A 55,054-nucleotide genomic window follows, 5' to 3' on the forward strand; every position below is an offset into this window, starting at 1 on the left:
AGATCAGATGCACAGCGTGATGGCAATTCGCGAGCACGGTACATCGGAGGACGTCGCCAGCCTGACGCTTTACCTCTCTGGCCCTGCCGCGCGGGGCATCACCGGAGCGATGCACACCATCGATGGAGGGTTCGGCGCATGACGGAGCCCAGCGCTCGCAAAAGAAATGCTGCGGCGACTGTTTACGTAACGTACGCGGGCACGCCCGACAGCCGCTTCGATAGGCGCTACTACGTCGAGCAGCATTTGCCGCTCGTGCTGAAGGCTTGGCAGCGCTACGGTTTGCAGAGCGTTGCCGCCTTTTTTCCTGCCCTACCGCAGGCAGGAACAATCGCGATCTGCGAATGCGAGTTTCGCGACGAGGCGGCCGTAGAGGCCGCCTTTAACTCCCCGGAGACGCCCGAGGTGATGGCCGACGTCGCGAACTTCACGGATATCGCTCCGACGCGCCTGCGCGCCATGGCGCTCTGAGTTCAAGGATGGGGTGAGGCCGGCGGCTTACTCGGCGGCCGGCTTCTTCAAGGTCGCGCAATCGTTTTGCGCGGGCTTTCCTGCGAAGCGCGCCTTGATCCAGTCGTGGGCAGTTGCGCCACCGGCGACCATCGAGCCGTTGTGATCGGCTCCGTCGAAGGTTTTGTATTCGACGACATTGCCGCCAGAGCACATCTGACGGACCAGAGCGTTCGTCGTTGCCGGAAATACCGTCACGTCCCCAGTCCCCTGGATGACGAGAGTGGGCGCGGAAATTTGCAAGGCCCCAGCTTCGTTCTCGGCCGCAAATTTCAAGAACGGTTCGATGTCGGCGTTCGCGACGAACTGGTCCTTAGCGATTGCCGTGGACCAATAGCCGGTCATCAGAGCATGGCTCATGCATTGCTCTTGCAGGTCCGGCAGATGCGCGATCGCTTCGGGAGTGAGGATGCGTTTGAGATCAATCGCCGGATCTGTCTTCGCGTAGGATTGAAGCGTGTAGAGCACGTAAGGCAGCGACAGCTCGGTCTTTGCCGATGTCATGACGGCGGCGAGGCGTGACGCGATCTGCGATCCGGGCGCGAAGGCGACATCGCCCAGAAGCTTGAGCTCGGGAACATAGGAGGGTCCTTGCGAGGCCGCGAAGAGATCGACTTGTCCGCCCTGCGAATGTCCCATCACGGCGTAGCGCTTGCCGATCTCCGGCTCCAGAATGCGTCCGGCGCGCAGCATATCGAGTGCGTTGCGTCCCGTGGGGATGCCTTGCAAGAACGGATGGAAGCCCGCGACACCCAAGCCTTGATAGTCCGTCGCGACAACCGCAAACCCGTCCTTCACGAAGCCGTCGAGCAGGTGCGATATCGTCTCGATGTAGGCATGTTCGGGACCTTCAGCGGTATCGCGAGAGGGTGCGCATATGGCGTTGAGGCCCGTCGTGCCTTGGGTCCACGTGATCACTGGCCAACCGCCCTCGGGTGGCTTGCCTTGCGGAACCGAGACCGATCCAGAAACGACCGTGCTCTTTCCATTCGGATCGAGCGAACGATAGAGCACCAAGCTGTTCCGCGCCGCACTTGGAAGTGCCATCGTGCCATCGAGCGCACGCGAATAGATCAACGAGCCGCGCTCGCCATCCGGCAAGTTTGCAGGCGGGGTATAGAAGGCTTCGCCTGCAGGACCTTGAACCGTTTCACCTGCAGTGAGGCTGAGAGCTACGCTCACACAGACGAGCGCGGACGCGCTCGCGATGGCAAGGTTCCGCACGGTGATCATGATGAAAGCCGCCCTTCATTCCCGAAAAGCGGCTTTTATCGGATGCGGCTTAAGGGCGGGTAAAGCGGTTGTTTTAAGCGATCTGCACGCTGAAGCCGCCGTCGACCATGAAGACCGAGCCGACGACGAAGCTCGCGCGGTCGGACGCGAGGAATGCGACGACTTCGGCGATTTCGCGCGGCTCGGCAGAGCGGCCGATCGGTGCCGCCTTGCCGTGCTCGACGAGAAATTCGCGGCCGTCGTCGCGAAAGCTATCGAGGATGTTCGTCACGACGTCGCCGGAGCCGATTGCGTTCACGCGGATACCATGAGGTGCTGCTTCCAGCGCCAGCGCGCGGGTCAACTGCGCAACCGCCCCCTTGGACGCAGCATATGGCGCGATGCCCTTGAAGGCGAAGTATGACGCATAAGATGCGATGTTGACGATGGCGCCGCTCTTTTGGGGCAGCATTACCTTCATGGCTTCGCGCGAGAAGAGGAAGTAGCCGGTCGAGTTTATCGCCATCACTTTCTCCCATTCTTCGCGGCTGGTCTCGACCACCTCTTTGTAATTGATGTAACCGGCGTTGTTGACGAGCGTGTCGAGACGGCCAAACCGCTCCACGGCTGCCGTGACCGCCATCTCGGCGCTGCCGTCGGTCGTGACGTCCGCGACGACCGGAAACAGATCTGCGGACGCAAGCTTTTTCACATCCGGATTTAGATCCACTGCGACGACCTTCGCGCCACGCTCGGTGAACAGTTCGGCGGTTGCAAGGCCTATGCCGCTCGCCGCGCCTGTGATGATGGCGACTTTGCCGCCGATTTCATCGACCATATTTTTATCGGCCATGGGTGTCCTTAGCTTTTGATGAGTTTGATTTGAACGCTTACGGCTGAGTTCGGTTGCGATGCCGCCAGGCAGGCTGCTTCGCGATCGCGAATAACCGTCGGATCAATCAGTTGCTGGCTGTCGGCCGCACGACGATGTCGCTCACATCGACATCGTCCGGCTGAGCGATGGCGTAGCGGACAGCACGCGCGATGGCGTCGGGTTTCAGGGCGATGGCACGGTAAGCGCGCATCGCTTCCGCCGCCACAGGATCGGTGATCGTGCCTGCGAGTTCGCTTTCGACGACGCCTGGATAGACGCAGGTGACGCGGATCTTATTGTTCTCCTGGCGGAGTCCTTCTGAGATCGCGCGCACCGCATGCTTCGTCGCGCAGTAGACCGCCGCTGTCGGAACGACGGACAACGCGCCAATCGAGGCGATGTTGATGATGTGCCCGGACCCGCGTTCGGTCATTTCGGGCAGGACGGCAGCGACGCCGTAGAGCACGCCTTTGATGTTCACGTCGACCATGCGGTCCCACTCATCGACCTTCAACGAGGCCATGGGCGAAAGCGGCATGACGCCAGCATTGTTGACGATGACATCGACGCGGCCAAACGTTTCGCGCGCAGCCTTCGCAAAGGCGGCGACCTCGGCGCGGTCGGTCACGTCTAGACGGCGGGTGAGCACCTCGCCTCCGCTCCTGCGGATTTCATCTGCGAGCGCATCCAGACGATCGGTGCGGCGTGCACCGAGTACGACCTTGGCTCCAGCGGCGCCCAACTCCAGGGCTATCGCCGCGCCGATACCGCTCGAAGCGCCGGTAATGAGAACGACCTTGTCTTGGGGCATGGAAATCTCCTCGCTCGATTGACTGTCAGCCGCGTGCGGCTGTTGCGTTGGAGATAGGCGTGCCGCATTGTTGCGATAACCCGATCATTCCTTCCCAGCTTGGAAAGTGCTGCTAACCAATGGAGCCGGATCTCAATGCCCTGGCCGTGTTCAACCTCGTGGCGGAGGAGCGGAGCTTTCGGGCGGCCGCAGATCGCTTAGGGATCACGCGCTCAGCGGTCAGTCAGACGATCCGGCGACTGGAAGAGACGCTCGGCATCGCGCTCGTTCAGCGGACGACGCGGAGCGTCAGCCTGACCGAGGCCGGCGAGCGGCTCTATTCGGACGTTGCCCCTGCTCTTGCCGATATGCGGGTTGCGATTGAAGCGACGGGGGGATTGCGTGGCGAGCCGCGCGGGCAGTTACGTCTTGCCGTCTCGTCGATCGCCGAGCGGTTTCTCTCGGGGCCGTTCCTCGCGAGCTTTGCGACCGCGCATCCCGAAATTCAGATCGACATCACAGTGACGGACGAGGAGTTCGACATTGTCGCCGAGGGATATGATGCCGGCGTCCGCCTCGGCGAAGTCATCGCACAGGACATGATTGCAGTGTCCGTTGCTGGCGACGAGCGGCAGCTTGCCGTTTGCGCGCCGGAATACGGCAAGCGGTTCGGAATACCTTCGCATCCAAGCGAACTTTCCGCGCATCGCTGCATTGGCTGGCGGCCAAGCCCCAAGGCTGCACCCTATCGATGGGAGTTCGCGGAGAACGGAAAAGAGTTCGCCGTGGCGGTCGCGCCTGAGATCACCACCAACGACATGGCGCTGATGATCAAACTCGCGATTGCCGGAGCCGGCATCACGTTCGGGATGGAGGAGAGTTTTCGTCCTGCAATAGAGCGCGGCGAACTTGTGCCGCTTCTTGAAGAGTATTGCCCGTATTTCGCGGGCTTTTATCTCTACTACCCGAACCGGCGCAATCTGGCGCCGAAGCTGCGGGCTCTGATCGATCATGTGCAGCGCTGCAAGTGAACAGGACCGAGCCTGTAAGGCAGGCTCGGTCCTTTTGCTATTAGCTCTTGATGAAGGCGAGGATGTCGGGGTTGATCACGTCGGCATGCGTCGTCAGCATCCCGTGCGGATAGCCTTCATAGATCTTCAGCGTCGCGTTCTTCAGGAGCTTGGCCTGCAGCAACGCAGCGGCCTTGTAGGGAACGATCTGATCGTCATCGCCTTGCAGCACCAGCGTCGGAACGGTGATCGCCTTCAGATCGCCGGTCTGGTCCGTTTCGGAGAAAGCCTTGATGCCTTCATAGTGCGCCTTGGCGCTGCCCATCATGCCCTGCCGCCACCAATTGCGGATCACGCCCTCGGAAATTTTCGCGCCCGGCCGGTTGAAGCCATAGAAGGGGCCCGAAGCGAGATCCAGAAAGAACTGGGCGCGGTTGGCTGCCAGTGCCGAACGTAAGCCGTCGAACACCTCGATCGGCGTGCCTTCAGGGTTCGCATCGGTCTTCAGCATGAGCGGCGGCACCGCTGAGACGAGCACTGCTTTCGCCACCCGGCCTTGCGGCTCGCCGTATTTCGCAACGTAGCGCGCCACCTGGCCACCGCCCGTCGAGTGGCCGATATGGACGGCGTTGCGCAAATCCAAATGCTCGACAACGGCGTTTGCATCTGCTGCATAATGGTCCATGTCGTGGCCTTCAGAGACCTGCGCCGAGCGGCCGTGGCCGCGACGGTCGTGAGCAATGACGCGATAGCCCTTCTCCAAGAAGAACAGCATCTGGGTGTCCCAATCATCCGATGAGAGCGGCCAGCCGTGATGGAAATGGATGGGCTGCGCGTCCTTCGGACCCCAGTCCTTGTAGAAGATCTCGACGCCGTCTTTTGTTGTCACGTAGCCCATAGTTCGTACTCCTTTTTCTTGCATGGTCACTGGGAAGAGTTCTCGCAGCCGATCGGCTTCGAGATGGTGCTTGGGAAAGCATCGGTTTCCGGGCGCGCAGGTAGAGGTTCAATCACCGGAAAAGGGAAGAGCACAGATCGGATTGGTGTTCACCACTGCTAGTCGATTGATCTTTGTTAGTAGGTCAATGATCGCGGAGACGCTTGGTAAATGTTCTGTGCCATTGCCATTTCCGGTCTGCTCTTCTGGTGATCTCAATTCACGTAATTGGCGGGTCCAAACGAGCAGGCAAAGCGGATAGTCTGCCTGCTCGTCTGCTATCTGCGACTTTCAACATCAGCGGACTGCTGCCTCGGCGCCCTGCGCGGCACGGTCGATCACATCGGCAACCACGTCGGGCCTCGTGAAGCAGAGCGCGTGGCTCGCCTTCACTTCCGTGATCCTCGCGCCAATGCGCTGCGCCATCTTCTGCAACATCCGGCCGTCGAAGGCCTTATCCTCGGTTGCGATGACCGCCCAACTCGGCTTCGTCCGCCAGGCCGCGCGCTGCAGCTTGGTCGCAAACACCGACATGTTGATCGGCACTTGCGAGTCCCGCAGGAACGCAGCGTCCTCATCTGTGGCGTCGGCCGCAAACCCAGCCTTGAATTTCTCCAGGTTCACGAAGCCGTAGCCGTCAGCTTGCTTATCGATGACGAACTCCGGCGGCGTTGTGAAACCCTCGTACTGCTGGGCGGTGGTTTCTCCCGCGTCGGGCGACAGTGCCGAGACGTAGACGAGGCCCACAACATTCGGATGGACGCCGGCTTCGGTGATGACCGTTCCGCCCCAGGAATGGCCGACGAGAATGGTCGGACCGTCCTGGCGGTCGAGCGCACGCCGGGTTGCAGCAACATCATCCGCCAGCGACGTCAGCGGGTTCTGCACGATCGTGACGCGATAGCCCTGCTTGGTCAGCCGGTCGTACACGCCCCGCCAGCCGGAGCCGTCGGCAAAGGCTCCGTGCACCAGCACGACGTTCTTGGCCGGCGCGCGAGCTGCCGGTTCGGCAGTCTGCGCATGCGTCGGGGATACGATGCTTGCAGCGGCAGCCGCAGCGACGAGGAGATTTCTCACATTTACGCTCATGGCACCTGCTCCTTCACTTTATTGCGATAACTGTTATCGCGATAAACGTCGATATAGGGCAGCGCGCGCATGCCGTCAAGAATAATATTTATCGCGATATGTATTTTCGAACGACCAGCGCTTATATGGAGGTCGAAGGAGGATCCGATGACACGCAAAAAGTCGAACCCGCCCGTCCCGCTGGATGATCAGATCTGCTTTGCCATCTACTCGGCCGGAATGGCCATTCAACGCGTCTACAAGCCCCTGCTCGATCAGTTGGGCCTCACCTATCCGCAGTATCTCGTGCTCAACGTCCTGTGGCGCGAAGACGAGCAGACCGTCGGCGGCATCGCTGAGAAACTGGCTCTGGAGTCGAGCACGCTGACGCCGCTGCTCAAGCGTCTTGAAACCGGCGGGTTGGTGCGCCGGACGAGAAATCCCGACAACGAACGGCAGGTGGTCGTCGCGTTGACCGATCGCGGCCGCGAGATCAGATCCTCCGCGGGCTGCCTGGGCGACGCGTTGGTCGCCTCATCGGGCGAAAGCCCCAGGAGGCTTGGCGAACTCAACCGGGACATCAAGAAGCTGCGCGACGCGATCTATGCACATGCGGGCCAGCCGGAGCGCGACGGGCCGAACGAGTAGTTGATTATCAGTACGCTTGCTGATCAGGCAATCCGTCGACGATTGCTGCAGTTTGCAGCAGTTCACGGCGCAGGATCGGCACAGCATGGTCCACGAATGCGCGCACCGGCGAGCCCGGCCGCGGAGTGGGACGGAAGATCATATTCACCGGGATCCTTTCCGGTTCAAAGGAAGGGAGTACGCACCGCAATTTCCCCGCGGCCAGATACTCAGCCACCTGATAGGAAAGGACGCGTACTAAGCCCTTTCCCCGGAGTGCAGCGTCCAGGCCTGCCGCTGCACTCGTAATCGACAGCTGCGTTTGAACCTGGACAGACCGCGTCTTTGCGCTTCCCGCCTTTTGCCGAAACATCCAGAGTTCGCGGTTGCCCTCTGCGTTCACACCAATGCAGCTATGGGCTGCGAGATCCGCCGGTTCCAGCGGCTCGCCGCGATGGGCGATGTAGCCGGGCGAAGCGCAAAGGACCTGCCGTACTTCTCCGAGCTTCAGCGCCATCAGGCTGCTATCCTGCAGATGCGCAAGCCGGATCGCGACGTCTACACCTTCGCCCGTCATATCGACCATCCGGTTGAGCAGCAGGGCGCGCGCCTGCACTTTTGGATGTAGTCCGAGAAAGGATTCCAGGACGGGCGCAACCTTCAGGCGGCCGAACAACTCCGGTGCGGTGAGCACCAGCGTGCCACTGATTTCGTTCGACGTGTGCTCGGGCCGAAGCTCGGCCAGCCGGCCCAAGATCTCGCGCCAGACTGCCGCGTGACGCGCGCCTGTTTCGGTCAAGCGCAGGCCGCGCGTGGAGCGCAGAAGCAGTGTTTCTCCCGCCTCCGCCTCCAAAATGGCTATGGCGCGGGTGGCTGCTGCCGCCGAGCGGCCGAGGCGTCTGGCGCCTCCCGCAAGCGAGCCTGCTTCGATGGCCGCTACAGCAAGCTCCATCGCGTCCAGCCGGTCCATGCTTTCAAATCCTGAAATCGAGCGTGCCAGCTAGTGCGCATTCAACCGGTTTCTGCAAGTCAATATCTTAGCTCCACCACAACGAGGTGAAGCCATGAACCAGACGATCTCAGAACTTCAGCGGCGCTCCCTTCTCCTCTCCATGGCCGCGGCTCCCGTCGCGGCGCTTGTCGCGCCGGCCGTCGCGCGGTCGGCGAGTTCGAAGGAGACAGCAATGCTCGACATCCAGTACCGCACCCAACAGGTGGGCCCCGTAGAGGTCTTCTACCGCGAGGCAGGACCGGCCGATGCGCCCGTGATCCTGCTGCTGCACGGCTTTCCGACGAGTAGCCACATGTTCCGCGATCTGATCCCGCTGCTTGCCGATCGCTACCGCGTGATCGCACCGGACCTGCCCGGGTTCGGTTTGACCAAGGCGCCGGCACGCGGAACCTTCGACTACACCTTCGACAATCTCGCGAACGTCATTGGTCAATTCGTCGAGGCCATCGGCCTGACGCGCTATGCGCTCTACGTTTTCGATTACGGGGCGCCGACTGGACTGCGGCTCGCGATGGCGCACCCTGAGCGCGTGACCGCAATCATTACGCAGAACGGCAACGCCTATGATGAAGGGCTGAGCAAGGAGTGGGAGTCCTGGCAGGCTTACTGGCGCGAGCCCACGGAGGCCAATCGCGAACGCTGCCGTGCGGCTCTGGGCGATGACTTCATACGCGCCCAGTATGAGCACGGAGCACCGGCAGGGCGCGTCGGCCCGGACGGCTATAGCCTGGACCAGTTCTTCATGCATCGGCCGGACGCGGCGGACATTCAGCTCGATCTCATTTTGAGCTACCGGACGAACGTTGCGCTTTATCCCGCATTCCAGAGCTATTTCCGGCAGCATCAGCCGCCTCTTCTGGCGGTGTGGGGTAAGAACGATGCGTTTTTCCTCCCCGCAGGAGCGGAGGCCTACAGGCGCGACTTGCCGAAAGCGGAAGTGCCTTCGACGGCTTCAACCCAGAAAAGTCGAACGAAGCGGCGCGCGGGCTTTGATCCTCTGACGACCAATACTGCGGCGGCCGGCGTTCGGCCGCCGCAGTAGGTGCGCACCCATGGCTTCCTCATCGTCGCGCTGATTTTATGGGGCTTTTTCCGAGTCTCGTTCGTCTGTCGACCCGCCGGGAGATTGCCATTGCATTACGATCATAATCTTATATTATGACCGTAATGCAATTGAGCATTTCACCCCCGGAGGACTGAGCAGATGAGCGCCGACCACGTAAACCGACGAGAGGTCTTTGCCGTTGCCGCCAGCGCTGCAGCTGCCGGCGCGACGATGGGCTCGACGAGCACGAAAGCCAATCAGAGCAACACCGCGGACCTCGCTTCCCTTGGGCTCGCTGCCGCCGCAGCCGCCGTTCGAAACGGCGACATCACGTCGGAGGCCTACACCGCGGCGCTTCTGCAGCGCGCCCGATCGCTTGCTGACCTCAATACATTCATCACCATCGATGAGACTGCCGTGCTCGCAGCCGCGCGGGACGCGGACAAAGCGCGTGCGGCCGGATCGGCGACTCCGCTGCTTGGCGTGCCGATCGGTGTGAAGGACAGCTATCTGACGAAAGCGCTGCGCACGAGCTTGGGCCTCGACAGTCTCTCCCATTTCGTACCGCGGGAAGACGCGGACGCTGTTCGCGCTATCAAGAACGCGGGCGCTCTGGTGTTCGGCAAGAACAACCTTGTGGAGATGTCCTACGGCTTGACCGGTCACAACGCGCGCTTTGGTCAGGTGAAGAACCCGCATCCGCGCGATCGCGTGTCGGGTGGTTCCTCAAGCGGCTCCGCCGCATCTGTCGCCTCCGGCATCGTACCCGCGTCGCTCGGCGGCGATACCGTTGGATCGATCCGCGTGCCCGCATCGCTCTGTGGCGTAGTGGGGTTCAAGCCGACGACGGGACGATGGCCGCGCAACGGCGTCGCGCCGATCTCGCATACGCTCGACACGACGGGCGTGTTTGCCCGCAGCGTTGAAGATTGCGCTCTGATGGATCAGGTGGTGACAGGGCAGGCTGTGGGGTCCGAGGCCGCAGACGGCGTGAAGGGCATTCGGCTCGCCTTCGCGCCACGGCAGTTTCTTGATCTGGTCGATCCGGAGGTTGAGGCGCGGTTCCGCGATGTGGTGCGGCAGTTGCGGGATGCCGGCGCCGAGGTGGTGGAGGTGGACCTGGGCGACGACTTCGATACGCTCATCCAAACCGCGACGTGGGACATCTTCTTCCACGAGACGATGGGTGCGATCTCGGAGTTCCTTCGCGATCACAATATCCCAACCACATTCCAGGCGATCTACGATGGCCTCAAGCCAGAACTTCGGGATGCGTGGGGATATAAGGCCCTACCGGAAGGTGGAGGCGCGATCTCTGCGGAAGCCTATGAAATCGCGCTGAACGTGAGCCGCCCGGAGATTCAGCGCAGACTCAACGAGGCGTTCGTTGCTCAGGGCGCGCAGGCCATTCTGCAGCCGACGACGCCCTGCACGGCGCCTCTGATCGAACAGCAGGCGAACTTCTCTATCGCGGGACGGGAGGTCACTTCTCTCGCCTTGGCGAACAATACCGTGTCAGCAAGCAGCGTGGGTCTGCCAGGCATAAGCCTTCCGGTAGGCTTGTCGCGCGATGGTCTTCCGATAGGGCTGGAGCTCGACGCACCTCTCGGCAGCGACCGGGAGCTTCTGGACCTTGCACGCCGCGTCCAACGCGTCTTGGGCACGCAACCGGCGCCGATCTGATCTGACGCGATGACAACATGCCAGGAGGATCACCAGAATGACCGACAAATCAGCTTCCACGCGGATCATCTCTGTCGACCACGTCACGATCGGCTCCAGCAAGTCTTTCGAGGACGTCCAAGCCAAGCTCGAAACGCTGTTGCCTCGCATGGACGATAGGATCTTCATCCTACTCCAGTACGGCGAAAGCGAGCGCGCACGGCGAGAGCTGGAAGCTGGTCCGCCGCTCTCCATCTTTCTACAGCGTGATCATGGGGGCCTGCTGTCGATTGCAGGGCTCAAGCGCCGAGCCTTGCAGTACGACATCGGCAATCCGCTGACTGCATCGAAGATGACGCGTCACCAGTTGTCGGCAGGGCTTTATGCACCTATCCGCGTGCTGCTGCGCGAGGATGGCGATGGCGTGGTCGCGTTCGAATATGATCGACCCGCATCCGTGTTTGGCCAGTTCCGTGACGAAAAGGTCGATGCCGTTGCACAGCAGCTTGATCGCGACCTACAAGCGGTGCTCGAGGCAGCTGCGAACTGAAGGCGACCTTATGCCGGTGGAGTGGATAGACGATGCGTTTCGAGAAGGGTCATAAGGCGGCGACACGGCGGCACATCGTCGATGTGGCGTCAAAGTGTTTCCGCCGGGATGGAGTCTCAGCCGCGGGGATCGCCGGGATCATGGGCGAGGCCGGCCTGACCAATGGGGCATTCTATGCCCATTTCGAGTCGAAGGAGGCGCTCGTTCGCGAGACGCTGGCAAGCGCGCTCGCCGATCAGCAACATCGCCTCGATGAAGAACAGCGAACGGGCATCGACATCGAGGGCGCGATCCGCAGGTACCTGAACCGCGCCCACCTCGAAGACCCGGCAGGCGGATGTCCATCGGCGGCTTTGCTTCCGGAAATCGCCCGCCAGCCCGTGTCCACGCGGCAGACCTACGAAGAGGGGCTGCGCGGCTACGTTTCGGCACTGGCCGCACTGCTTCCCGACGCCGGCTCCGCAGCAAGCGTTCGACGCGCGACGGCCATTTTCGGCCTGATGGTCGGAACGCTCCAGTTCGCGCGCGCCGTGCCTGACACCGCGGAAGCAGAGCAGATCCTAGAAGGCGGCGTCGAGGCTGCGCTGCAGCTGGCGCGAACGCCATCTGGCTCGCGGTCCCCATTCAAATGAACCCGCCGCCATTCGACGACTCTTCGGGGCGGGAGGCTCGGTAGCGCTCGACCAAATAGTCAACGAAGCAGCGAACGCGAGCGGGCGTGTGCGTGCCTCCGACGAATACGGCGTGAACCTCTTCGCCATCGCCGGGATTGAACTCCTCCAATAACGGCACGAGTTCACCGGACTTAATCTCACCGCTCACCGTCTCGGCGCAAACGCGGGCTATGCCAATGCCCTCAGCTGCGAGTTGCCCCTGTGTGTCGCCATTGTTCGTTTCCACGGCACCCTTGATGAGCAGCGAATACTCGCGCCCATCCTTGCGGAACGGCCAAGTCGGCGCGGCGCGCTTGAAGTTGAAGCCGATGCATGCGTGGTTGAGCAGGTCCTCCGGCACCTTCGGCGTGCCGCGGCGCGCGAGGTAACTGGGCGATGCCACGATCACCTTGCGCGTCTCGGTAAGCTTTCGCGCCGTGAGCGGACCATCGGGAAGCGGTCCCAATCGCACCGCCACGTCGGCTTGGCCTGCAGCGATGTCCACGACTGTGTCGGATGAAATGACCTCGACCAGAATGCCGGGGTATCTCTCGATGAAGTCGCGAAGCAGGGGCACGATGAACATCCGCCCGTAGACGAGTGAAACGCTCACGCGCAGGCGGCCTTTGGGCGAACTCCGGTCCGCGATCGCCTGCTCGGTCTCCCTAAGGTCTGCAAGAATGCGCCGCGCCGACGATAGATAAGCCACGCCTTCGGCTGTGAGCGTCAACGATCGGGTCGTTCGCAGCAGCAGGCGAACACCGAGCCGCGCTTCAATCCGGTCAACGACGCGCGCGACGGAGGACGGCGCCAACTTGAGCCTGCGTCCGGCCGCTGAGAAGTTGCCCTCCTCCGCGACAAGCGTGAAGACTTCGAGATCACCGGCCAAATCCATGAGATCACCTGCCTGTGCGCTGGCCGCAAAGGTATTCCGCAATTTTTCGAGAAACGCCTGCATCGGCGAGAGCGTTTCCTTTGCGAAAAGAGACATAATAGCAGCCGCCCCCAATGCCGCCACGATTGGTTTCGGGAGACGGCGCCGCCTGGAGACGACATGATCCAACCCTTCACGATCGACATTCCGGATAAGCGCCTTGCCGCCATCATGGCGAAGGTCAAAGCTTACGACTGGAGCCAACTTCCCGACGCGGGCGGTTGGACGTCCGGCGTTGGGATCGAGGATTTGAAGCGGTTGGTGCGCTATTGGGGGAGCGACTACGACTGGCGTAAGGCCGAGCGGCGTCTCAACGCGCTCCCACAGTTCAAAGCGGACATTGAAGGCGAGCGCATTCACTTCGTGCACGTGAAGGGTGATGGGTCGAAGCCTCCGCTTCTGCTTCTCCACGGCTGGCCCGGATCGTTCCTGGAATTCGAGCGGCTGCTCGAACCGTTGGCGGCGGATGGACATGACGTCGTCGTGCCTTCGCTTCCGGGCTTCGCTTTTTCCAATCCGATCACGGGCATCATCGGTCCGCGCCGCGCGGGCGAACTGATGCACGGGTTGATGACGAAGCTGTTTGATGATCAGCGCTACATCGTCCAAGGCGGCGACTGGGGCGCGCACATCGCGAGCTGGATGGCCTACACACGGCCCGAAGCCTTGCTCGGCTTTCACATCAACATGGTCAGCATTTACGCCGAGGATGCAACACCCGCGACTGCTGCGGATAAGGGCCTGCTTGCGCGGCGTGCCGAGATCCTCGACTTGGAAACGGGTTACAATCATGAGCAGGAGACGCGCCCGCAAACGCTCGGCGTTGCACTTGCCGACAGTCCGGTTGGAACCGCAGGCTGGATTCTCGAGAAGTTTGGAGCGTGGGCGGATCTACCCAAACGAGCGGATGGCAGCCCGGACCTCTGGAGCCGCTTCTCGGAAGCAGAACTGCTCACAAACATCATGCTCTATATCGCACCATCGGCGACCGTTACCGCGACGTGGATCTATCGCGGCAAGCGCCTGGAGGGCTCGAGCACATTTCCCGCCGGAGCTCAGGTCAAAGCGCCCATGGGAGTAGCCGCATTTCCCGATCCGGTCTTCATTCCGACGCCGCGCTCGTTTGCCGAGAAGACCTACAGCAACATCGTCCATTGGAGCGACATGCCGAGGGGCGGCCACTTCGCTGCACTTGAAGAGCCGCAGCTGATGCTGGAAGATCTGCGGGCCTTCGTGGCCAAGGTCGAGGAACGCGCTCCTGAAATCTGAACTCTCCGCATCTGACGCGCGCCGCATTGCTCTCAATGCTCATGGCTTTAATGCACTGAACCGTTCCGGTGACATCCGCGCGGCTCACCTGCGGAAATCCATCGACCGGCTGGGCGTCCTGCAGATCGACAGCGTGAACGTGCTCGTGCGCGCACACTATCTGCCGCTCTTCTCGCGGCTGGGATCCTATGACCGCAACCTTCTCGACGCCATGACCGCTGCCAAGTCGAAGCGGTATTTCGAATATTGGGGGCACGAAGCGTCTGTCCTGCCGATCAATTGCCAGCCGCTGTTGCGGTGGCGCATGGCGCGCGCCCGGCGAGGCATCGGCGTATGGAAGCAGCTTCAGCCCTTCGCCCATGAGAAGCGCGCGGAGGCGAATGCCCTTTTGAAGCGCATCAAGGCCGAAGGGCCGCTCGCCGCGTCCGACATCGCGGGCAGCAGGGCAGCAAAGGGCATGTGGGTGTGGAGCGAAGCGAAGCACGCGCTGGAATGGTTGTTCTGGGCGGGTCTCGTCGCCGCGACGCACCGGCGGGGAAATTTCGAGCGCGTGTATGATCTGCCTGAGCGTGTGCTGCCGAGCGCCATTCTCGAGCTTCCAACGCCAAATGAGCGCGATGCCCAGCGTTCGCTGCTGGCGCGATCGGCTGCGGCGCTCGGGATTGCGACCGCCGACGACCTCCGCGATTACTACCGCATCCCCGCCCCTGACGCGCCTTTGCCCATCGCGCAACTGGTCGAGGAAGGGACGATCATTCCGGTACGCGTCGAGGGCTGGCGGCAGCAAGCCTATCTGCACAGGCATGCGCGCGCGGGCCGGAGGCTCGAAGGCGTCGCGCTGATCTCGCCCTTCGATCCTCTCGTTTGGCATCGGCCGCGAACCGAGAGGCTATTCGGCTTCCGCTACCGGCTCGAAATCTACACGCCCGCTCACAAGCGCGAGCACGGCTATTACGTGCTGCCGTTTCTGTTGGATGGGGCCATTGTTGCGCGCGTCGACCTGAAGGCCGATCGCAAGGCGGGCACGTTGATCGTTCAGCGCGCGCACTTCGAACCCGGTGCGCCGAGTTACACCATTGAGCGGCTCCTTGGCGAATTGCAGCTGATGGCGTCGTGGTTAGGATTGCCGGTCGTCACAATCGCACCGGCGGCTGCGATTCATCCGGTTCTCGGTGCTAAATCTGCGAGATTGCATGCGCGCGCCCAAACGATTGCTTTTGCCGATCCCAAATGAGCAGATAACACTTCCGGCTGCTGATGCTTGCCGTGGCGTTCTTGTGCGTACGAACAATCGCGCCGCTCGACCGGCGACATCCCGGCTATTTCGCTCACGAGGACACGCATGACGAAGCATCGGATCTTCTCGGCCAGCTTTGCGAGCGTCTACCCGTACTTGGTCGCGAAGGCGGAGAAGAAGGGACGCACGAAAGCGGAGGTCGATGAGATTATTTGTTGGCTAACCGGCCACAGCCAAAAGACGCTCGACGCCGAACTGGCGAAGAAGACGACCTATGAAAATTTCTTCGCGCATGCGCCGCGGATGAACCCGGCGCGGTCGTCGATTACCGGCGTGATCTGCGGCGTCCGCATCGAGGACATCGAAGAGCCCACGATGCGCGAAATTCGCTATCTGGACAAACTGGTCGACGAACTTGCCAAGGGGAAAGCGATGGCGAAGATTTTGCGCACATGACCCGCCCCGTCATCGACATGCTCAAGAGGAGCTAAGCGGCAGCGTTCGCCGCCGCTCCGAGATAAAGCGCGACCATCGCCTTCGCCTCGGAGGTGAGAGCGCGGCGGATAGCCGGCTTTTCATCAGGTATTGCGGACAAGCCCTTAAACACTGTCATCAGGGTCCCCGCCATCAACCGCGCCTTCGCCAGCGGGATCGAAGGAATCGTTGCAACAAGAATACCCGCAATGCTCTTGAGCATGGCCTTGCGGAATTGCTGACGTCGCTCGCCGCTGGCGCTGCCAACGTCGGCGAGATCGATCGCGAAGCTGCGCTCGGACTGCAAGGCCAGACTATATTCGATAAAGGCATCGGCGAGAGATTCCGGGGTCATAGCGTTCGCCCGCGCCGCAATTTCCGCCAGCCCGTCGAGGGCGTGCTTCGCATATTGCCTCAAGAGCGCTTCGGCCAATGACTCCTTCGTCGGGAAGAACCGATAGAGCGAAGCGATCGCTGTGCCTGAGCGAGAGGCGATCTCCGTCATTGTCGTCCCGTCGTAGCCCTTCTCTGCGAAGAGCTCGGCGCCAGCCTTCATGATCGCGGCCACCCGAAGGTGACCCCGCTGACGCTTCGGCTCCTGTCCTACCGGGGGCGCGCTCATTGACATTTGAGAGGATATCCTCTAATTACGTTTTGAGAGGGTTTCCTCTCATATTGTCCTGAAGCCGGTCCGAAGCAAGCCATGCGATGCCGGCGTTACCCGTTGTGAGGTCTCTCATGACAAGCGATCGGGAGGCGGCCCGAGTCCGGCGCGCCGATGCTTACGTGCGCGCATCGAGTGTTCGGCCATGACCCGCGCGCCGAGCGTCGCTGCGAGCCCTTCGCTCCGCTGGGGCGTATTGATCGTTCTGTCGGCGATCTTCGCATATGTGCTGAACGCGATCGGTATTCCTGCGGCGCTCCTGCTCGGCCCGTTGATCGCTGGGATCATCGTCGCCTTTGAAGGGGCGACGCCCGAAGTCCCGCGGCTCGGCTTCGGCATCGCTCAGGGCGTTGTTGGGTGCATGATCGCCAAGACAATCCCCGACGCGATCTCCGGCGATATCGTCGGCAACTGGCCCCTGTTCACGACGGGCGTCCTTGCCGTCGTTGCCGCGAGCGCGGGCCTCGGCTGGCTGCTTGCTCGCCTGCGCGTGCTTCCCGGCACAACCATCGTCTGGGGCCGAAGCCCCGGCGCGGCGACGGCGATGACGCTGATGGCCGAGGCTTTCGGTGCGGACGCGCAGCTCGTTGCGATCATGCAATACACGCGCGTCATCATCGTGGCGGCCACCGCCTCCGTCATCACGAAGTTCGCCGGAAGCTCTGCCACGCATGCAGTGAGCCCACTGCTCCCCAACGACTGGCTGTCCTTCGGTGAAACGCTCTTGCTTGCCTTTGCTGCGCCGCTGGTCGCCCGCCGGCTTCGCTTTCGCGCCGGCGCGCTTCTGATCCCGCTTGTCGCCGGCATTCTCCTTCAGCACCGGGGCCTGCTGACGATCGACCTGCCACGCTGGGTTCTGGCTATCGCCTACGCCTTTATCGGATGGCACATTGGCCTCCGTTTCAACCGTCCGTTGCTCGTTCACGCAGCGCGAAAAATGCCGATCATCATCGGCAGTACGCTGGCCCTGGTTGCCGTTTGCGGCGCCCTCGCGGCAGGGCTCGTGCTGCTCGCAGGGATCGATCCCCTCACGGCCTATCTCGCCACAAGTCCTGGCGGAGCCGATTCCGTCGCAATCATCGCCGCCTCAACTCACGTCGACACGCCGTTCGTCATGACCATGCAGATGGCGCGCTTCGTCGTGGTCCTCATAGTGGGACCGGCAATAGCTCGTTTCACCGCAAGCCGAGTTCCCGCAGACATTGAAATCACTCATACGTAACCCCAGTCCCGAGAGGTTTTTTTTATGCACATCACTCTGTTCCTTTCCGGCGCTCTCCTTTGCAATTCGATACCCCATCTGGCGGCCGGGCTGCGCGGCGAAACATTTCCGACTCCTTTTGCCAAGCCGCGCGGAAAAGGCCCATCCTCGCCGCTGGTGAACTTTCTCTGGGGCGCATTCAATCTGGCCGCGGGTCTGTTTCTGCTTTCAAGACACCCGGTTCAGGCCGGTCCCAACGCTGATTTCGCCACTCTCGCCGTCGGAGCCCTTTTGATCGGGGTCTATCTTGCCATCCACTTTGGCAAAGCTCGCGCTGCGCAGTCGTGGAATGCCGCGCCAAGCAAGTCCGCGACCTCGGAAGCGAGCGTCTAGTCAGCAGGATTGCGAGCGTTTTTCCTACCTGGTCATTTCGGCGAACCGGTGGATGTGCCCGGCTGCGCGTTCGGCAATCGCCTGCAATTGCGATCCGGGGAGTTCGTGTCCGACTCCCGACATGACAAACAATTCCGCACCTTTGATCCCCACGGCGATGGCTCTTCCGTTTTCAATCGGCAGCACGGGATCCTCTTCGCCGTGCACGACGAGAACGGGACAGGCGATGTCGCGGAAGCGGCCGGTCCAATCCTTGCGCACGGACAGCGTCGCGTGATTGAACATGCTCGCTGGGCTATCGGTACGGTCGAGCATCTCTTCGATACGTGCCCTCGCACCTGCCTCGTCGAACGGTTGAGCGGAGCCCGAGCTTAGCTTGTCGATGCCGAGGAGAAAGGCGATCACCGCATCCCTGTCACCCCAATCGAGCGTAGACAGATTGCCGAAATGGTCGAGGAAGGTCTGCGAGATGTGCGGCAGCGCAGGACCGTCCCAGCCCAGCGGCTCCGAGCTGACCAAGATCAGCGAACGGACGCGTGCTGGATGCTCCAGCGCCAGCATTTGAGCGATGTAGCCGCCCAAGGACATACCCATCAGCGTCGCCTGTCCGATGCCGTAGCTGTCCATAATGGCGAGAACATCGTCCGCCATGTCTTCGACCGCATAATCAGCCTCGCCCGGAGGCAGAGACGTAGAGCGTCCCGTGTCACGGTGATCAAAGCGGATGACGAACAGCCCTCGGCTCGCCAGGGCCGCGCAAAGCGCGTCGGGCCATCCCAGCATTGATGCGGTGGCTCCCATGATCAGAACGACGGCAGGGTTCTCCGTAGAACCAAAGCTTTGGGTGGCGATCTTACCGCCGGTTGTATCAACGAATTTCAGGAGTTGCGCTCCGCATATGGCATCTGATCGGCGGTCTTGATGAAATCCAGAAAGGCACGAAGCGGCGGAGGAACAAGGCGGCGGCCAGAGTAATACAGGAAGGGCCCGGAAAAGGGTTGCCACCAGTCTTGCAGCACGGGCTTGAGAGCGCCGCTGTCGATGTGCGGGCGGAGCCAGTCCTCAAACAGCTGAATCACCCCGAGGCCCGCAACCGCCATGTCTACCATAAGATCGACGCCGGCACCGATGGTCACCACCAGCGGGCCCTGCGTTTCGACGAGCACCACCTCGCCGTCGCGCTCGAACTCCCACGGGGACGTTGTCCCGCTGGCGAAGCGGCCGAGCAGGCACGCATGGCCGAGCAGATCGCGTGGATGTTCCGGGCGGCCGTGCCGGTCGAGATAGGCCGGTGCCGCGGCAGTGGCGTAACGCTGAACGCGCGGCCCGATCGGCACCGCGATCATATCCTGCTCCAGCTTCTCCTCGAATCGGACGCCGGCATCACAGCCGGAAGCGAGCACGTCCACGAGGCTCTCTTCAGCGACGACGTCCACCTTGATTTCCGGATAGGCGGCCATGAACCCGGGCAGGATCGCCGGCAGCACGAGCCGGGCGGCGACGACCGGCACGTTGAGGCGCAGCGTGCCCGCTGGACGGTCACGAAAACCTCTCACCACATCGAGCGCCGCTTCGACATCGCCCAGGGCGGGGCCTAAGCGCTCGATCAGCCGGGCACCGGCTTCGGTCGGGGCGACGCTGCGGGTGGTGCGATGGAGCAGGCGGACACGCAATTGCGTCTCAAGGCGGCGCACCGCTTCGCTCAGGCTGGAGGCGCTCATGCCGCTCGTGCGCGCGGCGACACGAAAGCCGCCGCCGCGTGCCACGGCCAAAAAGGCATTCAGGTCGCCCAAGTTCGCCCGCATTGTTCGCATTCCCGCACAGCCCGTGCGGATAATCATGGATTATAGGTGCAATAGGCAACTGCTAAATGAGCGTCCAGCAAATGGAGGCTCACATGCAGACGATCGACCAAGCTGGAACTTTCAAGCTGGGAAGCCGCGTCGTGAAGCGGCTCGGTTATGGCGCAATGCAGCTCGCCGGACCGGGCGTGTTCGGACCGCCGAAGGACCGCGACGCAGCCGTCGCCGTATTGCGCGAGGCGGTGGCGCTCGGCGTCAACCACATCGACACGAGCGACTTCTACGGGCCGCACGTCACCAATCAGCTGATCCGCGCGGCGCTGTCGCCTTACCCCGCCGATCTGACGATCGTGACCAAGATCGGCGCGCGCCGGGGTGACGACGCTTCATGGATTCCTGCCTTCGGCGCGGACGAACTCGCGGGGGCCGTCGAGGACAACTTGCGTAATCTCGGCCTCGAGGCCCTCGACGTCGTCAATTTCAGGGCGATGCTCGATGTCCACGGCACAGCGGAAGGATCCATCGCTGCGGAGATGAAAGTTCTCGCCGGCCTTCAGCGGCAGGGGCTGGTCCGCCACATCGGCGTCAGCAACGTCACCAAAACCCAAGTCGAGGAGGCGCGGAGCATCGCCGACATCGTCTGCGTGCAGAACCATTATAATCTTGCGCACCGGGGCGACGACGCGCTGGTCGATGCCCTGGCGGCGGCCGGAATTGCCTATGTGCCGTTCTTCCCGCTTGGCGGATTCAGTCCTCTGCAGTCGTCAACCTTGTCGAACGTGGCGGCTCGGCTAGGAGCCACTCCGATGCAGGTTGCGCTTGCTTGGCTGCTAAAGCGATCGCCGAACATCCTGCTGATCCCAGGCACCTCCTCGGTCGCTCATCTGCATGAGAACATCGCCGCCGCGTCACTGGTCCTGCCGGAGGATGCGATTTCGGAATTGAACGGGATTGCGGAAGCCCAGCGCTAAGGACACGGCCACACGCCGTCTTCCCGGCCTACCCTTAAATCAACACACCACTGCACTTGCCAAGCGTGGCGGAGACCTCTACTTACATACTTAGGAGATTCCCTAAGTATGTAAGTAAGGGCATTTGTGTTGCCAGCGCTCGGACCAGAGACGTGATGCATTCCACATCAAGCGCCCAACCGCAGATCGACCAAATCTTCCGCGCGCTGTCCGATCCCACACGCCGTGACGTCGTCGAGCGGCTGAGCGCCGGGCAGGCCTCGGTCAGCGAACTGGCCGCGCCCTATGCGATGGCACTTCCCTCATTCGTCGAACACCTGCGCGTGCTGGAGGGCTGCGGGCTGGTCACGTCACAGAAGCAGGGGCGAGTGCGCACCTACAGCCTGGCTCCGCAGCAACTGAAACTCGCCGAAGACTGGCTCGGCCGGCAGCGCAAGCTCTGGGAAGGCCGCCTCGATCGACTCGACGCCTATCTGCTGAAACTGAAAAAGGAGAAGCGACAGTGAGCGTGATCAAGATCGACCCCAAGCTCGACCTCGTGCTCGAGCGCGAGATCGACGTTCCGGTTGAGCTGGTGTGGACCGCCTGGACGACACCTCGCCACATCAAAGAATGGTTCGTACCGAAGCCCTGGACGATCACCCACTGCGAGATCGATCTACGCCCCGGTGGCGCCTTCAATACGACGATGCGCTCTCCCGAGGGCCAGGAGTTTCCGAACGCCGGCTGCTTCCTGGAAATCGTCGAGCACCAGCGCCTCGTCTTCACCGATACGCTGTTGCCGGGATTCCGTCCGGCCGAGAAGCCGTTCTTTACTGGTGCGCTGCTGCTCGAGCCAAATGGCCAGGGCACGAGATATACAGCCATCGCCATCCACGGCAGCGAGGAAAGCCGCAAAAGCCACGAGGAGATGGGCTTCCACGATGGCTGGGGAACCGTCGCCAGCCAGATGGTCGACTATATCAAGGCAGGGAAGGTCTCGAACTGATCGGACCTGCGGACGTCTGCTGCGGAAGCTTGCGGCAATCGCGAGCTTCTCGCGCTGGCGACCAACCGTCTTCATCAACGACACTTGCGCTTCACCGCCGGGGCTCCCACGGCGAATCCACCTGCACCCAGGCGCAAATCTGCGCCGGCCCGGCGACTTGGCCGAGCGACGCCGTCACTTCGTCGCGAATGACATCCGCCAGCCCTACATGGAGATTGGCGGGAATTTGCGATCGTTCGCCTGACCCTCTCGATTTGAGGGTCAACGCCGTATCCACCATCCAGCGATAGATGGGACTGCGGTTTCCATTCCCGAGCGGGATTTCGCAGAACAGTTCCGGCACCGGCAGCCCAGCCCTCACGAAGTGCTCCGTCAATCGAAGGGGGGCATCCGCATTAGGAAGTGCCTTGCAGAACGCCCCAATGATCCAGCCGGCGAGTTCGTCCCAGGCGGGAACCGGCGGACGGGAGTACATGTCGCCGACCAGGTCGATTTCATGAAACGCCAGCCTGCCGCCGGGCTTCAGCCATGAGGAGGCCGCGCGCAGAAGTGCGCCGGGGTCGGGCATATGAACGAGGATATATCGACCAATCACGACATCGACGGCTTGCGGATGGACCAAAGACGCAACGTCGCCCTGTTCGAACCGCACATTCAGCAAACCTCTCTCGCTGGCGCGCTTGCGTGCAATCTCCAACGCGTCAGCGCTCCGGTCCACCCCAATGACGGAACCGGATGGGCCGACCATCCAGGCTGCAAGCATCGAGACGTCCCCGGGGCCGCAGCCGATATCTAGGACCGTCATGCCTTCTCGAACGCCGGCGCGATCGAGCAACCCTTTCGTGATTGGTTCAATAATCTCGCTCTGAAATGCGAGGCGTTCCAGCTCATGATCTGAATGGCCAAGAATGTATTGATGTTGTTTCGCTGCGGTCATTGAGGGCTCTTCCTGCGTAGCTCTGGGGTTGACAGAGATTCTAGCGACCACTGGAAGATGGCCTGTGTCTCCCCGTCGCGTACATTCGGACGGACGGCACGGTTGACACCGGGGATTTCGTTGGCGCGTTGCGACCTGGCCGGAGCCGGTTCAAAGTTCGCCCGGCATGCGAGCGAACGCTGCATGACTTCTCAAGAAACGCTAGCGCGCCCGGGCTCTCACAAGATCGATAGGACCGCGCTGGCCGTCCCGAAGCGACCGGGACTGAGCTAGGGTTTCAATCTCGCCTGAATTGACGGCCACGCGATCGCGGCCGTTCCGCTTGGCAGCGTAGAGCGCATTATCAGCGTCACGTATCAATGTTTCAAAGTTCGTTGCGGCATCCTCGGAGCAGGCAACGCCAGCGCTGACGGTACTTGTGAATGAGCGGCCGCTTCCGCTGAACCGACGTTCGCCAATGCGAATGCGCACGCCATCTGCGAGTTGCGCCGCAGCGGCGCTTGAGGCGCCAGGCAGCAAGAGCGCGAACTCCTCGCCACCGAGCCGCGCTGCGAGACCTTGCGGCGGAGCGGATGACATGAGGATTTTCCCGAAAGTTCGCAGCACCTCGTCACCGGCCAGATGCCCATGGACATCGTTGATCATCTTGAAATGATCGAGGTCGAAAATCACGAACGCGGCCGGGCCTTCGATATCGTTTGCGATATGGTTGAACAGCGCGCGCCTATTGAGCAGGCCAGTCAGAAGATCGGTTTCGGCGTCGCGCTTGTGACCGCGCGCCACCCGCGCCTGGTTGAGCGCCACGGAAAGTGCGCCGATGCCGGCAAGAGTGATCAGGCATATGCCAATGTTGAGGGTCTCTGTCCAATTCGATGGGATCGCGTCCAGACGCCATTCGCCAGCGTTGAGCAGCAGGATCGCACACGGAACGAAAGAGAGCCCAGACAGGACATAGAGGGCTGTCAACAGCGTAATGGCGAGCCGGGCTTCAGCGCGCCCGCGCCAGTAGTCCAAAGCTGTGACCAGCAGGATCAGCGCCGCCGCAATATTGAACACGACTATTCCGGCACCGTTGTAGCCGGCCAAAATCGGAATTGCCGTGGCGGCGGACGAGACGACTGAAATGACGCCAACGCCGCGCCAGGGGAGAACGCCCGTGAGAAAAGCCCGGCCGGCACCGAAAACCAGGGCGAGGCCAGTCAGCACGATCGAGAAACCAGCCGCTCCGAGGACCGGAGACATGGTGTTTCCGTACCAGCCATAGACGAGCGCGCCGAGCGCCATGCCCAAAACGCCAAGCTCCCAGGCAATGAGGAAGCGTTCCGTCCTGGAGACAAGCCAGCTGACGAAAAAAGTGATTGCCAGGCCGCAGCCGGAAAGGACAAAGGCCGTCAGGAGCGAATGATAATCCAACGGCACGGCGGACTCTGGGACTGTTGGCGAACGCGCGCGGATTATCGGCTGGCTGTCATTGCGAAAAGCTTAAGCTGAGCATCAGCCTGCGGATGCAGCGGACCAGTTCGATGCGATTGGCAGAATCCAGCTCTGCAAGCAGCGTCCGTGCACCAGCATCAGTTGCAGGCGCACTTCAGTTGAGCATCTCAGGCGCTCTCAGCTGCTCCAGCGCAATCGCGAGCGATTTGTTCGCGCTCTCGAACCAATGTTACGCATGCGAAGCGGTGTATGACTTCAGCAGGGATGAAAGGACTGTCATGACTACGGACCTGACCATCGATCGCCTTCTTCTCGCCGGCGTAGTTGCCGCGCTCCTGTTCTTCGTCATTCCGACGATTGCGATTTTCCTGCGTCCGGGATTCGACATCGAGCGCCATGCCATAAGCATGCTGAGTCTGGGCGAAGGCGGTTGGGTGATGAAGGCTGTTTTCATGGTGTCGGGCCTCCTCACCTTCCTCTGCGCGCTTGGCCTCTACCGCGTGCTGGCCCACACATGGCCCGGCTTCACGGCTGCAATTCTGGTTGGTCTGTTCGCCGCGGGGCTCGTTCTGGCGGGGCTGTTCGATGCACCGGCCGGATTGGGCTTTCCTCCGGGCACGCCGCAGGATCAGGAGCCGGTGATGACGCCGGGCGCTGTCGTTCACAGCATAGCTTTCATGATCGCGTTCGGCGGGCTCATCGCGGCGTGCTTCGCTTTCGCGATGCACTTCTTCCTCGCGCAGCAGTGGCTTCTAGGCTCGATCAGCGCCGCCGCCGGCATCGCGCTGCCCGCGCTGATCGCGCTCGGTGTCTCGCTTACCGTCGCGCCGGGGATCGCTTTTTACTGGGCTTCCATGCTGGGCTGGGCGTGGCTCGCCGCGGTCGTCCTCACACTGCCTCCAGCCGCCTGAGCCGCGGCTTTCCCGCTGGCCCGGATGCAGGATCTCACTACTCCGCGCGACGCGACTTGACGTCGTCTCGCACCTTTTGCAGCCAGCTGCCCAACGCGCCCAGAGCCTCTCCACCCTTTCCAATCAGATGCGAGAGCTCTGCTTCTGCCGCTTCCCGGTGGGATTTTTCCCGATCAGGCAGTGGTGGGAGGATATGGTTGTAATAGGACTTGCCGAGAAGACGATGAAGCAACCGTTCGCCCGGGAACGGCTCGTCATTGTTGAGCGTCCGGGCCGCCCGGAGAAGATTGCGGATGTCGTATTGCACCGGACTGATATCGGGCACCTGCTTGCGCAATCCGAGCAGCGTGTAGACCCCGACGCGCGCGGTGCGAATCGAAGAGTCCATCGTGAAGATGATGTCGTTCGAGGTCTCGACGAACTGTCCCATCAGACCGAGATTGGTGCAGCCTTGCGGCACCACGTGCGGCCGGTCGCCGGCGGCGCGCGGCATGAACATCGCGGTGATGTAGGGCATCAGCGCCAGACGCACCTTGGTGTTCGCCGTAACCTCGTCGATCTTGTCGACGATGCCGAGATGGTAGCAAAGCTCCTCGAGCACCTCGCGCCCGGTGCAGGCCGGCATCGGCTTTTTGACCCGGTCGCCGTTCTTGTCCATGAGCAGCGCGTAGGCCCACAGCACCAGCACGTCCTTCGGCTGGCCCGGAAAGTGGGGCTGGCGGTTGCAGGTTACGCTCAGCACCCAGCTCGAATCGGTGAAGGTGATGATGCCGCCCGTCACCGTTTTGCCGGAATAGGGATCGTTGACCGACAGCTCCTTCAGCCGTTCGACCAGCGGCGACGGCTTGCACGTGATCGTCACCGATTCCCATATCGATTTGTCGATATCGCCGTAGAATTTCTCCGGCTTACCGAACACCGGCGACTTCTTCGCCAGGTTCTTCCACAGCGCCCAGTCGCTCTCGTCGCCCGGGTCGTGGCGGCCGCGCTCCAGCACGGGCGCGTGATCCATGTGGCCGTAGGCAGTGCCTTCGGTCATGGAGCCAGTCAGAGCGAATGCGACGTCCTTGTCCGCGACCGGGATGACCTCATCCTTGCCCTTCACCTTTGCGCGGATTCCGGTGACGGTGCGGTTGCGGCCGTCCTCCCGCATGTCGAGATCGTAGGCGCGGGTGGCGAAGCGAACCTTCACCCCGTGCTTCTTGAGGTGATTGACCAGAGGGCGGACGAAGCTGTCGTACTGATTGTACTTCGGGAAGACGAGCGCAGACATGTCGGTCAGTCCGTCGATCGAATCGACGAAGCGATGCATGTAGAGCTTCATTTCCAGGAGGCTCTGCCAGTTCTCGAAGGCGAACATCGATCGCCACAAGAACCAGAAATTGGTGTTGAGGAAGCTCGGACTGAAATATTGCTCGATGGTGACGTCGTCGAGATCCTCCTTGCGCTTCAGCATCAGGCGGATCAGCTCCCATTGGTGGGACTTCGACAGACCGAACGTCGAGAAGTCGCGGATCTCCCCCTGCTTGTGCATGAGCCGCGCCTTCGACCAGTTGGAGTCGTTGTCGTTGACCAAGCGGTACTCGTCGAGAACGCTGAAGCCTTCAGGCAGCTCGAGCGCCTGGACATCCTGAAACATGTCCCAGAGGTTATCATAGTTGAAGTTCATCTCGCGGCCGCCGCGGATGATGTAACCGTCCTCGGGATTGCCCGCGCCGTCGAGTGAACCGCCCGCGATGTCGAGCGCGTCGAGGATGGTGATGTCCTCGCCCTTCATGCCGCCGTCGCGGATCATGTAAAAGGCGGCCGCCAAGCCGGCGATACCGCTGCCGATGATCCACGCCTTCCGTCCCTCGACCTGATTGCCTGGCACCGGCCGGTTGCGCATATAGGCGCCCATCATGTCGGGCGGGGGCATCGTATTTTCAGGACTGTTGTGCCAATAGCCGGCGGTGGCGTCGTTCTCGACAGTGAAATGCGGAGTTTGCCGGTCAGCCATCTTGCTTCTCCACGAAAGCAATGGGGCTCAAGTATTTGGCACGCGCGCTGCGGCCATTTCGGCGTAACAGCGAAGCGGCTGGATGGTTCCCTCTACAGAGCGAGAGCACGGCTGGGGATGGCTCACCGCGATCGTGCTCACGCCGCCTCAAGCCGCCTGAGCAGCTGAGGCCCCGCGCGGACTATCTGCGTTAGCCGATCACTCCCACTCGATGGTGCCGGGGTGGTTTGGAGATCACGTCGTAGACGACGCTGTTGACGTGGCTCATCCAGACCCAATCGCGCTTGCCGGGTGCCCGGTCGCGCGCGCCATAGCGCGGTTTACGGGGTATTGCCTGCATCACAGCGGCTTTGCGCGGCCACTCTACGCTCAACCTCTGTGGCGGGTTTCCCAATGGCAATCCGCGATCGCTTGCAAAGCGCTTCGACGATAGGGCCGGCAGTCAGGACAAGGCTTCAACGGCCTTGTAGGTCGCGACGGTCAATTGCTTTGGTAGATCGTGTAAGGCGAACCAGCCGAATGCAGCGTGCTTGTCGGGTTCGATCAGTTCCGGCGCACCATCGAAGTGCGATGTGACATAAACCGGCGCTACCCAATGTTCGCCTTTGAATTGGTCGATCTGATCGACAACACACAACAGCTTGAGGTGTGAAAGCGTGATACCGAGTTCCTCTTGTACCTCACGCACCACGGCATTTTCCACCGGCTCCAGCCAGTCGATCTTACCGCCTGGCAAGCCCCAGCAACCGCTCTCCGGTTCGCGCAGACGTTGAACGAGCAGAATCGCGTCATCTTTCAAGATTGCTGCGCCACAGCCTAATCGAGGCGCGTTCACTGTCATGCCGTTCTCGCCGAAATCCATTTCGTTGCTTCGGGTGCATTATAGTCTTGCAGGGCGGTCAATAAGGGGCGCACCTCCTGTTCAACGATCAGCATGCTCCGATGAACCGGCTTTACGAACGCCTCCGTAACGATATGGTCGAGAAAAGACGATAGACCTGTATAAAAGCCATTGGTGTTGAGGAGCGCGCAAGGCTTGTGGTGGTGGCCGAGTTGCGCCCAAGTCCAGACCTCAAACAGTTCCTCCAATGTGCCGAGGCCTCCGGGCAGGGCAATGAAAGCGTCAGACAGTTCGGCCATTAAGGCTTTGCGCTGATGCATCGTGTCGACGATGCGGAGGTCGGAAAGGCCGGTATGGGCAACCTCCTTTTCGACAAGCGAGCGCGGAATGACGCCGATCACTTCGCCACCACGGGATTGGACGGCATTCGCGATTTCTCCCATCAAACCGACTGAAGCGCCGCCGTAAACAAGGCCAATGCCGGAATCGGCGAGAGCATGACCAAGTTGCTCTGCTGCCTCAGCACAAATGGGTAGCCGGCCGAAGCTGGAACCAGAAAATACGCAATATCTCAAAGTTTTATCCCATCGTCTGCGCATGGAAATGCGGTGCGGTGGGTCGCAAATTCGCAAACCACTCGATTGTTAATCGATAGATATTTTCCTTTGATGGGCATAGTGAGCCCGCCGAGGAACTACGACCAGTCCCGAAGATGGTCGTTCTTTGGAATCCGGTTCAGGATTTGGTCTGCTGATTTCTGCGGGCCGTACCGGACGCCAGATCACTCCCACTCAATCGTGCCGGGGGGCTTGGAGGTCACGTCGTAGACGACGCGGTTGACGCCGCGGACTTCGTTGATGATCCGGGTCGCGACGCGGCCGAGGAAGGCCATGTCGAAGTGGTAGAAGTCCGCCGTCATGCCGTCGACGGAGGTGACGGCACGAAGTCCGAGCACGTGATCGTAGGTTCTGCCGTCGCCCATGACGCCCACGGTGCGCACGGGCAGAAGCACGGCGAAGGCCTGCCAAATCGCGTCGTAGAGACCGGCGCGGCGGATCTCGTCGAGATAGACGGCATCGGCTTTGCGCAGGATCTCGAGCTTCTCGCGCGTGATCTCGCCGGGGATGCGGATCGCGAGGCCGGGTCCTGGGAACGGGTGGCGACCGACGAAGGCGTCGGGCAGTCCGAGCTCGCGGCCCAGCGCGCGGACTTCGTCCTTGAAGAGCTCGCGCAGCGGCTCAACAAGCTTCATGTTCATGCGCTCGGGCAAGCCGCCGACGTTGTGGTGCGACTTGATCGTGACGGACGGGCCGCCCGTGAACGAGACGCTTTCGATGACGTCGGGATAGAGCGTGCCCTGCGCCAGGAACTCGGCGCCGCCGATCTTCTTGGCTTCCGCCTCGAAGACTTCGATGAAGTGCTTGCCGATCGTCTTGCGCTTGGTCTCGGGATCGGAGACGCCTTCGAGAGCACCCAGGAACTGCTCGGACGCGTCCACGTGGACGAGCGGAATGTTGTAGTGATCGCGGAAAAGGCCCACGACCTCTTCGGCCTCGCCCTGGCGCATCAGGCCGTGATCGACGAAGACGCAGGTCAGCTGATCGCCGATCGCCTCGTGGATGAGGACGGCGGCGACGGCGCTATCGACGCCGCCCGACAGACCACAGATGACGCGACCCTTGCCGACCTGACGCTGGATCTTGGCGATCATCTCGCGGCGGTAGGCGGCCATCGTCCAGTCGGACTTCAGGCCCGCAATCTTGTGCACGAAATTCGAGATGAGCTTGGCGCCGTCCGGCGTGTGGACCACCTCGGGGTGGAACTGCACGGCGTAGAAGTGGCGGTTCTCATCGGCGACGGCGGCGAAGGGCGCGTTCTCGCTCGTCGCGATGACCTTGAAGCCCTCGGGCAGGCGCGTGACGCGATCGCCGTGGCTCATCCAGACTTGGTGACGTTCGCCCGGCGCCCACACGCCTTCGAAGAGCGGGCTCTCGGTTCCGATTGAAAGGAAGGCGCGGCCGAATTCGCGGTCGTGGCCGCTTTCGACGTTGCCGCCGAGTTGTGCAGCCATCGTCTGCTGGCCGTAGCAGATGCCGAAGACCGGAACGCCGGATGAGAAGACGGCCTCTGGCGCGCGCGGGGAATTTTCCTCAGTGACGGACGCGGGTCCGCCCGACAGGATCACAGCCTTGGGCTTCAGCTTGGCGAACGCTTCAGCGGCGTTCTGGAACGGGTGGATTTCCGAATAGACGCCCGCTTCGCGCACGCGTCGCGCGATGAGCTGCGTCACCTGGCTTCCAAAATCGATGATGAGAACGGCGTCGGTCAAAGTCGGGTCGAGCCTCTGTTCAAAGGCCTCCCCTACGCGAAGACGGCGGCTGCCGCAACGCCTGCCGGGGGCCTTGGCCGTGCGACAGTGCACCCCGGGCGGCGGAATGGCCGGCTCGGAGCCCAAACAGACGTCAATTCAGCTGCCAGAGCACGAAATTCAGCTCTCCGGCGAAACTGACCCAGGCAAGGTAGGGCAGGAAAAGGTAGCTCGCACGCCTATCGATCCGCCAAGCCATGATGATGAACAGAAGGATGGCGATCCAGAGCGCGATGAGTTCGACAAGGGCCAGCCCGATCTCGTGGCGTCCAAACATGACATAGGACCATAGCGCGTTGAGGATCAGCGCTATGCCCCAGACGACGATCGCGTGCGTGAAGCCGGCGGCTTTCCACACCAGCCAGCCGGCAATGGCTATCATGATGTAAAGGATGGTCCAGACGACCGGGAAGACCCAATCGGGCGGCGTCCAAGACGGCTTTTGCAGCGAGGCATACCATTCACCCGGCATGAAGGTTGCGCCTGAGGATGCCGCGATGAAGACCAGGACGGCGAAAACGGCAAGTGATCCGATGTTGCGCAAGGCTCCGCTCCCATTTCTTCCGGCCTTCAACCGGGCCGGTTGGAATCATCAGGCACTAAAACGCGAATAATCGCAATTCCGATGCGCCAACTGGTTTCCAAATCACGACGGGGGCAGCGAAGGCTCTTCGCCGATTGAGGGGAATTTTACGAACCGCCCCAGAAGCTGAGAGCCATATTGGTTGACGTGTCCGCCGTTTTTGTAGAGCAGGACGCCATCCATGATTGGCGAGCAGCGCTCTTCTCCGCACATGAACTCGACGGGCAAGGATAGGCTGACCCTAGGATTGCGCGCTGCGACACGTGTCAGGGCGTCGTTCGAGCGTTTCAGACTGTCCACAGCCTCCATCTTCGACATGCCGCAGTTCGAGACGTCGCGATGGCTTTCGACGGCCGAGATTATGCAGCGCACTGGCAAGCCCCCATAAGACGGGATTTGCCCGATCATTACGACTTTGATGCCATGGCCGGTGAACGTTCGCACCGTCTCCTTGAGCGCCTGCTCGAAGTCGAGCGCGGCGGGGCGGCTGGATTGATCTGCGCCCTTGCCTTTTGCTGCAGCGGCTGCGTTCACGCGGAAAAGCCACTTTTCCCAGTAGTTGGAGATGACCGCGATTTTCAGGCCGGGATTGCGTTCAATGAACTTCATCGCTTCACGCTGATAGGCGGCGCACTCTTGCGTCTTGTCTTCATCTTCGGCTGGCAGAGCCACGCCAAACAGCAGCGCACAACCGCCGTTCGTCACCTGCCTGCCGGAGAGATGATGGTCCTCGGCGTATTTGGCGACGAGTGGCGCCCAGTGATCGCCCATGGAGTCACCGAAAAGCGCGATCTCGTATGAGGCTCCGGCTGGCCGGCGCTTGCCGAAATTGCAGATGCCGTCGTTGGCGAACACGTTCTCGAGCATATCGCAGGCCTTCCGGTGCGGGTTGCCTGCAACGAGTTGGTTTAGGACGCGGCGGGCCTCGGGTCCGAACCGCTCGGGCCAGCCCCTCATGGCTTTGATGGCGCCTCCCGCCACCGCCATGATCAAAAGACACGATAACGCCGTCGCAACAAACTTCAGGTCGAACGGGTCTCTCGCGCCGTCGGCTGGGCGCGACGTGCGGAAAGGCCGTTCGATCCATCGCCACGAAATCACCGCGGCAATCACGCTGACCACAACGATATGAGCGGCCTCCGATGCGTGCAGCGGCCGTTCGAGGCGGTAGCTGGCGAGAGCGAGAAGCGGCCAGTGCCAGAGATAGAGGGAATAAGACACGAGCCCCGCGAAGACCAAGGGCCGGCAACTCAGCAGCTGCCGCAGGAGGACATTGTGGGACAGGCACGCGGCGATAATGGCAGCTATGCCGAGGCAGGCGGGCACCGCAGAGAGGCCCGGAAAACGCGACACCGGGCTCAGCAAAAAGAAACTTCCGATGACGGCAATCACGCCGGCGATGCTCAGGGCTTCGCTCCCTGCCCTGCTAAATTTCAGTTGCGTACTGATAAGCGCGAGCGCCGCGCCGCCGAGCAGTTCCCAGGCACGCGTCGACAACATGAAAAAGGCGAACGCCCGATCGACAGCGACTTCGGCTTCCGCAAACCAGAGCGAAGTGGCGACGCCCGAGAGCACCACTCCGACAAGCGCGCGCTTGGAAAGGAGCGGTGCCGCCAGCATCAGGAAGAGCGGCCACGTCAGATAGAACTGGTCTTCCGCCGCGAGCGACCACGTATGCAGAAGCGGCTTCTCTAGATCAGGCGCGGAGAAATAGCCGCCTGAGTAGTAGAAGAAGAAATTTGCGTAGAGACCCGCAAAGGACAGAAGGCTGCGGCCGTAATACCAGAGGGCATCGGGCAGAAGGATGATGGTTGCGAGCACCGTCACGACGGCAACGCAGACGAATGCGGCGGGCAGCAGCCGCCGGGTGCGGCGAACCAGAAAGCGATAGAGCGAAAAGCGCCCGTCCGAAATCTCGCTCGTCACGAGCGATGTGATGAGAAATCCCGAGATGACAAAGAAAACATCGACGCCAGCAAAGCCCCCGGACATCACGCCTGGGAAAGCGTGATAGCCCACGACGGCAATGATCGCGAGGCCTCGCAACCCGTCGATAAACGGCAGATAGACCATTCCCCCGGCCCCTCCGATCCGATGGAAGCCTCCGCAGCTTCTCGCGGGATAAGAGCGAGCGGGCGTTAGGCAGTCAACTGATGGCCGCGAACAAGATGGGGAGACGGCGCGTGATCTATCTCCTATCTAACGACGGGTATGCGCATAAGAGGGTCGCCGATGTTGATGGTCAAAACGCGGGTTGGTCTCAGCGCGATCGCAGGGATCGGCCTTTTTGCGGACGAAGACATTCCGATGGGCACGGAGACGTGGCGCTTCATGCCCGAGTTCGACCGGCTGCTGACGCAGGCCGACATCGACAGCCTGCCAGAGCCTGCGCGCTCTAATATTCTCGACCACGCCTATCTCGATGCAGCGAGCGGGCTTTTCGTGCTTTGCGCGGATAACGCCCGCTTCATGAACCACGCGGATGAACCGAACACGGCGGGCATCCACGAGCCGGGCGCCATCGAAGGCTATGACATCGCCATTCGTGACATTCGGGCCGGCGAGGAAATGACCTGCGATTACCGCACATTCGATGCGCACGTGGGGCGCAAACTCGGCATCGGATAGCCGGGCCGCGTCGCCTTACTCGCCCGGGATCACAACCGGGTGCGCCGCCTTTCTGGCCGAGCGCCGGCGCTTGACGGCGAGCGTGCGCAGCGCTTCGGCGGCCATGATGCGGCGTTGCAGGTAGGGCGAGAAGTAGCCGGCGTAGCGGCGCCAAAGATCGGACCGCCGCCAGTCTTCTCCCGAAACGTGCCCGCGGCAGAGAGATGAGCCGCAAGAGCAGACGAATTCGTCGTAAGGCGAGCCGTCGCTCATCGCGTAGTCGTATGTGATTTCCTCGCCCGGCTGGATATCGCGCATGGCGACGAGCGTGATCTGGCCGGAAAGGCCGGAATTCGGATCGCAGCTATGGTTCACGTAGTCCGGCGGCTCGCAGTCGGATAGCGAGACGAGATACTGATTTTCCTCGACCTGCAGGGAGTATCTGCGCACGGTCTGAGGCATCTCGTTCAGCTCTTCGCCGGAGATCAGCGTTCCGCTCCAGACGACGATCAGCTCACCTTTGGCGATGGCTTCGCGCGCGACGACGGTGTGGCCGCCGCGATCTGGAGTTAAATGGACTTCGCATTTGGGAGTGAGGAAAGAGTGGGGCCTGCCGCTCATTCATTGACCTCAATTGGCCTCACGAGCGTGGGCACGGCGTGACCGCAGAAAGCGACCCATGACACCTGTCCCTCGGCTTGCTGCTAGCCGTCAGCAAACGTCGCATCAGATAGTTTCGTCGCGCGCGATGTCAACGGCGAAAAGTAGGCATTTCAGTGATGATCGTGCGCTCACCTCTGGCACTACAGTGCGCGAGCAAGAGGAATTGTTCCGGGAAGAGTACGGATACGGACGATTTTGCCGCCGGCGGACGCAGAGGGACGCAGAAGCGTCCTCTACTGATCAATCCACAGAAATCTGGCAGCAGCGCTCCTGCCAGAGAGACCCAGCTTAGGCCTTACGGGCTAGAACGGCGATGAAAAAGCCGTCGGTGCCATGGCGGCCCGGTGTCAGCAAAAGCGAATCGGCGCGCCCATCCGCCGACGCGGGAACATCGCCCCAGCTTGCGTCCCACACTTCAGCCGTGGGAACCGCAGCGAAGCCCTCGTTGTCTGCCAGGAAGCGTGCGATCTGTCCGGTGTTCTCTTCCGGCAGCAGCGAGCAGGTGGCGTAGACGAGCCGGCCGCCGGGCTTCACCAGCGCCGCGGCGCGTTTCAGAACCGATTGCTGCTCGGCCATGCGGGCTGTCAGCGCTTCGGGCTTCACTTTCCACTTGGCGTCGGGGCGGCGGCGCCAGGTTCCCGTTCCCGTGCAGGGGGCATCGGCCAGGACGATGTCGAAGCGGGGTCCAAGGGCGTCGACGGAGGCTTCGTCTCCGGCGCGCAGCACCTGGAGGTTCCGCACGCCTGCGCGCTTCACGCGTTCGAAGATGGGCTTCAGCTGGTTGCGGTCGGCGTCGTAGGCGTAGAGCTGGCCGGTATTCTGCATCAGGGCGGCGAGCGCCATGGTCTTGCCGCCGGCGCCGGCGCAGAGATCGAGCACCTGCTTGCGCGGTCCTGCACCCGACAGCAGCGCTGCGATCTGCGAGCCCTCGTCCTGAATTTCGAACCAGCCTGCCTGGAAGGCCGCCTCGGCTTGAAGGTTCGGCGTGCGCTGCGCGCCAACGGGCGGCGGGACGCGCACACCGACCGGGGAAATGGGGCACGGCTCGGCGCCGAAACTTACGAGCGCTTTCAGGACTTTCTCGCGCGTGGACTTCAGCGTGTTGACCCGGAGGTCGGCCGGCGCGCGGCGTGCCATCGCCTGGCCTTCGGCGATAGCGCGGTCACCGAACTGGGCGGAGAAGGATGGCCAGAGCCATTCGGGAATGTCGGCCTGGACGTAATCCGGCGCGCCGTCCAGAGGACGTGTGAGGCCCTGCTGTTCCGCCTCCGTCAAAGGCTCGGGCGAATGATCGGCGCCATCGCAGGCGGCGATGACGGCTTCCGGCGTCATGCCTAGCGCGGAGGGTGCGGCACCGATGGCCAACGCAGGCGGCGTGTCCGCGCCCAGCGCCCAAGCAATGGACGCCCGGCGGCGAAGCGCGTCGTAGACCAGGCCGCCGATGGCGTTCCGGTCTCCGGATCCTGCGAAACGGTGCGCCTTACCCCAGTCGGTCAAAGCGATAGAAACGGGCTGATAACGATTGAGGATGGATTCCAATACCTCGATCGCCGCAGCGATGCGGGCTCCGGCTTTCATTTGTCGTGCAATCTCAAACGCCTGTTAAGACCTTGATGGCGAAGAGCACCCACATCGCGGCGAGGACAACGACCCCGACGGCATAGGCTCTGAAGCGCCAGTTGAGGTCGTTGCTGGTGGTGTGGATGTAGGCGTGCGCGTATCGCGTGAGCACGAACGCCCAGGCCAGCGCCAACATCAAAATATCACCCAACCGGGTGATGAGAAGAAATGCTATCAGCACGAAGAAGAGCATCGGCAGTTCGAACTGATTGCGGAAGCAATTGCCGAACTGGCGGGCGCGGGTCGTGTAACTCGCGTCGGAGAGCAGGACGTCATCGGCTTTGACTTCGCCGCTCGACAAACTGCCGAGGCGCTCGCGGCCCATGAAGCCTAAGAGCAGGAAGATGAGCAGGACCTGGACGAAAACCGGTAACAGGAAATCCGTGAACGTCATTGGTGTCCCCTCTGGCCGGTTTCTTTCACTCCATGACTCATCTTCATTAGCTCAACCGCCAACGCCCGGATAGTTCGGACTTTCGCGCGTGATCATGACACCGTGGGCATGGCTTTCTCGAATGCCTGCGGGCGAGATGCGGACGAACTTGGCGCGCTTTTGCATTTCGGGAATGGTTTTCGCTCCCAGATACCCCATGCCGGCGCGCAAGCCGCCGACGAGCTGGTGGACGACGGCTTCCATCGGCCCCTTGTAGGGTACCTGGCCCTCGATGCCTTCCGGCACGAGCTTCAGCGTGTCGCGAACTTCGGCCTGGAAGTAGCGGTCTGCCGAGCCGCGTGCCATGGCCCCGACGGAGCCCATGCCGCGGTAGGACTTATACGTGCGGCCCTGATAGAGATAGGTCTCGCCGGGCGCCTCGTCGGTGCCAGCCAGAAGCGATCCGATCATCACACAGGATGCGCCGGCTGCGACGGCCTTGGCGATGTCGCCGGAGAAGCGAATGCCGCCGTCGGCGATGATCGGCACGCCAGCGCGCGCAGCTTCCTTCGCGCATTCCATCACAGCCGTCAGCTGGGGAACGCCAACGCCGGCGACGATGCGCGTGGTGCAGATCGAGCCCGGCCCGATGCCGACCTTGACTGCATCGGCGCCCGCTTCGATCAAGGCTTTGGTTGCATCAGCCGTTGCAACGTTTCCGGCAATCACCTGGACACTGTTCGACTGGCGCTTAATGCGAGCGACCGCGTCGATGACCTTGGCGGAGTGGCCGTGCGCGGTGTCGACGACGATCACGTCGCAACCGGCGGCGATCAGGCGTTCGGTCCGCTCATAGCCATCTTCGCCGACCGTCGTCGCGGCGGCGACGCGGAGGCGCCCCTGGGCATCCTTCGAGGCGTTCGGGTGCTTCGCTGCCTTCTCAATATCCTTGACCGTGATGAGGCCGATGCAGTTGCCGGCATCATCGATGACGATCAGCTTTTCGATACGGTTCTGATGAAGAAGGCGCTTGGCTTCTTCCTGCGAGACGTTGCGCTTGACCGTCACTAGGTTCTGCTGGGTCATCAACTCGGAGACGGGCTGGTCCAGCCTTGTCGCGAAGCGCACGTCGCGGTTCGTCAGAATGCCGACGAGCTTGCCCTTGCCTGCGCTGCCATCCGGCGCGTCGGCGGCGCTTTCGACGACGGGAACACCCGTCACGCCTTTGTCGGCCATCAGCTTCAGGGCCTGGCGGAGCGTCTTCTGCGGGGCGATCGTTACCGGATCAAGAACGATGCCGCTCTCGTAGCGCTTGACCAATCCGACCTGCCGCGCCTGCTCGTCGATCGTGAGGTTGCGGTGGATGACGCCGATGCCGCCCTCCTGGGCCATGGCGATCGCGAGCCGCGCCTCGGTGACGGTATCCATCGCGGATGATAATAGAGGAATGCTGAGGCGAACGGCCTTCGTCAGCTGGGTCGAGACGTCCGCCTGTCCGGGCATCACGTCGGACGGACCCGGAACGAGTAGAACGTCGTCGAAGGTAAGCGCGACCCCCGAATCGAGCGCGGATAGGCTCGAAGTCATGCGGACTTCTCCAATATATTGTGGGGGGCGACACGTTCTTGCCCCCTGGGGCGGAACATTGTCGCGCGGTCTATATCACCAAGGTACCGCGCTTGGAAGCGCTTCAGCCGCGTCAAATGGGGATCGCGGTAACCATTCGCGCGGGTCCGGAAAGTCGGGCCGACGTCATGAGCGTGTCGCAGATAGCTGGCAAACCGGCGTCAGGGGGCACAAGCCTCCATGAGATTTGGCTTTCGGATCCGGCCGCTGACGGCGGCGCCGAAGCTCGGCCCGGATCGAGGCGAACAGGACGCGGTGCCCCCCGCCTCAGTCCTCGTCCTCTCCGGTTGCCTCTGCTTCCTTCTTTCCGCGAAAGCCCGTTGCCAGCACGTAGAGTTCGGAGCTGTCCGAGCGGCTGGCTGGCGGCTTCACGTGGCGCACGACCTTGAAATCGCGTTTCAAGGCATCGAGCAGATCGCGTTCCGTGCCGCCCTGGAAGACCTTGCACAGGAAGACGCCGCCCGGCTCCAGCACATCCGCCGCGAAGGCTGCTGCGGCCTCTGCTAGCCCCATGATCCGAATATGATCGGTTTTGGCGTGTCCAACCGTCGGCGCGGCCATATCGGAGAGGACAATATCAGCCTTGCCGCCCCGCAGCCTCGACTTCAGCAGGTCTTCGGCGTCAGGATCGGTGAAATCCATCTGGATGATTTCGACACCCTTGATCGGCTCAAAATTCAGATAGTCGATGGCGACGACCTGCCCCTTGCCCTCGGCTGCCTTGACGCGCTCGGCGGCTTCCTGCGACCAGCCGCCCGGCGCCGCACCGAGATCAATGATGCGCTGACCGGGCTTCAAAAAATGATAGCGCGCATCGATCTCGCGCAGTTTGAATGCCGCGCGCGAGCGCAGTCCCTGCTGCTTCGATGCCGCCACATAGGGGTCGTTCAATTGGCGATCGAGCCAGCGTGCTGAAGACGCAGACCGCTTGCGCGCCGTCTTCACGTTCGTGCGCAGCTGGCGTTGTCCGCCGCTCAAGCTGCTGCGAATGCCGCCGCTTCCGCCCTTATTGCTGCCTTTGCTTGTCACGATTGCCCAGCGCCATTTGAACGCTTCGACCGTCCACGCCGGCGGCGACCAGCACGCCAGACGCCGTCTTCCATCATCAGTCGCATCAATATGCCTTCTCTTAGTCCTCGGTCGGCCACGCGAAGCCGGTCCGCGGGCCACATTTTCAGGATTGCATCAAGAATCGCGCAGCCGGCGAGCACGAGATCGGCTCGCTCCCGGCCAATGCAGGGCTCCAGGATGCGCTCCTCATAGCTCTGTCCCAGGAGCCTGGAGGTTACATCGTCTATATCGCAAACGTTCAACCAAATTCCATCAACGCGCTTGCGATCATAGCGTTCGAGATCGAGCATCACTCCGGCGATCGTGGTAACCGTGCCCGAGGTTCCCAAGAAGTGTACAGGCTTCCCGGCCGTCCGCTCGCGAAAGCGGTGCTTGGCTTCAAAGGGCAAAAGCAGCTGCGTGACCGCTTTCGACATGGCAGCGAACGCTGCCGGCGTGACGTCACGGCCGCCGTATTGCTCGGCGAGCGTCACCACACCGACGGGGAGCGACTCCCAGGCGACGATAGCCTCATTGACGTCGGCGCGGCCGGTCAACACGTCCCGCCTCGAGCCGAGCCGGGTCATATCAAGCCAGACGATCTCGGAAGATCCACCGCCGATGTCGAACACCAGAACGTAATCGGCGGCGGCATCGATGAGCGTCGCGCAGCCAGCAACGGCCAGATGCGCCTCGATTTCGGGCGTCAGGATCTCGATATCGAGATCGAAGATGTTTTTCACCTTGTCGACGAAGTTGGATCCGTTCGCGGCGACGCGGCAGGCCTGCGTTGCGACGAGCCTCGTTCGCGAGACCTGATGACGTTGCAATTTGCCGGCGCAGACCCGCAGCGCATCGAGCGTGCGGTTCATTGCAAGGTCAGAGAGGCGGCCCGTCTGGCTGACGCCTTCTCCGAGGCGGATGATCCGAGAGAACGCGTCGACGACGCGAAAGCCACGGCGTGATGGGCGCGCAAGAAGCAGCCGGCAGTTATTGGTTCCGAGGTCGAGAGCGCCATAAATCTGTTCGCCCGGCCGGTCGGAAAAATCGCGGTCGTCAAAACTCTGCCGCTGCCAGTCAGCAGGGCTTTCGAGTTTCGAAGACGGCGAGGCGAACCGGTTTGCCAGAATGCCGGGATTGGAGAGGCTCCTTTGGCGAAAACGGCGTTCGCTCCCATTCCCAGAGCGGTTTACAGGCAGCGGCAGTTCCTGCTGCCTCGAGACAACACCGAAGCTACCTTCAGAGTTGTCTGAGGAACCTGAGCCGTCGGACCGGTCAGGATCTGCTTGTTCAGGGTTCAACGCCGTTCTCCAGGACCTGGTATAGCGCCAACTTGCCGCAAAGCAGTCGCGCCCCTCAGGCCGTTTGATCTGGACCTCTCTTGCTTTGAGTGTAGCAGGTCACACTCTGCCGTAAAGCTCCGGCGGGCCCTTGCTTAACGACGCGCTAGCAAGGCGCGTTTTGGTTGGAGTTGCCGGAATTTAGCGCTGCGGAGGAAGTAAGGGCGATAAGTGAGCCGCTGTCTTTGCGGCGATCTGCGCGACCAATCGAGATGTTTTGCGCCCGACTTTGCTGCGAGGCGATTCGCGCGCCTCCGTTCGCCATTCGATTGCGCGGCGGGGCGGACGCAGGCTCCTTCAGGTCGCCTCGGGATGGTGATGCGCCGGTGATCGCGCGTGAGTTTCCAAGCAGACCAAAATGCCCTTGTCGCCACGTCTCATAGCTCGCGGGTACCCCTCGCTCGAAAAAAGTGTGATCCGCGTCAGGAAGACCGCGTTCGCCATGCTTGCAGACCTCGAACGCTGCTGCTATGACCCGCGCTCCGGCGGCCAACGTGCCGCTCGATCCCGGCTTTGGGGGATCGTCTAATGGTAGGACTGCAGACTCTGACTCTGCCTGTCTAGGTTCGAATCCTAGTCCCCCAGCCACAGCTCGCCCTTCTCGAAGTTCTTGAGACTTCGGCCCGTCCGACTAATCGACGCGCGCGGCTAGCCTCTTGCTCCCACATCACGCGTAAAATCGGCGTAGCTGCGTGAGCATCGCAGCTCGCCTTGAACTATCGCATCAGCGGATTCACGCGGCCTTCGTCAGGTTTTTATAGGTCTGGCGGAGGATCGAAGCTGAGAGCTCCGGGTCGTTGACGACGCGCGCGACGGTCATGGCCCCGATCATAGCGCAGACCATGAACATGGCCTTTTTCTTTGCCGCTGCCGGGGACAGGCCCTCCATACGCGCCGCAAGGGCGTCGACCATATCCAAAAATCCCGCGGTGGCTCTTTCGCGAACCTCGTTGCTGCTGCGCGCCAACTCACTTGCCATCGCAGCGAGGGGGCAACCGTCGGCAGGAGCGTCGCGATGCTCAGGCGAGAGATACTCGGCTAACGCTGCATTAAGGCCGCGAGATCCGGGCGCACGCGAAAGCGCTGCCTTCAGCTCTTCGGCCATGGATTCTGATGCTGCAGCGAGCGCTTCTTCGACGACCTGATCCTTGGATTCAAAGTGCTTGTAAAAGCCGCCGTGGGTCAATCCAGCGGCGCTCATCAGGTCTGCCAAGCCAGTTCCATCCACACCGTTGCGCCGAAACTCCGCGGAGGCCGCGGATACGATGCGTTTGCGGGTCTCGGCAGACTCCGATTTAGATTTGCGCATTCCTAACCTCCCTTGTTTGCAGCAGCGGGAGCGCGCATCACCCCAAATGTTACGCGATAGATCCGCTGAAGAGCTACTCCTGCGGCGCTCTCCGTGTGGGCTCGCAGTGAGAACCGGAGCAAATTTAGCTTATATCAGACATCTAAATGGGATGCCAATCAAACGGCTAAAAGATCCGCGCTTGGAAAAAGCAAGTCGCGCGCTCTCAGTCGCGAGCGCTGCCCCGGGGCACTCGACCAATCCACCTAGGCCGGCTCGGGCGATCGTACATTCCGCGACAAAAACGCATCAGCTCAGCACAGCTCTTGATATTTAGATGTCGCTCATAATCTAAATAGCGGATGATCACCATCATCTAACCTCATCGGCTCCGCCGCTAGGGTCGTCAACAGCACTCCCCCATGGAGAATTCTCATGAAGACACTTGCATTTGCCGCAATCACGGCAGCCGCTCTTTCGCTCGGCACTCTGGATGCCAACGCTCAGACCGAAACGGATAAAGCCCTAGGGGCGGGTGCTTTCCTGCAGCCGAATGGACCGGCGCAGACGGTTGCAAGCACGTCATCGGCATCGGCATCGCACGTTGGCGCGCAAAAGCATCTCAAGAAGGCTCGATAGCTGAGGTTTGCGACAGAGTTCTCTCAGGGATCTTCAAGAACTCTGCGAGAACTCTTCGCTTTCCACGGATGGCCGTCAGCCAACGTCGTTTCCGCAGTCAGACGCCAAACAATGGAGTGAGATAGATGAAAATTCGCGGCGCAACTGTTTTCGTGACCGGAGCCAATCGAGGTATCGGGCTCGCGTTCGCAAAAGAAGCAGTGTCGATGGGAGCGGCGAAGGTCTATGCAGGGATGCGCAAGACACAGGGCTTTTCCGTCCCAGGCATCGTTCCGGTTCCCATCGACGTAACCAATGCCGAGAGCGTCCGCCGTGCGGCCGCCCAGTGCGGAGACGTGTCAATTGTCGTCAACAACGCCGGCATCGGGGCCCTGGTATCTGATGCACTCGATGAGCGTGTCGAGGCGGTGGCCAGGGACATGATGGAGGTCAACCTTTATGGAATCATCCGCGTCACGCAGGCATTCGCGCCTATTTTGGCAGGTAAACCGGAATCAGCGATCATAAATGTGCTGTCGGACGTATCTTGGAGAGCGGCGCCTGTACTGACCTCTTATGCAGCTTCGAAGGCTGCAGCTTGGAGCTTCACGAACAATGCGCGTATCGCTCTCAAGGCGCAGAACACCGCCGTGGTCGGTGTGCATGTTGGCTTTGTCGATACGGACCTGACAGCAGGCTTTGACGTTCCGAAGATGGATCCGAGCGACGTTGCCCGGAAGGCCTATCGCGTACTGGAGGCCGGCGGTTCCGAGGTGCTGGCAGATGAAGGAAGCGTCAAGCTCAAGGCATCGCTCTCAGCCGCCCGGCCTGAATACATTTATCCGGAAGGGTGATCGCTGCGGCCCCTCGGCTCAGCGCGACTGAAGTACGATTGAGAATGGTGGCGGCGCCGATCGGCTCCGCCCCCTTGATTATCTCCGCGCGTCCGGAAGCAAAGCGGCGCTAGCCGGCTCGCAGCAAAGCTCACGAAACGAGGTTTGCGGCCTTGGCCTCGGCCAAGATCTCGGCAAGCACTCCCGCCGCCAGTGTCGCTTTGCTTTTCGCACCAGGGATCGATCCGACAGGAGCGCGCAACCGTGCACGGACGTTGGCCGTTAGCCCTCTGTGCTGCAGAGTTTCGAGACGCTGTCTGTGCACAGCATGATTTCCGAGAACCCCGAGATAGAAGCACTCGGTCTCGAGGGCCCGCGCCAGGATCTCGGGTTCAGCCTCGTGATCATGAAAGACGAGCACCGCCGCCGATGCAAAATCGAGCGCCTTGATGGAGGATTGCAGTGCCGCGGCGCCGTCGAAAGCCGATATTCCGCGCCCCCCCGACTCATTCCGCGTCTCCTCGTCGGGCGACCAGACGGCGGTCTCAAGCCCGCTCACCTGCGCTAGCACGGCGATCGCATTGAGTAGCGGGCCGCTGCCGAGCAGCAGGAGGCGGAGCGGTGGCGAATAGTGCCGATCGAAGTGCTCATTCTCGCGCCTGCTTCTCGGCAACGGCCCCTGCGAAGCCGCGGGAATGACGATGCTTGTGCCGTCGACAAGGGAAGTTCGCAACGTGCACATCCGGCGCGCTGCGCGGTGACGCAGAAGTTCTTGCACCTGTGCCGCGCCAACGCGCTGATCAAAGTAAAGATCGAGACCGCTGCCGCAAGGAAGTTTTATGTCGAAGTAAGGCGAGCCCTTGCCGTAGCGAACGTTCCGGTTCACGCCAGCGCGGATCGCCGCTTGCGCTTCATGCGCAACCGCAGCCTCGAGGCAACCGCCGGAAAGATAGCCGACGAAGCTACCATCCTCGGCGACTGCCATCTGTGCGCCTGGCTGGCGTGGTGCACCTCCGTCCACGCCGACCAAAGTTACGAGTGCGGTGCGTTGTCCCTCGCGCTGCCATCGCGCGAGTTGAGGCAGCACATCGTCTTCGCCGAGCAGGCCCGTATCCGCGTCGAAGTGCTTGAAGACTATGGTCATAGGAATCTCCGCAGCAGGCGTTCTCGCCGTTTCGAGAGCCGACTATCCAAGCCGCCGGAACACGACGATATGCCCGGCCGCCGCGATTACCTGTCGGGCCTTCACACGGCCTTTAACCGTTTGCTGTCGATTGGGGTCTTGCGCAGACGGACGCCCGTTGCTGCATGGATAGCGTTGAGGACGGCTGGTGCAAGACCAGACGTGCCGGGCTCCCCGAGCCCACCGGGATCGGCGCTGCTCTTTACAATTTCGACCTCGATCTTGGGCGCTTCATCAATGCGCAGCATCCGATAATCATCGAAATTGGTTTGCTGCACGCGGCCTTTGTCGACCGTGATTTCGCCCCACAGCACCGCCGTGATGCCGAATATCACGCCGCTCTGCACTTGCGCGACGACAGTATCCGGATTTACGACCACGCCCGGATCGACGACGACAAAAACGCGGTCGACTTTCACCTCGCCGTCCTCGCCGACGGTCACCTCGGCGACTTGGCACATATAGGTGCCGAAGGCTTGCTGCACCGATACGCCGCGGCCTTGCCGGGGCCCGAGAGGTTTGCCCCAGTTTGAGAGTTCGGCTGCGCGGTCAAGAACGTGCAGGGCGCGCGGGTTCTTCTGAAGAAGCGCTCGCCGGTACTCGACCGGATCCTTCTTGGCGGCTCCGGCAAGCTCGTCGATGAAGCTCTCGATCACGTATACGTTGTGTGTCGGACCAACACCCCGCCAGAAGGCGGTTGGGATTCCCGGAGGCTCCTCGCGGACGTATTCGACACGGAAATTCTCGATCGCGTAGGGCATGTCAGCCGCGCCGTCGACGGCGTCCGGATCGATTCCGTTTTTGAACAGTGGCGGCGCCCACCGCGCCATGATGGACGATCCCACAATGCGATGCGACCAAGCGATGGGCATGCCCTGCGCATCGAGCCCAACCGAGAAACGGTCATAGTAATACGGCCGGTACATATCGTGCTGGATGTCTTCCTCGCGGCTCCACACGACTTTGACCGGGAAGGCGAGCTGCTTGGCGATGAGCGCCGCTTGGACAATTCCGTCTGACTCCAGACGCCGGCCGAAGCCCCCACCGAGCAGGTGGTTATGAAGACGTACCTGTCCGGTCTCCAAGTTGAGGGCCTTCGCCACCGCCTGTTGCGCCCAAACGGGAATCTGCGTACCCACCCAGATGTCGCAGCCATCGTTCGTAACGGAAACCGTACAATTCATTGGCTCCATCGTCGCGTGCGCGAGGAACGGCGCCTCGTAAGTGGCTTCGACTTTGCTCGCGGCAGATGAGAATGCGCTCGCGAAATTTCCTTCGTTCTTCGCGACCGCACCTTCTCTTTCCGCGGCTTTGGCCAGCGCCGATACGACGTCAGCGGTCGAGACATTGGCATGGGGACCGTCATCGAAAACCGGAGCCGCCGCCTCGATACCCTTCTTCGCCGCCCAGTAATGGTCGCCGACGACAGCGATTGCATTGTCGAGCTTCACGACTTGAACAACGCCGGGAACCTTCTTCACCGCCGCTTCATCGAAGGATACGAGCTTTCCACCGAATACCGGAGATGCGGCGACTGTCGCGATCTTCATGTTCGGCACCTTGGCATCAATGCCGTAGTGAGCCGAGCCGTTGACTTTTCCGCTTACGTCGAGGCGCTTTGCCGGCGTTCCGATGATGCGAAACTTACTGGCATCTTTCAGTTGCACGTCGTTCGGGACAGGCATCTTCGCGGCGCGGTCGGCCAGCTCGCCATAGGAAAGACGGCGCTTGCCAGAGTCATCGACGACGAACCCCGGTTCGGTCCGCAGAGTGCCCGGATCAACGTTCCAGGTCTTGGCAGCCGCAGAAATCAACATAGCTCTGGCAGCAGCGCCCGTTTTGCGGAGGGGAAGATAAAAGCCACGAATGGATGTTGATCCGCCGGTCACCTGGGCATTGCCCAGAAGCGGATTTCCATAAAGCTTGTCACTGGGCGGGGCGATCGCGACCGAGACGTTGGCCATGTCGACGTCGAGTTCTTCGGCAACAAGCATGGGAAGCGACGTGTAGGTGCCCTGGCCCATCTCGATCATCGGCGAGACGATCGTCACGTGTCCTCGCCCGTCGATGCGGATGTAGGCATCGGGCATGGCGGGCGGATCTTTCTCAACGCGGGCGTTTGCTGCGGGAGCCCAGCCGATCATCATGCCGCCACCAGCGGCAGCACCGGCTATAAGGAAGTTGCGCCGCGACAGTTCGGGGCTGTTATGACGAGCAAGCATGTCTGGCCTCATTTCTCTGCCACGGCTTTGGCTGCTTCCTTGATGGCGTCGCGGATGCGCAGGTAGGTGCCGCAACGGCAAATGTTGCCGGTCATCGCGGCGTCGATATCGCTGTCGCTCGGCGCGGGCGTGCCCTTGAGCAAAGCCGACGCGGACATGATCTGGCCGGATTGGCAGTATCCGCATTGAACAACTTCGAGATTGAGCCAGGCATCTTGCACGGCTTTGCCCGCCGGCGTCGCGCCAATGCCTTCAATTGTCGTGATGTCGACACCGGCGACGTCGGAGACCGGCGTAAGGCAGCCCCTGCGGGCTTCTCCGTCGACATGGATCGTGCAAGCGCCGCATTGGCCAATGCCGCACCCAAACTTGGTGCCGGTCATCCCGAGGACATCGCGAAGAACCCAAAGCACGGGCATGTCATCCGGAACGTCAACGGACGTTTCTTTTCCATTCACTTTGAATTTGATCATGAGGGCCTCATGTGGTCAGCACACGTGCAAGCAAAAAGAGGACAAGGCTGACTGTTCAAATGCAGCCGTCAGGGGATGATATTTATGCCGGGCATTCAATCATCCTTCCGCAGGTATGGTATATAGCCTTGCACTCCCACGACCGAAATGTCATATAAACGTAGATTTAGGACATGCTGGCCGCCCCATGAGACGCATCACTTTCGTTGTCTATCCGGGCTGCTCGGTCATCGCGCTGGCGGCGTTCTCGGTCTTCGAAACAGCCAACATGTTGGAAAGGCCAGAGCCTTATGAATTCCGGCTGGTTTCTGAAACAGGCGGCCTGGTCAGCACATCTTTAGGCATGCGGGTTGAAACGGAACGGTTCGCCAACAAAGCGGGCGACACAGTCATCATCGGCGGCGGCACGAATGCGGTAGAGCCGCTCGGACCCGCTTTGATTCAGATGGTCCGCCGCGCAGTCCGCAAGCATCGGCGCGTCGCTGCGATATGCACCGGCGCGTTCGTGCTGGCCGAAGCTGGCCTGCTGGATGGCCGCCGGGCGACGACGCACTGGCTCTATGCGCGCGATCTGCAGAAGCGCGCGCCGAAAGCGAAGATCGACGAGGACCGGATCTTTATCAACGATGGGCCGATCTGGACTTCGGCGGGAATGAGCGCCGGCATCGATCTCGCGCTCGCCCTCGTCGAGGATGATCTCGGGGCGGACTTTGCGAAATCGGTCGCTCGCAAGCTTGTGCTCTACCATCGGCGTGGTGGCGGGCAATCGCAGTTTTCGACATTGCTTGAACTCTCACCCCAGTCCGATCGAATGCAGACGGCGCTCGCCTTTGCCCGCGCAAATCTCCATACACCGCTGACAGTGCCCCAGCTGGCTGAGGCGGCGAACTTGAGCACGAGGCAGTTTAGCCGGGCGTTTCGCGCCGAAACCGGACAGTCCCCGGCGAAAGCGATCGAGAAGCTACGCGTGGAAGCAGCTCGTTCCCTCATGGAGCAAAGCGTTCATCCGATCGAGGTCGTCGCCCGCCAAACCGGATTCAGCGATCGGGACCAGATGCGGCGTGCTTTTTTGCGTGCCTACGGACAAGCACCCCAGACAATACGGCGCAATGCGCGCAACGAGGAGATCGACTGGCGGAGCCGAGCGTCGATTTGAGGCCGGGGTGGACTTTTCCCGCCTCCCACCCTACGTCAAGTGCCGCCGCGCTCCTCGCTCTCGCGTCAGCCGTCGTACCAACTCTCTCAGGCCGCGCAGGGACGTGTTAGAACGGCAATGCGGCTTTGATACTGCCCGCATGCATGTCGGAGTGCTGCGAGAACCGTCCGTCGTAGGCGAGCTTCAGGTCGACGCCCTGCAGGCTCAGCACGTCGACGCCCGCGGCGACATCGAGGTAGCGTCTGTCGAACTCGCTTGCGATCGTAAACGCCTGGCCGGGAGCTGCGATGAAGCTCGCGGTCGTCTCGTACACCGCATCCTCGTAGAACGTCGCGCCAGCGCGCACGAACGGGCGCAGCACCAGGCCACGAACCTCAATTTCGCCGCCGACCTCGAGTGCGGGACTTGCGCTCAGCACCCATGTGCCATCGCCCTCGACGGCAAGGTTCGCAACGCCTGCGCCGTGCTCATGGAACTCCATCGTTTGGATGCGCGTCGCATTGAGGTCGATCATCGGCTTCACGTACCAGCCTCCAGCCTGCTCGAAGAGCTGGCTGAGACGCACTTGCGAACCCGCGAACCACGCCTCGTTTTCGCTTCGAGCCGCGCCGATGTCCGCGACGCCAATCTGGCGCTGCGTATCGGACCAGCCGTATCCCACGAAAGCCGCCGCAGCGAAGCTCACCGTGTTCCACCGGTTCTTGAGGATCACGGCGCCGTGGCCGCGATCGGTCTCGGTGGCGGCACCGCTGTTGGTCGAAACGTTCGCGCGCTCGTATGATCCGGCGAACCCGAGGCGCCATTCGTCATGCAGCGCTACCTGGACGCCACCAGACGTCGTCCATGCCTCTTCATCGCCGCCGGCGTTGCGGTTCGTCGCATCCCAGCTGGAATGCCGCCCGCCAACCTTTGCCCAGTAGCATTGGCCTTCCTGGATGAAGCCCGGTTGTTGCTTCAATGTTGGGCAGCTCATCACGGCGCTCATGAACGCTTGGACCGATTGCGACGTGTCCATCAAGCGCTGTCCGTAGTGCTCGGGGCTGAGACGGTCTAACGCTTGCCGCGCCTGCCCCGGCGTCATGCCGGCAATCTCATTGACCATCCCGTCGAACGCCATCGACCCAGTGCCGTTGTCTACGACTTGGTCGAGATGCTGCGCCATCTGCAGCTGGCCTGGAGACGCGGGTCCACCGCTTCCGGCGATCGTTTCCGTAACGGTCGGGCCCAGGATCCAGCTCAGAAGCAGGTAGTCGATGGCGCCATAGGTTGCAGAGAGCGTGTAACGATGACGGCCGTTGGAGACGACCTCGCCAAGTTCGTTTGTCAGATCTCCGTTCTCCACCGAAGCGATCACGATCGAGCCGGATGCGCCTAGGTCGCCCGAAGAGGTGACGACGACGGTGCCCGCCAGCGTCGCATTTCCATTGACGTCGATGCGGTCAGCGTCGATCGACCCGCCAGTCTCGACGAGGTCGACGGCATATCTTCCCGTACCCGTCTGCTCAAGGTTGCCTGTGATCGCCGTGGTCTGAACCGTCCCGTCACCTCCGGGCGAAATGGTGCCCCGGTTTATGAAGGATGCGGCGACGAAAGTACTTCCTGTTTCGACTAGGCCCGATTGAAGGTTGTCGAAGACGTCGGCACCGCCGCCCAAATCTACGTTGCCGCGAACCGTGCCGAAGTTTTCAACGCTATCGTCGCCGTCGTCCGTTGCGATCGCATAATCGGCGCCCGAAACCGTGCCGTAATTTATGATCTCAATCGATCCGGAGCTGTAGGCCTCGAAAAAGATGCCCGTATCGCCTCCGTGAACCGAGCCGGCGTTGATCGTAACGTGGGCCTCATCAGCTCTTAGATAGATGCCGTGTGTGGAGCCGGCGATATCGCCACCATTTGTCGTTACATTAACGACGCCAGCCGCGCCATCCGTGTTCGACGTGCGCGACCAAATTCCATAGTAGCCGCCGCCAAGATCGCCCTCGGTCGTGATGTTGACGGCGCCGCCGCCGCGCGTCTCACCGTAGATCGCCGCATGCTCCGAACCCGACGTGACCGAGCCGATATTGTCGATGGTCACGCCGCCTGGTCCGGTCGTGACGGTCGCGGTCAATCCATACTGTGCGGATACGAGGCCGTATGCTCCCGTATTGACGTTGATGCCAAGGGGCCCGGCGCCATAGAGGTCGACCGCGCATCCCTCAGCCGCGTAGAATGTATTCGACAAGTCATAAATGCGGATCGAGCTGACGACAGTGGAGTCGCCTTGGGTGAGGTCTTCGCCGCTCGCATCTCCGGTACACTCTTGGTGCGTGCCATGCATCGTGCAACTGGAGGCGCCCCCCCCAGCGGCTTGCGCCTGAGGCATGAGCGAAAACATTGGGCTTGTTGCAGCAGCGAAGGCAAGCACAGGCAGACGCATGAAGAAGCGCGTCAAGACACTCTCCGAATTGTTTTGAATCCGAGGCGCAGGAGCCAAGCGGTTATCAAATACTAATATTGATTCGCGCCATAAGCGCCAGTTCGGATGTGTTCCTCTGGAGCGCTAAGTCTTGCCAAGCCGCGCGAAGAGAGCGTCGGACGGCACGCTGGCTCTCATCGTGGCGAGAGCGAGCCGCGAACCATCCGGCGCAACGCGCAGGATACCGGCGAAACCGGGCCTAGAGTTGAGATCGTGGCCGAACCTCGTTGTACTCGCTTCCACCCTGAGCGGCTCAACTGCCGGACAACTGAAGCCGCCGCTACTTCTCCTGTTTGCGCTGCGCCATGATGTAGGCGGCGATGTCGGCAAGTTCCTTGCGGGTGAGGTGTGCGTTTGGCATTTGCCCATGGGCATTCAGCAGCCAGTTCGCTATGCGATCAGATGATTGGCCGGGCTGGTTGGCGATGGCTGCAAAACTCGGCACATCGGGATTCACAGACGCGCCAGGCTGCTCGCCGATCAGATGACAATTCGTGCATAGGGCTCGAGCGACTCTGCGCCCATTTTCAGGATCGGGCTTCTTAGATGCCGTCGCGTCGGGTTCTTGGGCCGGCACGTTCTCGTTCGGCTGCGCATGGAGCAGAGACGTCATCATTGCAGAAGCTGCCGCAAGGATCACCAAGAGGCGCCCAGCGCCAGCGGCGCGCTCGAAGAGCCAATGCCGACTGGCAATTTTTCCATCAAAGAACAGCAAGCGAAAAGCTCCACGGGTTCTTGTAGCGGCGCATTCGAAATCAATTGGCAGCCGACACACGCCATGATCGAGGATTTTTCGCGACTAGAACTCTAAGAATTTTTGAATGACCCACATATTCTAAAATTTAGGCTATTGCATTCACCCCGTCGCGAATATGCCGTGAACAGACCATCCCACGGCCCGGAATTTCTGCTAATCCCGCAGCCACCGGGAGCCATTCGACGGGTGACAGCATGAGGAGCAAACTCTTTGTCAGGCTAACTGCACCCTGCGTGCTCATCATCGCCGCGGTGCTTTTTGGGCCCGCTGTGGCCTGGGCAGGAGAGCCGGGCGACCCTCATGCCGGACGCAATTTTGCACTTGATCATTGCGCCGAGTGTCATGCCGTCAAGGAAGACGAGGCGATATCGCCGAACGCCGGCGCACCCAGCTTCACAAGCGTTGCCAACACATCGGGAATGACGGGGCGCGCGCTTGCGGCGTGGATCGAAACATCCCATCCCACAATGCCGAACTTCATCCTCACGAAGCAGGATCGCGATGACGTGGTCGCGTATATCATGAGCCTAAAGCGGAATGGGCGATAGTCCGTGCCCTAAAAGGTTTCAGCTTTGCAGACGCCGCTCGCTAGCGGTCCAACGGAAGCTGCACGTCTTCGATTTGCGTCGAGAAGCAATCGTTCGGTCTTGGGTACGGCAATTCGGCGAGCAGCAACGCCTCCCCGCGCGGGCCCGCTCTGGCGAGATCTATGCCGTCTGGTCCGGTGATCGCGCTGAGCCCTGTATACTCCAGGTTGCCTTCCGTTCCGCAGAGGTTCGCATAGGCGACGAACACACCGTTCTCGAGCGAGCGTGCCCGGATGAAGGTGGTGGGCACTTCGTGGTACGGAGCCATGTTCGCCGTCGGAACGATGATGATTTCAGCCCCGCGCCGCTTCAGCTCGCGCGCCATCTCGGGGAACTCGATGTCGTAACAGATCGCCATTCCGATCGTCCGGTCGCCGATGCGGGTAACCACCAGCTCTTTCCCAGGTACGAAGAGCCCCTTTTCATCCGGCCCGAACATATGAATTTTACGATAGACGGCGGCCAGATTGCCTTCGGCGTCAAATAAAGCAGACGAGTTGTAGAGTTCTCCGCCGGCCAGCTCGGGAAACCCGACGGCGATTGCGCAACCCTCTTCGCGCGCGATGACCCCGATCGCCCTCAAAGACGGGCCGTCGCTTGGCTCGGCTAGGTCCTTCAAGCGCGATCCGAGGTTGTATCCGGTCAAGAACAGCTCGGGCATGACGAGGAGGCTGGCCTCCCAGGATGCGGCCGTGCGCGCGATTGCGCGGATCTTCGCAATGTTCTTTGCTTTGTCTCCGGTGCAGGAGCTTGTTTGACAAACCGCCAGTCGCATTCCGCTCAGGTCTCTTGCTGATGATGTAGAAGGTAGCGGGGCAAGTGTGGGCCGATAGGAGATCGCACCCGCTCAAGACACATGTTCTGGAGAAGTGCAGCCGGCTTCAAGCGCCATTTTAGCAGCGGGCCGCAGCCTGCGCGGAAGCGCAACAGCTTATGCGTTCAGCCACAAGATCTGCTTTGTGCAATATTTATCGTCCCTCTCTGAAGACCAATCCGGCCAACCCACGAGTTTGCGAGATTTCGATGCCAACCGTCCTTGTTGTTTCCTCTAGCCCCTCAGAGAAGTCGAAAACCGCGGCTCTGGCGCAGTATGTGACCGATCACCTCTCGTCGATTTCGATGGACACCCGGCATCTGCGACTGCGGGACTTGCCACCCGCGCCGCTGCTGAGGGCCGATACCAGCGATCCAGCCATTGCCGAGGCAGCCGCGTTTTTGAAATCCGCGGACGGCGTCGTGCTGGTTACGCCAACCTACAAGGCCTCCTACTCCGGCCTTTTGAAGGTGTTTCTCGATCTGCTCCCGCAATATGCGCTTACCGGAAAGGCCATTCTTCCGCTGGCAACGGGCGGCACGCTCGCGCATGCGCTCATGCTCGATTACGCGTTGCGGCCGGTGTTGCATTCGCTTGGCGCGCGCCACAGCGTCCAGGGCCACTTCGTCATCGAAAGCGTCATTGATCCTGCGTCGCCGGAGCTCATCACAGAGCAGCGTTATAGGGACATGCTTGCCGACGTGATCCGGCAGTTCAATGGTGCGGTCAATTACGCGGAGAAGGCCGCTTAGTAGCGGCCGCTGCAGACGCAATAGAGCTATCCTAAATAAAAAAGCGTTCGCTAGAGTATGGCGAACGCTTTTGATTTTAATGGATGTGTCTCGGGTCATAAGCTGGAGTGGCGGAGGGTTGATGATCTCCCCTCCGCCATTGCCCCCCGGCTAGAACGCGACAAGATTTTCTTTCAAGGTCTTGCCCGTGTACTCGGTCCGGACCAAGCCCTTGCGCTGAAGAGCGGGCACCAGACCGTCGCAAACCTCGATGACGGTGCGGCGGTTGGTCGATTGTACGGGCGTGGTGATGAGGAACCCGTCGCCGCCGACCTGAGCCATGGTATCGGCCATTTTGTCCGCGACCTGCTCCGGCGTGCCGACGAGTTCGACGGACGCCACGATGCCGCCTGATGCTTCGACGACGAGCTGGCGGAGCGTTTTGTTCGATCCCCACTGCTGGAACATGTCGAGCGAACCTTGCTCGCCGTTCGTGCGCAGCTTCTCCGGCAGCGGCTTGTCGAGTTCGTACTTCTTGAAATCGATGTCGGTGATGGCGGAGATGAGCGCCAGGCACTGCTCCAGGAAGACCGGATCTGACGATTTGCGCTTGGCTTTTGCTTGGGCCTCCTGTTCGGTCTCGGCGAGGACGGGAGCCACGAGGAACAGCACCTTGATATCATCCGGGTTGCGGCCGTGCGCTTTGGCGCGTGCCCGCACGTCGTCGCGGTATTCCTTCATCTTCTCGATGCCCGGAGCGACCGCGACAATCGCATTGGCATGCTTCGCAGCAAAGTCGCGTCCCTTTGGCGAGCCGCCAGCCTGCACGAGCGCCGGAACACCTTGCGGCGAGCGCACGGTGTTGAGCGGTCCGCGGCACTTGAAGAACTTGCCTTCGAAGTTGACCGTGTGGACCTTCCGGAAATCCGCGTAGGTGCCGGACGCGCGATCGCGGACGACCGCATCGGGCTCCCACGAGTTCCAGAGCTTATAGCAGACGTCCATGTACTCATCCGCCATCTCGTAGCGGAGTTCGCGCGGCGGCAACGCATCCATTCCGAAGTTCTGAGCGGCGGCGTTCTCGGCCGAGGTGACGATGTTCCAGCCGAAGCGGCCACCGGCGAGGCTGTCGATCGTCGACGTCATGCGCGCCAGCAGGAACGGGTGATATGATAGGGTCGACATCGTTGCGACGATCCCGATGTTCTTGGTCGCGCCGCTGATCAATGCCGCGAGCGGCACGGGGTCGTGCTTGGGCGAAAAGCCGAGTGCATGCTTCAAAGAGATCTCGGCGGTTCCACCGTAGGATTCGGAAATCGCGAGCTTGTCTTCGAACATGATGTAGTCGAAGCAGGCGCGTTCCAGCGACTGCGCCATCTCAACGTAGAACTTGCCGTCCCAGGGTGCGCCACCGTTGGAGAATGGGCCGTTCCATTCATCGGACGTGAAGTTCGTGAACCAGCCAAGATGGAAGGGCTTTGCAGTCATTGATTTGTCTCTCCAGTGCGACGTTGCCGTCGAATAGCTCGTGTTCGTATTGAGCAGGATTAGAGCTGCTGGCCCAACGAGATTCTGAAGGCTTTACGCTAATCGACAAAAGATCATTCCCGACCGGAAAAAGCGGCCCCAGTCCTCGACTCTAAAGCGCGTTCACCAGGGAGGGAGAACCCGTATCCTGCTTCCAGGATGCAAGCGACTC

General features: G+C 61.5%; 57 protein-coding genes and 1 tRNA gene (2 of these 58 running past the window's edge). 24 read left to right on the forward strand and 34 right to left on the reverse strand.

All coding sequences use genetic code 11. From position 1 onward, the window contains the following. Nucleotides 1-142 carry the end of an SDR family oxidoreductase gene (bdcA, locus tag VFG26_RS08270; protein ID WP_325024149.1) on the forward strand. Its footprint begins 572 nt before the window's first position, so only the last 142 of its 714 coding nucleotides appear in the window; its start codon lies beyond the left edge, outside the window; it ends in the stop codon at nucleotides 140-142. Next, nucleotides 139-471, forward strand: a complete 333-nt coding sequence (locus tag VFG26_RS08275) for an EthD family reductase (protein ID WP_325024151.1) — start codon at nucleotides 139-141, stop codon at nucleotides 469-471. The genes bdcA and VFG26_RS08275 overlap by 4 nt, the downstream gene beginning before the upstream one ends. A gap of 27 nt (nucleotides 472-498) precedes the next feature. Here VFG26_RS08275 and VFG26_RS08280 read toward each other — a convergent pair whose 3' ends face one another. The 3 genes from VFG26_RS08280 to VFG26_RS08290 all read right to left on the reverse strand — a co-directional run bounded on the left by VFG26_RS08280 (nucleotide 499) and on the right by VFG26_RS08290 (nucleotide 3,407). Further along, nucleotides 499-1,743, reverse strand: coding sequence for an alpha/beta fold hydrolase (locus VFG26_RS08280; RefSeq protein WP_325024152.1), 1,245 nt, complete (start codon nucleotides 1,741-1,743; stop codon nucleotides 499-501). A 73-nt stretch (nucleotides 1,744-1,816) separates the two neighbouring features. Continuing rightward, nucleotides 1,817-2,575, reverse strand: coding sequence for an SDR family oxidoreductase (locus VFG26_RS08285; protein ID WP_325024154.1), 759 nt, complete (start codon nucleotides 2,573-2,575; stop codon nucleotides 1,817-1,819). Nucleotides 2,576-2,681: 106 nt separating this feature from the next. Next, nucleotides 2,682-3,407: an SDR family oxidoreductase gene (locus VFG26_RS08290; RefSeq protein ID WP_325024156.1), complete on the reverse strand. Its 726-nt coding sequence runs from the start codon at nucleotides 3,405-3,407 to the stop codon at nucleotides 2,682-2,684. A 119-nt stretch (nucleotides 3,408-3,526) separates the two neighbouring features. Between VFG26_RS08290 and VFG26_RS08295 the strand changes: the two genes are divergently transcribed. After that, nucleotides 3,527-4,417 carry a LysR family transcriptional regulator gene (locus VFG26_RS08295; RefSeq protein WP_325024158.1) on the forward strand — a complete coding sequence of 297 codons (891 nt, stop codon included), beginning with the start codon at nucleotides 3,527-3,529 and terminating at the stop codon, nucleotides 4,415-4,417. 40 nt (nucleotides 4,418-4,457) lie between these two features. Here VFG26_RS08295 and VFG26_RS08300 read toward each other — a convergent pair whose 3' ends face one another. Both VFG26_RS08300 and VFG26_RS08305 read right to left on the reverse strand, forming a co-directional pair. Then, a complete protein-coding gene (locus tag VFG26_RS08300) occupies nucleotides 4,458-5,318 on the reverse strand; it encodes an alpha/beta hydrolase (protein ID WP_325024286.1) in 861 nt (286 codons plus the stop codon). Nucleotides 5,319-5,630: 312 nt separating this feature from the next. Next, the gene (locus VFG26_RS08305) at nucleotides 5,631-6,422 is read right to left on the reverse strand and encodes an alpha/beta fold hydrolase (protein ID WP_325024160.1); all 792 of its coding nucleotides are present in this window, start codon (nucleotides 6,420-6,422) and stop codon (nucleotides 5,631-5,633) included. A 147-nt stretch (nucleotides 6,423-6,569) separates the two neighbouring features. Between VFG26_RS08305 and VFG26_RS08310 the strand changes: the two genes are divergently transcribed. Beyond that, a complete protein-coding gene (locus VFG26_RS08310; RefSeq protein ID WP_325024162.1) occupies nucleotides 6,570-7,049 on the forward strand; it encodes a MarR family transcriptional regulator in 480 nt (159 codons plus the stop codon). A 7-nt stretch (nucleotides 7,050-7,056) separates the two neighbouring features. Here VFG26_RS08310 and VFG26_RS08315 read toward each other — a convergent pair whose 3' ends face one another. Beyond that, on the reverse strand, nucleotides 7,057-7,998 hold the full coding sequence (locus tag VFG26_RS08315; protein ID WP_325024164.1) for a LysR family transcriptional regulator: 942 nt from the start codon (nucleotides 7,996-7,998) through the stop codon (nucleotides 7,057-7,059). 214 nt (nucleotides 7,999-8,212) lie between these two features. Here VFG26_RS08315 and VFG26_RS08320 point away from each other — a divergent pair, with 214 nt between their 5' ends. From VFG26_RS08320 to VFG26_RS08335, 4 genes are all read left to right on the forward strand, one after another. Then, nucleotides 8,213-9,082, forward strand: a complete 870-nt coding sequence (locus VFG26_RS08320) for an alpha/beta fold hydrolase (RefSeq protein WP_325024288.1) — start codon at nucleotides 8,213-8,215, stop codon at nucleotides 9,080-9,082. Nucleotides 9,083-9,316: 234 nt separating this feature from the next. Next, the gene (locus VFG26_RS08325) at nucleotides 9,317-10,768 is read left to right on the forward strand and encodes an amidase family protein (RefSeq protein ID WP_325024290.1); all 1,452 of its coding nucleotides are present in this window, start codon (nucleotides 9,317-9,319) and stop codon (nucleotides 10,766-10,768) included. A 37-nt stretch (nucleotides 10,769-10,805) separates the two neighbouring features. Beyond that, nucleotides 10,806-11,297 carry a DUF302 domain-containing protein gene (locus tag VFG26_RS08330; protein WP_325024166.1) on the forward strand — a complete coding sequence of 164 codons (492 nt, stop codon included), beginning with the start codon at nucleotides 10,806-10,808 and terminating at the stop codon, nucleotides 11,295-11,297. Nucleotides 11,298-11,329: 32 nt separating this feature from the next. Continuing rightward, nucleotides 11,330-11,929, forward strand: a complete 600-nt coding sequence (locus VFG26_RS08335) for a TetR/AcrR family transcriptional regulator (protein ID WP_325024168.1) — start codon at nucleotides 11,330-11,332, stop codon at nucleotides 11,927-11,929. Here the strand turns inward: VFG26_RS08335 and VFG26_RS08340 are convergent. Next, a complete protein-coding gene (locus VFG26_RS08340) occupies nucleotides 11,922-12,941 on the reverse strand; it encodes a LysR family transcriptional regulator (protein WP_325024169.1) in 1,020 nt (339 codons plus the stop codon). The genes VFG26_RS08335 and VFG26_RS08340 overlap by 8 nt on opposite strands. Nucleotides 12,942-13,004: 63 nt before the next feature. On the opposite strand from VFG26_RS08340, the gene VFG26_RS08345 reads away from it, so the two are divergent. The 3 genes from VFG26_RS08345 to VFG26_RS08355 all read left to right on the forward strand — a co-directional run bounded on the left by VFG26_RS08345 (nucleotide 13,005) and on the right by VFG26_RS08355 (nucleotide 15,846). Continuing rightward, on the forward strand, nucleotides 13,005-14,153 hold the full coding sequence (locus VFG26_RS08345) for an epoxide hydrolase (protein WP_325024171.1): 1,149 nt from the start codon (nucleotides 13,005-13,007) through the stop codon (nucleotides 14,151-14,153). Continuing rightward, nucleotides 14,143-15,387 carry a winged helix-turn-helix domain-containing protein gene (locus VFG26_RS08350; RefSeq protein ID WP_325024292.1) on the forward strand — a complete coding sequence of 415 codons (1,245 nt, stop codon included), beginning with the start codon at nucleotides 14,143-14,145 and terminating at the stop codon, nucleotides 15,385-15,387. Before VFG26_RS08345 ends, VFG26_RS08350 begins: the two co-directional genes overlap by 11 nt. A 108-nt stretch (nucleotides 15,388-15,495) precedes the next feature. Further along, on the forward strand, nucleotides 15,496-15,846 hold the full coding sequence (locus tag VFG26_RS08355) for a DUF2200 domain-containing protein (protein ID WP_325024173.1): 351 nt from the start codon (nucleotides 15,496-15,498) through the stop codon (nucleotides 15,844-15,846). Between the two features lie 31 nt (nucleotides 15,847-15,877). On the opposite strand, the gene VFG26_RS08360 is transcribed toward VFG26_RS08355, so the two are convergent. Then, nucleotides 15,878-16,492 (reverse strand): helix-turn-helix domain-containing protein, encoded by a 615-nt coding sequence (locus VFG26_RS08360; RefSeq protein WP_325024175.1) that lies wholly within the window; start codon nucleotides 16,490-16,492, stop codon nucleotides 15,878-15,880. Between the two features lie 181 nt (nucleotides 16,493-16,673). Between VFG26_RS08360 and VFG26_RS08365 the strand changes: the two genes are divergently transcribed. Together VFG26_RS08365 and VFG26_RS08370 are read left to right on the forward strand one after the other, a co-directional pair. Further along, the gene (locus VFG26_RS08365; RefSeq protein WP_325024177.1) at nucleotides 16,674-17,750 is read left to right on the forward strand and encodes an AbrB family transcriptional regulator; all 1,077 of its coding nucleotides are present in this window, start codon (nucleotides 16,674-16,676) and stop codon (nucleotides 17,748-17,750) included. Between the two features lie 24 nt (nucleotides 17,751-17,774). Further along, complete coding sequence (locus tag VFG26_RS08370; RefSeq protein ID WP_325024179.1) at nucleotides 17,775-18,122, forward strand: hypothetical protein; 348 nt, start codon at nucleotides 17,775-17,777, stop codon at nucleotides 18,120-18,122. A gap of 24 nt (nucleotides 18,123-18,146) precedes the next feature. Here VFG26_RS08370 and VFG26_RS08375 read toward each other — a convergent pair whose 3' ends face one another. After that, nucleotides 18,147-19,022, reverse strand: coding sequence for an alpha/beta hydrolase (locus VFG26_RS08375; protein ID WP_325024294.1), 876 nt, complete (start codon nucleotides 19,020-19,022; stop codon nucleotides 18,147-18,149). After that, complete coding sequence (locus VFG26_RS08380) at nucleotides 19,001-19,927, reverse strand: LysR family transcriptional regulator (RefSeq protein WP_325024181.1); 927 nt, start codon at nucleotides 19,925-19,927, stop codon at nucleotides 19,001-19,003. Before VFG26_RS08380 ends, VFG26_RS08375 begins: the two co-directional genes overlap by 22 nt. A 92-nt stretch (nucleotides 19,928-20,019) precedes the next feature. On the opposite strand from VFG26_RS08380, the gene VFG26_RS08385 reads away from it, so the two are divergent. From VFG26_RS08385 to VFG26_RS08395, 3 genes are all read left to right on the forward strand, one after another. Continuing rightward, nucleotides 20,020-20,895 (forward strand): aldo/keto reductase family oxidoreductase, encoded by an 876-nt coding sequence (locus tag VFG26_RS08385; protein WP_325024183.1) that lies wholly within the window; start codon nucleotides 20,020-20,022, stop codon nucleotides 20,893-20,895. A gap of 155 nt (nucleotides 20,896-21,050) precedes the next feature. After that, nucleotides 21,051-21,401 carry a metalloregulator ArsR/SmtB family transcription factor gene (locus VFG26_RS08390; RefSeq protein ID WP_325024186.1) on the forward strand — a complete coding sequence of 117 codons (351 nt, stop codon included), beginning with the start codon at nucleotides 21,051-21,053 and terminating at the stop codon, nucleotides 21,399-21,401. Continuing rightward, complete coding sequence (locus tag VFG26_RS08395) at nucleotides 21,398-21,883, forward strand: SRPBCC family protein (RefSeq protein WP_325024188.1); 486 nt, start codon at nucleotides 21,398-21,400, stop codon at nucleotides 21,881-21,883. The genes VFG26_RS08390 and VFG26_RS08395 overlap by 4 nt, the downstream gene beginning before the upstream one ends. A gap of 91 nt (nucleotides 21,884-21,974) precedes the next feature. Here VFG26_RS08395 and VFG26_RS08400 read toward each other — a convergent pair whose 3' ends face one another. Together VFG26_RS08400 and VFG26_RS08405 are read right to left on the reverse strand one after the other, a co-directional pair. Beyond that, complete coding sequence (locus tag VFG26_RS08400) at nucleotides 21,975-22,820, reverse strand: class I SAM-dependent methyltransferase (RefSeq protein WP_325024189.1); 846 nt, start codon at nucleotides 22,818-22,820, stop codon at nucleotides 21,975-21,977. A gap of 201 nt (nucleotides 22,821-23,021) precedes the next feature. Next, nucleotides 23,022-24,233, reverse strand: a complete 1,212-nt coding sequence (locus VFG26_RS08405; protein ID WP_325024191.1) for a GGDEF domain-containing protein — start codon at nucleotides 24,231-24,233, stop codon at nucleotides 23,022-23,024. 299 nt (nucleotides 24,234-24,532) lie between these two features. Here VFG26_RS08405 and VFG26_RS08410 point away from each other — a divergent pair, with 299 nt between their 5' ends. Continuing rightward, a complete protein-coding gene (locus tag VFG26_RS08410; RefSeq protein WP_325024193.1) occupies nucleotides 24,533-25,165 on the forward strand; it encodes a DUF998 domain-containing protein in 633 nt (210 codons plus the stop codon). A 37-nt stretch (nucleotides 25,166-25,202) separates the two neighbouring features. Here VFG26_RS08410 and VFG26_RS08415 read toward each other — a convergent pair whose 3' ends face one another. The 7 genes from VFG26_RS08415 to VFG26_RS08445 form a co-directional block, all read right to left on the reverse strand. Beyond that, nucleotides 25,203-27,164: an oleate hydratase gene (locus VFG26_RS08415; RefSeq protein WP_325024195.1), complete on the reverse strand. Its 1,962-nt coding sequence runs from the start codon at nucleotides 27,162-27,164 to the stop codon at nucleotides 25,203-25,205. A gap of 190 nt (nucleotides 27,165-27,354) precedes the next feature. Further along, on the reverse strand, nucleotides 27,355-27,504 hold the full coding sequence (locus tag VFG26_RS08420; protein WP_325024198.1) for a hypothetical protein: 150 nt from the start codon (nucleotides 27,502-27,504) through the stop codon (nucleotides 27,355-27,357). A gap of 102 nt (nucleotides 27,505-27,606) precedes the next feature. After that, nucleotides 27,607-28,026 carry an NUDIX hydrolase gene (locus VFG26_RS08425; RefSeq protein WP_325024200.1) on the reverse strand — a complete coding sequence of 140 codons (420 nt, stop codon included), beginning with the start codon at nucleotides 28,024-28,026 and terminating at the stop codon, nucleotides 27,607-27,609. After that, on the reverse strand, nucleotides 28,002-28,580 hold the full coding sequence (locus VFG26_RS08430; RefSeq protein WP_325024202.1) for a TIGR00730 family Rossman fold protein: 579 nt from the start codon (nucleotides 28,578-28,580) through the stop codon (nucleotides 28,002-28,004). Before VFG26_RS08430 ends, VFG26_RS08425 begins: the two co-directional genes overlap by 25 nt. Before the next feature lie 206 nt (nucleotides 28,581-28,786). Next, nucleotides 28,787-30,334 (reverse strand): glutamine-hydrolyzing GMP synthase, encoded by a 1,548-nt coding sequence (gene guaA / locus VFG26_RS08435; RefSeq protein ID WP_325024205.1) that lies wholly within the window; start codon nucleotides 30,332-30,334, stop codon nucleotides 28,787-28,789. A 133-nt stretch (nucleotides 30,335-30,467) separates the two neighbouring features. Then, the gene (locus VFG26_RS08440) at nucleotides 30,468-30,917 is read right to left on the reverse strand and encodes a TspO/MBR family protein (RefSeq protein ID WP_325024207.1); all 450 of its coding nucleotides are present in this window, start codon (nucleotides 30,915-30,917) and stop codon (nucleotides 30,468-30,470) included. 102 nt (nucleotides 30,918-31,019) lie between these two features. Then, complete coding sequence (locus tag VFG26_RS08445; RefSeq protein WP_325024209.1) at nucleotides 31,020-33,029, reverse strand: acyltransferase family protein; 2,010 nt, start codon at nucleotides 33,027-33,029, stop codon at nucleotides 31,020-31,022. A gap of 159 nt (nucleotides 33,030-33,188) precedes the next feature. Between VFG26_RS08445 and VFG26_RS08450 the strand changes: the two genes are divergently transcribed. Next, entirely contained in the window at nucleotides 33,189-33,584 is a 396-nt protein-coding gene (locus VFG26_RS08450; RefSeq protein WP_325024211.1) for an SET domain-containing protein, read from the forward strand. Nucleotides 33,585-33,599: 15 nt separating this feature from the next. On the opposite strand, the gene VFG26_RS08455 is transcribed toward VFG26_RS08450, so the two are convergent. From VFG26_RS08455 to VFG26_RS08480, 6 genes are all read right to left on the reverse strand, one after another. Continuing rightward, nucleotides 33,600-34,184: an SET domain-containing protein gene (locus VFG26_RS08455; RefSeq protein ID WP_325024213.1), complete on the reverse strand. Its 585-nt coding sequence runs from the start codon at nucleotides 34,182-34,184 to the stop codon at nucleotides 33,600-33,602. A 330-nt stretch (nucleotides 34,185-34,514) separates the two neighbouring features. Further along, nucleotides 34,515-35,804, reverse strand: a complete 1,290-nt coding sequence (locus VFG26_RS08460; RefSeq protein ID WP_325024215.1) for an RsmB/NOP family class I SAM-dependent RNA methyltransferase — start codon at nucleotides 35,802-35,804, stop codon at nucleotides 34,515-34,517. Between the two features lie 13 nt (nucleotides 35,805-35,817). Next, a complete protein-coding gene (locus VFG26_RS08465; protein WP_325024217.1) occupies nucleotides 35,818-36,240 on the reverse strand; it encodes an MAPEG family protein in 423 nt (140 codons plus the stop codon). 51 nt (nucleotides 36,241-36,291) lie between these two features. After that, nucleotides 36,292-37,806, reverse strand: coding sequence for an IMP dehydrogenase (gene guaB, locus VFG26_RS08470; protein WP_325024219.1), 1,515 nt, complete (start codon nucleotides 37,804-37,806; stop codon nucleotides 36,292-36,294). Between the two features lie 306 nt (nucleotides 37,807-38,112). Then, nucleotides 38,113-38,874 carry an RlmE family RNA methyltransferase gene (locus VFG26_RS08475; RefSeq protein ID WP_325024221.1) on the reverse strand — a complete coding sequence of 254 codons (762 nt, stop codon included), beginning with the start codon at nucleotides 38,872-38,874 and terminating at the stop codon, nucleotides 38,113-38,115. After that, complete coding sequence (locus VFG26_RS08480; RefSeq protein ID WP_325024223.1) at nucleotides 38,871-40,196, reverse strand: Ppx/GppA phosphatase family protein; 1,326 nt, start codon at nucleotides 40,194-40,196, stop codon at nucleotides 38,871-38,873. Before VFG26_RS08480 ends, VFG26_RS08475 begins: the two co-directional genes overlap by 4 nt. A 553-nt stretch (nucleotides 40,197-40,749) precedes the next feature. Between VFG26_RS08480 and VFG26_RS08485 the strand changes: the two genes are divergently transcribed. Beyond that, nucleotides 40,750-40,823, forward strand: a tRNA-Gln gene (locus VFG26_RS08485). Nucleotides 40,824-40,968: 145 nt separating this feature from the next. Here the strand turns inward: VFG26_RS08485 and VFG26_RS08490 are convergent. Beyond that, complete coding sequence (locus VFG26_RS08490; protein ID WP_325024225.1) at nucleotides 40,969-41,544, reverse strand: TetR/AcrR family transcriptional regulator; 576 nt, start codon at nucleotides 41,542-41,544, stop codon at nucleotides 40,969-40,971. Between the two features lie 414 nt (nucleotides 41,545-41,958). Between VFG26_RS08490 and VFG26_RS08495 the strand changes: the two genes are divergently transcribed. Both VFG26_RS08495 and VFG26_RS08500 read left to right on the forward strand, forming a co-directional pair. Then, nucleotides 41,959-42,162, forward strand: a complete 204-nt coding sequence (locus VFG26_RS08495) for a hypothetical protein (RefSeq protein WP_325024227.1) — start codon at nucleotides 41,959-41,961, stop codon at nucleotides 42,160-42,162. Between the two features lie 125 nt (nucleotides 42,163-42,287). After that, the gene (locus VFG26_RS08500; protein ID WP_325024229.1) at nucleotides 42,288-42,995 is read left to right on the forward strand and encodes an SDR family oxidoreductase; all 708 of its coding nucleotides are present in this window, start codon (nucleotides 42,288-42,290) and stop codon (nucleotides 42,993-42,995) included. A gap of 130 nt (nucleotides 42,996-43,125) precedes the next feature. Here VFG26_RS08500 and VFG26_RS08505 read toward each other — a convergent pair whose 3' ends face one another. The 3 genes from VFG26_RS08505 to VFG26_RS08515 all read right to left on the reverse strand — a co-directional run bounded on the left by VFG26_RS08505 (nucleotide 43,126) and on the right by VFG26_RS08515 (nucleotide 46,852). Next, complete coding sequence (locus VFG26_RS08505; protein WP_325024231.1) at nucleotides 43,126-44,118, reverse strand: XdhC family protein; 993 nt, start codon at nucleotides 44,116-44,118, stop codon at nucleotides 43,126-43,128. 101 nt (nucleotides 44,119-44,219) lie between these two features. After that, a complete protein-coding gene (locus VFG26_RS08510) occupies nucleotides 44,220-46,379 on the reverse strand; it encodes a xanthine dehydrogenase family protein molybdopterin-binding subunit (protein WP_325024233.1) in 2,160 nt (719 codons plus the stop codon). An 8-nt stretch (nucleotides 46,380-46,387) separates the two neighbouring features. Next, nucleotides 46,388-46,852, reverse strand: coding sequence for a (2Fe-2S)-binding protein (locus VFG26_RS08515; RefSeq protein WP_325024236.1), 465 nt, complete (start codon nucleotides 46,850-46,852; stop codon nucleotides 46,388-46,390). Between the two features lie 187 nt (nucleotides 46,853-47,039). Between VFG26_RS08515 and VFG26_RS08520 the strand changes: the two genes are divergently transcribed. Then, on the forward strand, nucleotides 47,040-48,008 hold the full coding sequence (locus tag VFG26_RS08520) for a GlxA family transcriptional regulator (protein WP_325024238.1): 969 nt from the start codon (nucleotides 47,040-47,042) through the stop codon (nucleotides 48,006-48,008). Between the two features lie 106 nt (nucleotides 48,009-48,114). On the opposite strand, the gene VFG26_RS08525 is transcribed toward VFG26_RS08520, so the two are convergent. Together VFG26_RS08525 and VFG26_RS08530 are read right to left on the reverse strand one after the other, a co-directional pair. Continuing rightward, a complete protein-coding gene (locus tag VFG26_RS08525; protein WP_325024240.1) occupies nucleotides 48,115-50,328 on the reverse strand; it encodes an autotransporter outer membrane beta-barrel domain-containing protein in 2,214 nt (737 codons plus the stop codon). Between the two features lie 418 nt (nucleotides 50,329-50,746). After that, nucleotides 50,747-51,082 (reverse strand): c-type cytochrome, encoded by a 336-nt coding sequence (locus VFG26_RS08530; RefSeq protein WP_325024242.1) that lies wholly within the window; start codon nucleotides 51,080-51,082, stop codon nucleotides 50,747-50,749. 335 nt (nucleotides 51,083-51,417) lie between these two features. On the opposite strand from VFG26_RS08530, the gene VFG26_RS08535 reads away from it, so the two are divergent. Further along, a complete protein-coding gene (locus tag VFG26_RS08535; protein ID WP_325024244.1) occupies nucleotides 51,418-51,771 on the forward strand; it encodes a cytochrome c in 354 nt (117 codons plus the stop codon). Nucleotides 51,772-51,811: 40 nt separating this feature from the next. Here the strand turns inward: VFG26_RS08535 and VFG26_RS08540 are convergent, their stop codons facing one another. Next, nucleotides 51,812-52,585 carry a carbon-nitrogen hydrolase family protein gene (locus tag VFG26_RS08540; protein WP_325024246.1) on the reverse strand — a complete coding sequence of 258 codons (774 nt, stop codon included), beginning with the start codon at nucleotides 52,583-52,585 and terminating at the stop codon, nucleotides 51,812-51,814. 248 nt (nucleotides 52,586-52,833) lie between these two features. Between VFG26_RS08540 and ssuE the strand changes: the two genes are divergently transcribed. Further along, complete coding sequence (gene ssuE / locus VFG26_RS08545; protein ID WP_325024248.1) at nucleotides 52,834-53,376, forward strand: NADPH-dependent FMN reductase; 543 nt, start codon at nucleotides 52,834-52,836, stop codon at nucleotides 53,374-53,376. A gap of 150 nt (nucleotides 53,377-53,526) precedes the next feature. Here ssuE and VFG26_RS08550 read toward each other — a convergent pair whose 3' ends face one another. Beyond that, nucleotides 53,527-54,843, reverse strand: coding sequence for an NtaA/DmoA family FMN-dependent monooxygenase (locus VFG26_RS08550; protein ID WP_325024250.1), 1,317 nt, complete (start codon nucleotides 54,841-54,843; stop codon nucleotides 53,527-53,529). 151 nt (nucleotides 54,844-54,994) lie between these two features. Beyond that, on the reverse strand, nucleotides 54,995-55,054 hold the final stretch of the coding sequence (locus VFG26_RS08555; protein WP_325024252.1) for an ABC transporter ATP-binding protein. The gene runs 738 nt beyond the window's last position; only the last 60 of its 798 coding nucleotides appear in the window; its start codon lies beyond the right edge, outside the window — the gene reads right to left on this strand; its stop codon occupies nucleotides 54,995-54,997.

This window comes from Hyphomicrobium sp. (assembly GCF_035687085.1).
In the GTDB taxonomy this organism is placed as follows: Bacteria; Pseudomonadota; Alphaproteobacteria; order Rhizobiales; family Hyphomicrobiaceae; genus Hyphomicrobium_B.

Bases quoted from the DNA above. Each gene is read 5' to 3' on its own strand.
- VFG26_RS08275 (WP_325024151.1), top strand. From the start codon at position 139: ATGACGGAGCCCAGCGCTCGCAAAAGAAATGCTGCGGCGACTGTTTAC.
- VFG26_RS08280 (WP_325024152.1), bottom strand. From the start codon at position 1,743: ATGATCACCGTGCGGAACCTTGCCATCGCGAGCGCGTCCGCGCTCGTC.
- VFG26_RS08285 (WP_325024154.1), bottom strand. From the start codon at position 2,575: ATGGCCGATAAAAATATGGTCGATGAAATCGGCGGCAAAGTCGCCATC.
- VFG26_RS08290 (WP_325024156.1), bottom strand. From the start codon at position 3,407: ATGCCCCAAGACAAGGTCGTTCTCATTACCGGCGCTTCGAGCGGTATC.
- VFG26_RS08295 (WP_325024158.1), top strand. From the start codon at position 3,527: ATGGAGCCGGATCTCAATGCCCTGGCCGTGTTCAACCTCGTGGCGGAG.
- VFG26_RS08300 (WP_325024286.1), bottom strand. From the start codon at position 5,318: ATGCAAGAAAAAGGAGTACGAACTATGGGCTACGTGACAACAAAAGAC.
- VFG26_RS08305 (WP_325024160.1), bottom strand. From the start codon at position 6,422: ATGAGCGTAAATGTGAGAAATCTCCTCGTCGCTGCGGCTGCCGCTGCA.
- VFG26_RS08310 (WP_325024162.1), top strand. From the start codon at position 6,570: ATGACACGCAAAAAGTCGAACCCGCCCGTCCCGCTGGATGATCAGATC.
- VFG26_RS08315 (WP_325024164.1), bottom strand. From the start codon at position 7,998: ATGGACCGGCTGGACGCGATGGAGCTTGCTGTAGCGGCCATCGAAGCA.
- VFG26_RS08320 (WP_325024288.1), top strand. From the start codon at position 8,213: ATGCTCGACATCCAGTACCGCACCCAACAGGTGGGCCCCGTAGAGGTC.
- VFG26_RS08325 (WP_325024290.1), top strand. From the start codon at position 9,317: ATGGGCTCGACGAGCACGAAAGCCAATCAGAGCAACACCGCGGACCTC.
- VFG26_RS08330 (WP_325024166.1), top strand. From the start codon at position 10,806: ATGACCGACAAATCAGCTTCCACGCGGATCATCTCTGTCGACCACGTC.
- VFG26_RS08335 (WP_325024168.1), top strand. From the start codon at position 11,330: ATGCGTTTCGAGAAGGGTCATAAGGCGGCGACACGGCGGCACATCGTC.
- VFG26_RS08340 (WP_325024169.1), bottom strand. From the start codon at position 12,941: ATGTCTCTTTTCGCAAAGGAAACGCTCTCGCCGATGCAGGCGTTTCTC.
- VFG26_RS08345 (WP_325024171.1), top strand. From the start codon at position 13,005: ATGATCCAACCCTTCACGATCGACATTCCGGATAAGCGCCTTGCCGCC.
- VFG26_RS08355 (WP_325024173.1), top strand. From the start codon at position 15,496: ATGACGAAGCATCGGATCTTCTCGGCCAGCTTTGCGAGCGTCTACCCG.
- VFG26_RS08360 (WP_325024175.1), bottom strand. From the start codon at position 16,492: ATGTCAATGAGCGCGCCCCCGGTAGGACAGGAGCCGAAGCGTCAGCGG.
- VFG26_RS08365 (WP_325024177.1), top strand. From the start codon at position 16,674: ATGACCCGCGCGCCGAGCGTCGCTGCGAGCCCTTCGCTCCGCTGGGGC.
- VFG26_RS08370 (WP_325024179.1), top strand. From the start codon at position 17,775: ATGCACATCACTCTGTTCCTTTCCGGCGCTCTCCTTTGCAATTCGATA.
- VFG26_RS08380 (WP_325024181.1), bottom strand. From the start codon at position 19,927: ATGCGGGCGAACTTGGGCGACCTGAATGCCTTTTTGGCCGTGGCACGC.
- VFG26_RS08385 (WP_325024183.1), top strand. From the start codon at position 20,020: ATGCAGACGATCGACCAAGCTGGAACTTTCAAGCTGGGAAGCCGCGTC.
- VFG26_RS08390 (WP_325024186.1), top strand. From the start codon at position 21,051: ATGCATTCCACATCAAGCGCCCAACCGCAGATCGACCAAATCTTCCGC.
- VFG26_RS08400 (WP_325024189.1), bottom strand. From the start codon at position 22,820: ATGACCGCAGCGAAACAACATCAATACATTCTTGGCCATTCAGATCAT.
- VFG26_RS08410 (WP_325024193.1), top strand. From the start codon at position 24,533: ATGACTACGGACCTGACCATCGATCGCCTTCTTCTCGCCGGCGTAGTT.
- VFG26_RS08415 (WP_325024195.1), bottom strand. From the start codon at position 27,164: ATGGCTGACCGGCAAACTCCGCATTTCACTGTCGAGAACGACGCCACC.
- VFG26_RS08420 (WP_325024198.1), bottom strand. From the start codon at position 27,504: ATGCAGGCAATACCCCGTAAACCGCGCTATGGCGCGCGCGACCGGGCA.
- VFG26_RS08425 (WP_325024200.1), bottom strand. From the start codon at position 28,026: ATGGATTTCGGCGAGAACGGCATGACAGTGAACGCGCCTCGATTAGGC.
- VFG26_RS08445 (WP_325024209.1), bottom strand. From the start codon at position 33,029: ATGGTCTATCTGCCGTTTATCGACGGGTTGCGAGGCCTCGCGATCATT.
- VFG26_RS08450 (WP_325024211.1), top strand. From the start codon at position 33,189: ATGTTGATGGTCAAAACGCGGGTTGGTCTCAGCGCGATCGCAGGGATC.
- VFG26_RS08455 (WP_325024213.1), bottom strand. From the start codon at position 34,184: ATGAGCGGCAGGCCCCACTCTTTCCTCACTCCCAAATGCGAAGTCCAT.
- VFG26_RS08460 (WP_325024215.1), bottom strand. From the start codon at position 35,804: ATGAAAGCCGGAGCCCGCATCGCTGCGGCGATCGAGGTATTGGAATCC.
- VFG26_RS08465 (WP_325024217.1), bottom strand. From the start codon at position 36,240: ATGACGTTCACGGATTTCCTGTTACCGGTTTTCGTCCAGGTCCTGCTC.
- guaB (WP_325024219.1), bottom strand. From the start codon at position 37,806: ATGACTTCGAGCCTATCCGCGCTCGATTCGGGGGTCGCGCTTACCTTC.
- VFG26_RS08490 (WP_325024225.1), bottom strand. From the start codon at position 41,544: ATGCGCAAATCTAAATCGGAGTCTGCCGAGACCCGCAAACGCATCGTA.
- VFG26_RS08495 (WP_325024227.1), top strand. From the start codon at position 41,959: ATGAAGACACTTGCATTTGCCGCAATCACGGCAGCCGCTCTTTCGCTC.
- VFG26_RS08500 (WP_325024229.1), top strand. From the start codon at position 42,288: ATGAAAATTCGCGGCGCAACTGTTTTCGTGACCGGAGCCAATCGAGGT.
- VFG26_RS08505 (WP_325024231.1), bottom strand. From the start codon at position 44,118: ATGACCATAGTCTTCAAGCACTTCGACGCGGATACGGGCCTGCTCGGC.
- VFG26_RS08510 (WP_325024233.1), bottom strand. From the start codon at position 46,379: ATGCTTGCTCGTCATAACAGCCCCGAACTGTCGCGGCGCAACTTCCTT.
- VFG26_RS08515 (WP_325024236.1), bottom strand. From the start codon at position 46,852: ATGATCAAATTCAAAGTGAATGGAAAAGAAACGTCCGTTGACGTTCCG.
- VFG26_RS08520 (WP_325024238.1), top strand. From the start codon at position 47,040: ATGAGACGCATCACTTTCGTTGTCTATCCGGGCTGCTCGGTCATCGCG.
- VFG26_RS08525 (WP_325024240.1), bottom strand. From the start codon at position 50,328: ATGCATGGCACGCACCAAGAGTGTACCGGAGATGCGAGCGGCGAAGAC.
- VFG26_RS08530 (WP_325024242.1), bottom strand. From the start codon at position 51,082: ATGATGACGTCTCTGCTCCATGCGCAGCCGAACGAGAACGTGCCGGCC.
- VFG26_RS08535 (WP_325024244.1), top strand. From the start codon at position 51,418: ATGAGGAGCAAACTCTTTGTCAGGCTAACTGCACCCTGCGTGCTCATC.
- VFG26_RS08540 (WP_325024246.1), bottom strand. From the start codon at position 52,585: ATGCGACTGGCGGTTTGTCAAACAAGCTCCTGCACCGGAGACAAAGCA.
- ssuE (WP_325024248.1), top strand. From the start codon at position 52,834: ATGCCAACCGTCCTTGTTGTTTCCTCTAGCCCCTCAGAGAAGTCGAAA.
- VFG26_RS08550 (WP_325024250.1), bottom strand. From the start codon at position 54,843: ATGACTGCAAAGCCCTTCCATCTTGGCTGGTTCACGAACTTCACGTCC.